The organism is Corynebacterium sp. TUM25015 (assembly GCF_056393505.1).
This window is the reverse complement of sequence record NZ_CM150783.1, coordinates 922,744-980,414: the sequence shown is the minus strand read 5'-3', so window position 1 is coordinate 980,414 and position 57,671 is coordinate 922,744. Positions and strand designations below refer to the sequence as shown.

The window sequence follows — 57,671 nt, the reverse complement described above, 5'->3', positions numbered from 1 at the left end:
GGCAGGCTGGCTTCGGCAGCATCCGTGAGGTTTTCCTTCGGGGTGACGGACTTGACGAAGCCCACCAGTTCCTCATCCGGCTTCGGCTTGGTGACCATGGAAACCAGGATGGAAGCGATGATGTCCGTGACGAATGCCAAGGATGCGGCGACAAAGGCCGTGCCCTGTCCCGGGAGGTTGAAGAAGCTAGCGTCGGTGCTGCCGAAGGTGGCTATAGCCCAGTAGACAATCGCGATACCCGTACCGGAAACCAGGCCGACCCAACCTGCGGTGGGCGTCATGCGCTTCCAGAACATACCCAGGATGAAGGTGGCGAACAGCGGGGCGTTGAAGAAGCCGAACAGCGTCTGCAGGTAGTCCATGACGTTGCCGAAGTTGGATGCCAGCAGGGCGGTGAACACGGCGATGACGGTAGCGCCGACGGTGGCCATACGGCCGACCTTCAGGTAGTAGTCGTCGTCGCGGTCCTTCACGATGTAGGACTGCCAGATGTCATAGGAAAAAACGGTGTTGAAGGCGGAAATATTAGCCGCCATACCAGCCATGAATGCGGCCAACAGACCTGCGATGGCCACGCCCAGCAGGCCGTTCGGCAGCAGGTCGCGCATCAGGTACAGGATGGCATCGTTCGGTTCGGCGGAACCATCCATAATCGGGGTGACAGTAGCGCCTGCAACCATGCCCGGGATAACCACCAGGAACGGAATGAACATCTTCGGGAACGCACCGATGATCGGGGTCTTCCGTGCAGAGGACAGCGAATCGGCTGCCATGGAGCGCTGGACCTCCACGAAGTTGGTGGTCCAGTAACCGAAGGACAGCACGAAGCCCAGGCCAAAGACCAAACCGATAGCGGAGACGACCGGGTTCTCAAAGCCTGAGATTTCGGTGCCCGGCCAGGTGTGGAAGTGCGAGGAGTCTGCAACCTTGGCCTGCAGGCCATCCCAACCACCAACCTGGTGCAGGCCGATCATTGTCAGCGGCAGCAGGGCGGCGATAATCACGAAGAACTGCAGCACCTCGTTGTAGATCGCTGCGGACAGACCACCCAGGGTGATGTACGACAAAACGATGACCGCGGCAACAACCAGGGTGACCCACAGTGGCCAGCCGAGCAGTGAGTTAACCACCTTGGCCAGCAGCAGTAGGTTCACGCCGGCAATCAGCAGCTGAGCTACGGCAAAGGAGATGCCGTTGACCAGGTGCGCGCCGTTGCCAAAACGGCGCTGCATGAACTCCGGAACGGAGCGCACCTTAGAGCCGTAGTAGAAGGGCATCATCACGATGCCGAGGAAGACCATGGCCGGGATCGCACCGATCCAGAAATAGTGCATGGTCTCGAATCCGTACTGCACGCCGTTGGCCGAGTGACCCACGATTTCAACGGCGCCCAGGTTGGCAGAGATAAAGGCCAGACCCGTCACCCAGGCGGGTAGGGATCGGCCGGAGAGGAAGAAGTCGATTGAGCTGGACACCTTGGACTTAGCTGCCCATCCGATGCCGAGGACGAAAGCGAAGTATAGCGCGACCAGCGCGTAGTCTACCCAGCTCGCGTCCAAACGTAGTCCTTCAGCTGTCATAGCTGCGAACCTCCAGGAACGTCGGGTTCCCGTCCCAGGCACCAATCGTTTTAGTTCACAACTACCAGCGACGAGAACTATTGGATGTTTGATTCAATAGAAATCTTAACGCCGCGTAGTGCTATAAAGGAAATTCTTTTCTATTTATGGAAGTACCTTTGTTTTAGGTCTCGACGCCCCCACGCGAAACACAGGAAATCCCACATTCAAAGCTGCGCTTTTCGCCTGGTTGCAGGCGAATAAGGTCACGACCGGAACGCAATGCGTCCGGTGGGCACGTCATCGGTTCGACAGCTAATGCCCGTCCTACACCGGGGTATCCTTCGCGACGAGCCGGATCCGCGGTAAACACCTGGAACCAGTTAAAGCCCTCTCCTACCCACAGACGCACACCCTCGCCCTCGGGGTTCAGTAACTGTGCCTCGGCGGTCACCCCCTGTGCCCTATCGACATCACCGAAACAGTGATCCAGCCAAACCCCTGCCATACGCTGGCCCGCTTCCACGTCCGGCAACACCCGGCGAGCAGGAATCTCCGGCCCGGCGGGCAGGTTTCGCACAGAATCCAGTGGCAGGTTCGTACCGACCGGCAGGTGCACAACGCAATCGTCCAGCGGAGTACCTAGCGCGCTTAGGTAGGGGTGCCACCCCAGACCAAAGGGGCAGGAAGCGTCGCCTTCATTGCGCACCTCAAAGGTGGCGAATAGCCCCTCGCCTTCTCCACTACCTGCAGCGCGTACGGCCCATGCCATCCGCAAAAGCAAGGGCCACGGCCAGCCAGCCCGCAGGCCGGTAGAAAGCTCCAGCGTTACAAAATCCTCACCCTGGTCGGCAATGTGCCAGGCCATCTGTCCCACGAATCCATGGATGGCGGTGGCTCGTCCTGGCTCAGTAATGTCCAGCCGGTGCAGCACACCGTCGTGGGCGAACACACCATCGGCGGTGCGGTTCGGCCAGGGCGCCAGCACAATGCCTGAAGAAAGCGGTGGATAAGTCCCCTCGGGGTAGGAAACCACCAAGGGCTTTCCCGCATATTCCAGACTACGTAGGCCACCGCCGAACGTGGAAATGCTGGCTCGGTACTCCCCTGCAGAAATCTCTACGAAAGGGTGCGAGTGGCGTTGATCCTGATCCATGGCTCTACTCTGCTGCACCCTCAGTGCCAGCCTCGTCAAGCCCCTTGAAACCCGTACCCAGCGGAACTCCGACGTTGTCGATCAAGCGCGTCGTACCGACGCGCGCCGCTACCAGCAGACGAGCTTCGCCGTCTGCCGGGCAGTCGGAAAGGTCCGTACCGCGCAGCTCAAGATAGTCCACCTCCACGTCTGGGGTGGCGTCCAAAATAGAGCCGGCAGTCTGCAGAACCGCCTCGGCGCCCTGCTCGGCCACAAAAGCTCCGGCGGTCAGAGCCGCTGAAAGAGTCAGTGCCAGCTCACGTTCTTCCGCGGAGAGGTAGACATTGCGGGAGGACTTCGCCAGTCCGTCAGCCTCGCGAACGATCGGCACTCCATGAACCTGTACCTCCATGTTTAGGTCCGTGACCATTTGCTGGATCAGCAGCAGCTGCTGATAATCCTTCTCCCCGAAGAATGCGTGATCGCAATGGGTGATTGTAAAGAGCTTGTTCACTACCGTCAGCACGCCCGCGAAGTGGGTTGGGCGGTGTGCACCCTCCAGGATGCGACCGGCCTCACCTGGGTGGATGGTAGTGCGCGGGCCATTGGGGTACATCTCACGCGGGCTGGGGGCGAAGACTGCATCCACGCCCGCGGCCTTAAGCTTCTCCACATCAGCATCCAAAGTGCGCGGGTAGGCATCCAGGTCCTCCCCCTCGGCGAATTGCAATGGGTTGACGAAAATACTGACGACGACCAGCGCACCGGGAATCTGCTGTGCGGCCTGCACCAGCGAAAGGTGCCCCTCGTGCAGCGCACCCATAGTGGGTACCAATACGACTGGGCGACCTGCCTTGCGCATTGCGCGGGTCAGCTGCCCGATTCCCTCAATCTTCGTGAAAACCTCTGCCTGGCCAGGTGTGAACGTCATGGTTCTTACTCTAGATCCAGCAGTCTTTCGACCTCAATAGCCCCCGCCTTTAGCGCGGTGCGGCGGGCCATGGTTGTGTATGCGTTTTCGGCGCTAGTGTTCTGGGTTTCCAGGCTCCGCAGCGCCGCCAAGTGGCGCATCACCGCAGCCGCATCGTCGCGGGCAACTGGCCCAGTCAGCCCATCCATGCGCTTCTCCAGGGCATTGTCCACCGCCGCGTGGGCAATGCGACGCAGCAGCAGCGCACTATCGGGGCTTTCGCCTGGTGCGTCGACCGCCCGATCCAGGATTTCTTGCGCATCCGTCAACAGTGTCACCAGGTGGTTGGCTGCATGTGCCATTGCCGCGTGATAAGCCGCGCGATGGTTCTCGGGAATCGCGACTGGCACCCCGCCGAGGCTGGCTACGAGTGTCTGGGCAACCACGTCACCCACCTCGGAGTCGCTGGTTACGCCCCATGCGCATCCGTCCAAGCGCTCACTATCAGCTGGGGTTCCGGTGAATGTCATTGCCGGATGCAGTGCTAGCGGCAGTGCGCCGGTATCGGTAATCGGTTGCAGAATCTCGCAGCCAAAGGCGCCGGATACGTGCGCGACGATCTGCCCGTCGCGCGTGTGTTGCGCCACCTCTTCAATCACCTCGGGAAGCTTCGGATCCGGCACCGCCAGAATTACGAGCGCGGCGTGTGCAGTGCTGCCGAGGCTGATGCGGGGAATGTTCGGGATTCTTTGTGACGCCAATTCTTCCGAGCGTGCCGAATGCGCGTACACACCATGCACATGATGGCCGGCGCGTGTAAAAGCTTCAGCTAGAGCCACGCCGACTTTGCCGGCTGAGATTATGCCGACCGACAGACGCGGCTGTTGAATATCTGTTTCCGCCACTTAGTTCTTGAAACGCTTCATCAAGTCGGCGACAGTCACAGCATTCTTGGCTTCGTCGGCGCGTCGACGACCGTGAGCGCCTTCGGCCTGCTCATCCGGCCGGGACTCTTCAGCTGCCTGTGGCTGCTGCTTAGCCTGGTTAGGGTTTGCAGTGTGATCGCGACCGGAACGCACAGCGTCAGCACTAGGCATCTGAGCGCGACGCTTCTGCGCAGGCTTCGTCTCGTCCATGGCGGTCGTATCCACAACCAACGGCAGCTGGGAGGTCTCCTCGGAGTCCTGGCCAGTCCAGTTCACAGCAGCAAAAGTGCCAGTGTTGAATTTCGGCTTGCTGCGGTGCTGCGCCTTATGCGGTTGACTTGTCTGCTGTGCTTGCTGGGGCTTTGCGTCGTGACCCGCATTGTTACCGCTGCCCTGGCTCAGTTCGCGTACGCGCTCAGCCTTGGCGCGGACGGCGCGCTGTTCTCCTTCACCGAAGTCCTCACCGGTCAGCTCCGCGAGCTGCTGACGCATACGAGCCAGCTCCGCACGTAGCTCCTCCAGGTGCTTATCGCGCTCATCCTGAGACTTTTTGGCTTCCGCCGCATACTTGGCTTGGGTTTCCGCCTCGCGCTTCTTCAGCTGCGCGCGTTCGCTCTGCAGCTGTGACTGGTAGTAGCTCTCTTGGTTTTCCGCCTGCTCACGAGCGAGCTTCAGGGCGCCCGCATAGCGCAGCACAAGCACCATGCCAAAGAACGCGGCCCACAGAGCGGCGATCAGAGCTACCTTCAGCCAGCCATCAGAATCCATGAACAGCATCAGCACGCTTGCCAGCAGAGCCAGTACCACTAGGCCGAACATAAGGAATCGAGAGAAGCTCGAAGGTTCGTTCGACGCAACCTGCGACCCCTGGAGCTGGTTTCCCCGATAAGTGTAGTCATCTTCGTACCCCGGAGCATCCGGGGACTGGCGCCCGTTAAAGGGCTGCTGCGGCTGGTGAGACTGCTGTGGCTTAGGAGACTGCGGGAAGCTCATGGTCAACACACTACCCAACGTCGAGCCCGTTGGGCGTTAATGGCGCATCCGGCGGTGGCGCTTCACAGCTGCGTTCCAGCCACATACCGGCCACAACAGCAGCCAAAGCCCCCACCGCCCCAGCTATCACCCCAGGCAGATCGGCCTCCGCGGCCATTAGACGTCCCGCTTGTGGAATAACGTACATTCCCGCCCCCGCAAACAGGCCCAAAAACACAGCACCAGCCCACGCCGTTGCTTTCCCTAACGCTAACCACTGAGTCACAGTCGTCGGCTGCATCTGAGTGCGATCCATGCCGATACCACTGTTGCCGATGCGCTTGCGGATCACCCACCCGCCTATCGCGCATACGATTGCGAAAATCCACAACAGTACGGAGCTCGTCGCCTTAATCGGCGGGAAACTGCCATAGAAGCTCAACGTACTGACCCAAGCAATAAGAGCACAGACTATAGCCACTAAGGCGACCGTAGAGATCTTCGTGCGCTTTAGCGGGCTCATCGTATCTGCCTCTTTATCCCTCTTTGACTCTCTCCAGACTGATACTCTTCAGACTAGCCAAGCGAGCCCGCGGTTACAGTTAGCTCCGCGGCGCAGCCGGGACAATGGCCTTCCGCTCCGCTGGATCGACCTCTTCCAACCACTCCAGGATGCTTCGCCCGGCCAAGCTACACCAGGGTTCCTGAGCCAGCTGCAGATCATTAAGGGGCACCAACACGAATGCCCGCTCATGGGCATAGGGGTGTGGGATGACAAGCTCAAACCCCCACTTCCCCTGGGATTGGATGGGTTGGAACTGGGCGTCAAAACCAAAAAGTATATCCACATCGACAGTTCGCGGCCCCCACCGAACCTCGCGCTCCCGCCCCGCGACGGCCTCCGCGAATTGGCAGTGATGCAACAGCGCCAAAGGATCCAGCGATGTCCTGACGGCCACCACGGAGTTGCGGAATTCCTGCTGCTCGACCCCGCCCCACGGCGGAGTGGCGAAGATTCGCGACTTTTCCACGATGTCGATGGCCGGGTGCATTTCCAGTAGGTCATAAGCGCGTTCGATCTGCGCAGTGGGACTGCCGACGTCTCCCGGCAGGTTGGAGCCGATTCCCAGGAAAACAGTGATCATCGCTTGGACCTCCTAGCGACTACACGCACGTCAGCGAATGGATGGGCGATGGGAGCCTCGGGCTTGTGCACCGTGACCTCCACGGCATAAACCCCGCTGAGCTCGGCAATTTCATCGGCGATCTCCGAGGCCAGGGTTTCGATCAGGTCGTGGCTCTGCCCACGCGGCGTGCCTCGTCCTTCGACCGCATTGACCGCAATATCGGCCAGCTGCACATAGTCGATTGTGTTTTCCAGCGCGTCCGTGTCCGCGGCGGCGCGGAAGTCCGTCCACACCACCATGTCAACGATGAATTTTTGACCGGTGTCTTTCTCGTGTGAAAACACTCCGTGGTGGCCGAATGCTTCCACGCCCATGAGCTCGATGCGGTCAGCCACGTCGTGCCCTCCATTGCTCGTCGATGTCAGGGCCGCATCCGGTGGCCATTGCGTGTGCAACATCCACGGCGGCCCGTGTCGGAGCTACTTTATGCACCCGGACGGCCCAGACGCCAACTGCCGCCGCGAGTGCAGAGGTCGCCGCAGTGGCATCGTCCGCGGATTCCGGGGTGCCAGGCTTGCCATCGCTGGCCGGGCGCAGTGCTGTGAGGAAGCGCTTTCGCGAAGCTCCTACCAGCACCGGATAGCCCAACTGCACCAGTCGGTCCATCGCACCGAGCAGTTGCCAGTTCTCCCGTGGAGTTTTCGCAAAGCCGATGCCGGGATCCAGGTAAATCTGTTCCTTTGTGACGCCCGCCGCCTCCGCAGCTTCAATTCGCTTTTCCAGCCAGTGGATGACGTGGCCGACGATATCCTCACCGTGATCGTGGTAGCCCTCGGCACCGGCGAACTCAGCGGCTTTTCCCTTGTTCCAATGCATGAGGATGATCGGCAGTCCGGATTCCGCAGCCAGCGGGAGCATGTCGGGGTCTGCCAGACCGCCGGAGACGTCGTTGAGATAAGTGACGCCCGCTTTCCACGCGGCCCGCGCCGTCGAAGCCCGCATCGTGTCGATGCTGGTGGCGATTCCCCGACGGGATAGCTCCTCGATGACTGGGGTGACGCGGGCAGCCTCCACGGCTGGGTTGACGCGAGTTGCGCCTGGGCGGGTGGATTCCCCGCCGACGTCGATGATGTCCGCTCCATCGGCGACCATGGCTTCCGCGTGAGCCAAGGCGGCCTCGGTGTTGGGGTAGGCTCCGCCATCGGAAAAGGAATCCTCGGTGACGTTGAGAATACCCATCACGAGGGTGCGCTGGGGGCTGGCAGGAGTTGGATCCGTCACGGTCGGATCAGCGCCATCGCCTCTGCGCGGGAGGCAGCGTTCTTCTGGAACCCACCGCGAACAGCGGAGGTTACCGTATTAGCGCCGGGCTTGCGGATACCACGCATGGCCATGCACAGATGCTCGGCTTCCAAGACGACGATTACGGCGGAAGGATCCAGCTTTTCCACCAGCGCATCAGCCACCTGGGAGGTCAGGCGCTCCTGCACCTGCGGGCGCTTCGCCAGGCCATCAATGAGCCGTGCCAGCTTGGACAGGCCGGTGACCTTGCCGGATTCGCCGGGAATGTATCCGATGTGCGCCTTGCCGAAGAAGGGAACCAGGTGGTGCTCACACATCGAATAGAAGGTGATGTCGCGGACGAGCACCAGCTCCCGGTGGTCTTCGCTGAAGGTCTTGTTGAGCACCTCGGTGGGGTCCTCGTACAGCCCCGAGCAGGTTTCGCGGTAGGCGCGCGCTACGCGGGCTGGGGTCTCTTGGAGCCCTTCGCGGTCGGGGTTCTCGCCAATGGCGAGCAGCAACTCACGGATGGCAGCCTCTGCCCGCTCTTGGTCAAAGTTGCCGGGAGCGAGTGGCTGTTGAGGGTTATTCACTAGTTGTCTTCCTGTTCCCGGTCATCATTCCGGTTCTTTTCCCATGGGAACGTTTGCTTCGGCATTTCCTGCCGACGGTGCTGTCCCTGGGGCTCAGCCTCTGGCTGCGGCTCCTGCGGCTCCGGCTGTACATGCGGTTCCGGCTGCGGCTGAGGTGCCTGTGCCTCCTCTGCTACCTGTGGCTCCGGTGCCTCGTGTGCCTTCTGCTGTTGATGATCCGGCTGCTCATGAGCAGGCAGCTGGAAGCCACGTTCTTCCGGTACCGGAGGGACGAATTGACCATTCTGGCCGTACTGGGGCTGCTGAGCTTGCGGGCTGTTCTGCGACCGCTGGATCTGTGGGAACTGCTGCTGCCCCTGCTGCAGACGCTCTGCCTGTCGCTTCTCGTTCTGTGCCTTACGCTTCTCCATGCGTGCACGGCGAGCTGCGGAGAAGAAGTTCGTCCGCTCCGGTGGCTCCTCGCCACGCTCGCGCGCAAGCTCCACAGGGGTCTTCACCGGCTCCCGGTGATCGCACGGGCGGTCCAGATCCTGCATCGGGAAAATGTCAGAAACTTCACGGGTCTCAATCCCCTCGAAGATGGCCTCCAGATCCGGGCGACGCAGGGTCTCCTTCTCCAGCAGTTTGGAAGCCAAAGTATCCAGATAATCGCGGTTGTCCCGCAATACCTCGTAGGCAATCTGCTGCGCCTTGTTCATCAGCATGCGCACCTGATCGTCAATCTGGTTCGCAACATTCTGGGAAGGCTGGTTACCGCCCTGGCCACCCCGGCCGACGAAGGGGTCCCCCTCGTCCTGGCCATACTTCACGGCACCTACGACAGGGCTCATGCCGTATTCCACAACCATTGCACGGGCAATGTTCGTAGCCATCTCGATATCTGCAGAGGCGCCCGTCGTCGGATTACCAAACACCAACTCCTCAGCAGCTCGGCCACCCATGGCAAAGACCAGACGGGCAAACAACTCGGAACGGTTGTACATGCCCTTGTCGTCTTCCGGCGCCGTCATCGCGTGACCGCCAGTGCGGCCGCGAGCTAGGATCGTCACCTTGTACACACGGTCAATGTCCTTCATTGCCCAGGCCGCCAGCGTATGACCGCCCTCATGGTAGGCAGTGACCTTCTTTTCATGCTCCGAAATGATCTTGGAGCTGCGACGCGGTCCACCCACCACACGGTCAGTGGCTTCCTCCAGCGCATCGGCGGTAATCACATTGCCTTCTACGCGGGCGGTCAGCAGGGCTGCCTCATTCAGCACGTTCTCCAGATCCGCACCCGACATGCCCGCAGTACGCTTCGCCAAAGACTTCAGATCCACGTCCTTGGCTAGCGGCTTGTCCTTCGCATGTACGTTGAGAATCTGCTCACGGCCAGCCAGGTCGGGGTTGGTCACCGGAATCTGGCGGTCAAAGCGACCTGGGCGCAGCAGAGCGGGATCCAGAATGTCAGGACGGTTGGTAGCAGCCATCAGGATCACACCATCGCGGTCGCCGAAGCCGTCCATTTCCACCAGCAACTGGTTCAGAGTCTGCTCACGTTCGTCGTGACCGCCGCCCATGCCGGCACCACGCTGGCGACCGACCGCATCGATCTCATCGACGAAGATGATGCATGGAGAGTTTTCCTTTGCCTGCTTGAACAGGTCGCGAACGCGAGAAGCACCCACGCCGACGAACATCTCCACGAAGTCGGAACCGGAGATGGTGAAGAATGGCACACCGGCTTCGCCGGCCACGGCACGAGCCAGGAGCGTCTTACCCGTACCGGGCGGGCCATACAGCAGAACACCCCGCGGAATTTTGGCGCCCAAAGCCTCGTAGCGGGTCGGGTCAGTCAGGAAGTCGCGGATCTCATCCAGCTCCTCAACCGCTTCGTCTGCACCGGCAACATCGTCGAAGGTTGTATCCGGGTTATCTTTGTTGAGCTGCTTGGCGGTGGACTTACCGAAGCCAAAAGCACCCATGCCGCCGCCACCCTGCATGCGCGACAGCATGAACATCAGCAGGCCGAAAATCAGCAGCATCGGCAGCAGCATCACCAAAAGGCTGCCCAGGAAACTATCTTCAGTGACCTTGGTGTTGTACTTCTCCGCCTCGGACTTCTGCACCGCATCGAAGATCTCCGGAGCCGTGCGCCCGGGGTACTTCGCGATGATTTGCTCGATGTCCTTCTTGCCGTCGACTTCGATCGACTTCTTCAGCTTCAGCTGTACCTGCTGCTCACGATCGTTGATCTGAGCTTCCTTGACGTTCTTCTCGTCCAGCTGCTTCATGGCTACGGAGGTTTCAACCTCGTCATAACCACGGGCGTCATCAGTTAGAACACCGAATGCATAGATCGCGATAAGAACCACGGCGACGATTCCCGCGATCCTCAGTACCTTCTTCTTGTCCATATTTCCTAGTGAGTTGTTGAGTTAAAAAGCCGTGCGAACAGTGCTTTATTCGTAAACGCGAGGGTGCAGAGTACCCACGTAGGGCAGATCGCGGTAGCGTTCGGCGAAGTCCAGGCCATAGCCCACGACGAACTCGTTGGGAATCTCGAATCCAACATCGGCCAGCTCAATCTGTACCTTCTGAGCCTCGGGCTTACGCAGCAAAGTAACGACGGACAGCGACTTCGGATGGCGGTTACGCAGGTTTTTCATCAGCCAGGACAGGGTCAGTCCGGAGTCGATAATGTCCTCGACAATCACCACGTTGCGACCCTCGATGTCACGATCCAGATCCTTGAGGATACGCACCACGCCTGAAGAGCTCGTGGAATTGCCATAAGAGCTCACTGCCATGAACTCCAGCTGAGTTGGGATATCCAGCGCCCGTGCGAAGTCGGTAATAAAGAACACCGCGCCCTTCAGCACACAAATGAGGATGAGGTCATCTTCTTCATCACGGAAACGGTCAGCGGTGGCCTTAGCCAGTTCTGCAACGCGAGCTTGCAGCGTTTCCTCGTCAATGAGGACACTTTCTAGGTCGTCGCCGTACGGATTTTCCGGGACATTGAAGTTCTTTTCGCTATGCATCGCAGACCTCGTCTCGTCGTGATTGGCTGTGTTAGTTCTCGGGTAGCTACTGGGGTGTTTTCTCGGCGGTATTCCGTCGTCGACTTCTCCGCCTTTAATGCCTGCCTGGCATTCTAGCGCGCAGCTACGACCGGGGGACAGTCGCCAACTGCAGATACCCTTCGCAGCGCCGTACCACCAGTCGGTGGGTACGCCGTTTCTCATTCATTGTAGGTGAGCCCGGCACCCCACCTGGACTTTCTTCCAAAGGCCCCTCCACAGGCCATGGCACCGCGGTACCTCCCTGCCCTTTCCACGCCATAACCAGCGCATCTATTGCCTTGAGATGGCTACTTGTCAGAGGTCCCGTTCTATCGGTCAGCCACCGCCTCACGATCCTGCGCCGCAGCGCCGCTGGGTGCCGTTGTAATTCGGCGCAGTTTAATGACGCCCCCTTTTCAGCGACCGCTAACTCCCTTTCCGCCAAAGCGTTGAGCAATTCGACGTCTTCCCGCAGCATCCGTGCGGTTCGCGCCACATTGGCTCCGAAGTGTTCCCCGAGAGCATCGTGCAAAAAGGGCAGCACCTGGGTGCGAATACGGCTGCGCAGATACGCATTGCTGTAGTTGTGTGGGTCCTCCCACCACTGCACGCCCGCGCTGCGGCATTCGGCCTCCGTTTGTTTCCGTGTACAGCGCAGCAGGGGGCGACCCAGCCATGCTGCGCCCGCAGCTACTGCCACATGGTCAGTGTGTACGGCACGCATCCCCGCAATGGCCTCTGCTCCGGATCCGCGCACCAACCCGATGAGTACTCCCTCGGCATCGTCGTCGGCAGTGTGAGCAACCAGTAGTGGCCTCCCGGCCGCAGCGGCACCTAGCGCACGGTAGCGTGCTTCGCGCGCCGGCCCCTCCCCCGCTCCATCGACATCAACGGTGCGGATCTCCGCGGTAGCTCCCAGAGTGCGGGCGGTCTCCACGGCCTGACATGCAATCTCCGCGGAGCCTTCCTGCAGTTGATGATCCACCACCACCGCATGCACCGGGATGTCACAGCGCAGTAAGCCGTGTACGAGTGCCAGGGAATCTGCTCCGCCCGACAGCCCTACGGCTACCCCGGCGCGCACCTGCTGCGCTCGGATCGTGGGTGCACCTGGGTGATCCAACTCCTGCAGCCAGGCTCGGATCTCCGATTGAACGCTCATGAGAGAATGCTACCGGGCGGTACGCACCGCGTTCGCCAACCGGTCCAGAGCCGGACGGGCGGTGTTTGGATCCGACTCATTCGACAGGAACGCAAAGGTCAGTGGCCTGCCAGAGGCTGTCATCACTGTTCCTGCCAGAGCATTCACTCCAGAAAGAGTGCCGGTCTTAGCTCGCACCCAGCCGGCGGCATTCTCCGCCCCGGAGCCTTCGCCATAGCGTGCCTCCAGGGTGCCTTCCACACTGGAGACCGGCAGCAGGTCCAGAATCGGACGCACACCCTTGTTGGCCAGCACGCCGTCTAACTCATGGGCGGTCAGGCGGTTCTTTTCGCTCATTCCGGAATTATCAAAGAGCACTGCATCGGTCGTATCAATACCGTGTTCACGCAGCACATCCAGCGTCGCACCGGTAGCGCCCTCAAAGGTCGTTGGCGCCCCCTTGGCCTTCGCAACCTCGCGGCCAATGGCCTCTGCCAGCAAGTTATCGCTGTGCACCAGCATGTCGCGCAAGCGCACCTTTAGCGGTGCAGAGGTGACAGTTGCAATGGATTTGGCGCCACTGGAGTTCGGCGTCATTTCGTCTTCGACAGCAACCTTCGCATCCACGCCAAGCGCATCGGCTACAGCGCGCCCCACATCCTCGCCGGGGGCGTGGGAACGAGCGGAATCGGACTTATTGGGATCGAGTCGGCCCGCATCAAGCATCACTGCATCGAGGTTGGCGACATTGCCTCCATCGATGTCGTCGTGATCCCAGGTTTCATTGAAGAGGTCGCCAGAACGCGGTGAGTTATCGACCACGATGGAAGTCACAGACTGGCTACCGAGTTGTTTCTTTGCTTCCTTGGCCAACTCGGCGATAGAGGCCGCATCGGTGAAGAACCCCTCGCCATTGCGCGACAAGGTCACGTCTCCGTCGCTGCGCAGAATGAGTGTGCTCGGATCTTGGGGATCCTGCAGCAGTTCAGTGCGCCACATACTGTCATGGTTCAGCGCCAGCAGCGCAGCTGCAGCCGTAAAGATCTTGGTGGACGACGCCGGGGTGAGCTTTTGGTTTTCATCCTTGGCCCACAGCACCTCGCCAGTCTCCACATCTGTGACGGAGGCAGAAAGAACGCCCAAGGCGGGATCCGCGGCAGCGCTCCGCACGGCAGTCTGCACGTCGGGCACCGATCCGGTGGGAGTGTTCATGACTGCAGTGGGTTCGGCAATCTGCTGGGGCTCGTGCACCTCATAGCGGTTGCTCATTGACCACACCACAGCAGCCCCCACCACTAGAGCGACGACGACTACGAAGGCGACGATGCTCCACAGCCAGACTTTCAGGGACTTCTGCTTACTCACTCGCTTCACCCTAGCCGAAAAACACCGCTCGGTTAGAATGGTGCGCATGAGCAAAAACATCGAAGTAACCATTGAAATCCCGAAGGGTTCCCGCAACAAATACGAGGTCGACCACGAGTCCGGCAAGGTCTACCTGGATCGCTACCTGTTCACCCCCATGGCCTACCCGGCTGACTACGGGTTCATTGACCACACGCTGGGCGAGGACGGCGATCCGCTGGACGCACTGGTGATCCTGCCGGAGCCGGTATTCCCTGGCGTGATCGTGAAGGCTCGCCCGGTCGGCGTATTCAAGATGACCGACGAGGCCGGCGGTGACGACAAGCTGCTGTGCGTACTGGACGACGTCCGCTTCGAGCAGTTCCAAGACATCGAAGACATCGATCAGTTCACCAAGAACGAGATCGAGCACTTCTTCGTTCACTACAAGGACCTGGAGCCGGGCAAGGAAGTCAATGGTTCCGGTTGGGGCAACAAGGCTGAGGCCGAGCGCATCCTGCAGGAAGCCATCGATCGCCACCAGGATTAATCGCGCTGAATGTATGCGCTGACTAGTTGCGCTGCCTAATAGCGTCTATCCTTCGACGCCGTTAAGTCTGGCCGGGCGAGAGAATCAGCCTAGCCAGCCTGACGTACTAGGCCTTCGGAGGGGGATTAACGATCCCCCTCCGTTTTCTTTGCCAGCGGGTGGCTGCCTGGTGGGCAATCTCAATAAGCACAGCACCGCCCGCCCCTACGGCCAGACCCAAACTCATAAGTTGCAGATTCTCCGGGTGCAGCATCAATAGCTCGCGGAATGGTGGAACGAGGAAAATCACCAGGTATCCGCCCACACAGCAGACCAGCAGGAGTACCTTCCACCAGACCAGTGGTCTTGCCACGATGCCCAGCACCCAAAGCCCCATAATGATCAGCGCCACAAGTACGGCAGTCCCGGCCTGCTGCCGTTGAATCTCCGGCACATCGGCGCCGGGGTAGATGATGATCCACATCGCCACACAGATGCTGCCGATAAGCACTCCGGAGGGGATGGCCAAGGACAGCACGCGTTGAACGAACCCTTCGCGTGGGCGCTCCGTGTTGGGAGCCAGAGACAGCACAAACGCTGGAATTCCGATAGTGAACCATCCAGTGATTGTCACGTGAATCGGCTGAAATGGGAACGCGATCCCCAGCACCGCTACCACTAGTGCGAGCACCACCGAATACACAGTTTTCGTCAGGAAAAGGTGGGCTACGCGCTCGATATTGCCGATCACCCGGCGCCCTTCGGCCACCACGCGCGGCAGCGCGGAAAACTTATTCGTCAGCAGCACCAGCTGCGCCACGCTGCGTGTCGCCGGTGCACCCGACCCCATGGCTACGCCAATGTCGGCTTTCTTCAGCGCCAACACGTCATTGACTCCATCGCCGGTCATCGCGACCGTGCGATTCTGTCGGTGCAGAGATTCCACCATTTGCTGTTTTTGCTCGGGGCTCACACGCCCGAAGACGTTTGCACGGGCAATCTCTTCGTCAAAGGCTGCCTCATCCAGGTCGCTGAGAGTACGGGCGTCGACAGCCACAAGCTCCCGGTCCGTAGCCTTGCGCGCCACGGCTGCCACCGAGTCCGGGTTGTCGCCGGAGATGACTTTGATGTCCACGTTTTGTTTATCGAAGAACTCGAGCGTCTCGCGGGCATCGGAGCGCAGTTGTTGGCGCAGCACAATCAGCACAGGTTCGTCGAGTTGCGGAGCAGCATCCATGGTGAGGCTGTCGGTATTCATCCAATCGTGACCGCCGCCTTTGACCTGGCCGAAAACGAGAAGGCGAAGCCCCTGATCCCCTAGTTTCTTGGCTGTTTTGGCGGCGAGGCTTCCTTCGTACAGAAGGACATCGGGCGCGCCCATGATCCACGCAGTGGCATTGGATACAGCGAACCCCGAGAACTTGTACCGCGAGTTAAAGGGAATCTCTTGGCCCTGCCACTGTTCGGGTTCTACACCCCACTCGCGCAACCCGGCCACGATGGAGCGGGCGGTGTCGTTGAGCTCGTCCTGGGCGCTCAGCATGGCGGCGAGGTTGCGGCCCCAGGATTCCTCCGCGTCGTTTCCTTCGGCGGTGACGATGGAGTCCAGCTCCATCTCATTCGTGGTGAGCGTTCCGGTCTTATCCGTGCATACAGTATTGACGCGGGCGAGTCCCTCAATAGCTACGAGTTCGTTGACCAGGGCTTTGAACTTGCCGAGGCGGATTACGCCCGCGGCAAAAGCTATGGAAGTCATGAGAACCAGCCCCTCCGGCACCATCGGAACGATAGCGGCAGCCATTGAGAGGATGGATTCGCGCAGGCTCGTGCCAGAACGCACAAGCTGGGTCCAGATTGTAAGAATACCGGTGGGGATCAACAGCCAGGTAATGACCTTGAGGATGCTATTGATCCCGTTCATAAGCACGGAATCGGTAAGCGAAAACTCGCTTGCTTGCGACGCCAAGCGTGCGGCATAGGCCTCGTCTCCGACCTTGTCGGTGCGAAACAATGCGGAGCCCTCATTGACGATGGAGCCCGAAAGGATTTCCGCTCCTTCCGCCTTGGACACAGCATCGGATTCCCCTGTGAGTTGGGATTCGTCGACGCGCATAGAACCAGAAACCACGGTGCCGTCCACGACGACCTCGTCACCGGGGCGAAGTTTGATGATGTCCCCCAGCACCACCTCGTGCTGTGGAATGGACTTTTCTACACCATCGCGGATGACAGTTGGCTCTGATTCGCCGACAATGCGCAGCTTGTCGAGAGTCTTCTTGGCCCGCAGTTCCTGGATCACGCCCACCGCGGAGTTGGCGATGATAAGTAGGCCAAAGGCAGCATTGATCACTGAGCCAGTGGACAGCACGATTGCACACAGCACACCGAGGATGGCGTTGACGCGCGTGAAGATATTGGCGCGCAGGATCTGTGCCACACTCCTGCCGGTTCCGCTGCCCGGCGCATTAATCTCGCCGCGCTGCGTGCGTGCTGCTACCTCTTCAGTAGTGAGCCCCCGCGTGGGGTCGGTATCAACCCGCCCGCTCGTGCTCTCCACTTCAACCTCCTTCGTTGATGGCCACTAGAAAACTGCTCTCAGTGCTCCTTCCATTTAACTCCACTTAACTCCCCACCCAACCCTTGCCTACAATGGGGCGGCATGAGTGAATTCGAGACTGTACAGCCCACCGACGTTCCCTCCGGCGCGCAGCTGGTCGACATCCGCGAGGTGGATGAATACAACCAGTGGCATGCGGAGGGCGCGATTAACCTTCCTCTTTCCGAGCTGCAGGCCCGATACGGCGAGCTGGATCTGAACGAGGATATTTACCTCATTTGCCTGTCTGGTGGCCGCTCCGCCCGTGCCTGCCAGTGGCTTGAGCAAAACGGCATCGAAGCTATCAACGTGGCCAATGGCACGGCTGGTTGGCGCGACGCCGGCCTCCCCATCGTGGGGCAACCCCACAATTAGACAACCCCCATTGTCAGCGTTATATTTGTGGCATGTCCGAATCTATGCCACTACCCGCTGACTTGTTGTCTTCGCCCTCATTCCAGCTTGAGCGCCTCCGCCGTCGCACTCGCGATTTTGTGGAGACGGCGCTCGCTGCAGAGGGCTTCAACCTGCGTGAATTCTGGGTTCTTGCCTGCCTCGTCGATGGCGATGCAGCTAGCCAGGCAACGCTGGGTGAAATCCTTGGAGTGGATCGTTCCGATATGGTTCGCCTCGTCGATTCCCTGGAAAAGCGCAGCCTCGCGAAGAGGGTCAAAGATCCGAAGGATCGTCGCCGCCAGATCATCTCAGTAACCAAGAAGGGCAACAAGGCCTACAGTGGCCTGGCCCCACTGGTTCACGCCGCAGAGGATAGGGCACTTGATGACTCGACCTCCAAGCAGCTGAAGCACTTGAGCAAGCTAGCCAAGGCCATCATCGCGAGCGAGGAGGCCTAGACCCACAGTGCACATCCCTTCCCGGTACCTCCGTTCTAACGAGGCACCGGAGCCTCGCACGCTCATCGACATTGTTCGTGCGACGGCTTCGGCATGCCCTGAAGCCCCCGCCATCGACGACGGCAAGGGGGTCATTACCTATTCCGAGCTCCTCGACGAGATCGAAACGACCGCTAAATGGCTGCACGAGCGCGGCCTTGGTCGCGGCGACCGCATCGGTATTCGCATGCCCAGCGGTGATCGCGCGCTCTACATAGCTATTCTGTCGACCCTCGCAGTCGGTGCTGCTTATGTACCTGTGGACGCCGACGACCCCGAGGAACGAGCCTCCCTTGTCTTTGGCGAGGCCAATGTGGCCGCAATCTACGGCGCCGACGGGCTGCGGGTAGTTAACGAGACCTTGCACACCGGTTCGAGCACCGGTTCCGATGATTCCGATAAGGCCTTCGGCCCTGACCTGGAGGCCGATGCATGGATCATCTTCACCTCCGGCTCCACGGGTAAGCCAAAGGGTGTCGCGGTAACGCACCGCAACGCCGCAGCTTTCGTGGATGCTGAGGCCGAAATGTTCCTACAGGATGAGCCATTGGCTCCTGGCGACCGTGTCCTGGCTGGCCTATCCGTCGCCTTCGACGCTTCGTGTGAGGAAATGTGGCTGGCCTGGCGCCACGGCGCGTGCCTGGTGCCCGCCCCGCGTGCCCTCGTGCGTTCCGGCGTAGACCTGGGGCCCTGGCTGGTTTCCCGCAACGTGACCGCTGTGTCCACCGTGCCTACCCTGGCTGGACTCTGGCCTGACGAAGCTCTGGACGCAGTACGCCTGTTGATCTTCGGCGGTGAAGCCTGCCCGCCAGAACTGGCCGCCCGCCTGGCCACCGACTCCCGCGAACTGTGGAACACATATGGCCCGACCGAGGCCACCGTCGTTGCCTGCGGAACCACCATGGATGGGGTGCGCCCGGTATCAATCGGCATTCCCCTCCGCGGCTGGGATCTCGCCGTCGTGGATGCCAACAACCAGCCGGTCGGCTGGGGCGAAACCGGCGAACTCATCATTGGTGGCGTTGGCTTGGCTCGTTACTTGGATCCAGAAAAGGATGCAGAGAAGTTCGCGCCCATGCCGGAGCTCGGCTGGGAGCGTGCTTATCGTTCCGGTGACCACGTACGCCTCGAGGAAGATGGCCTGTACTTCGTCGGTCGCATCGACGACCAGGTGAAGATCGGTGGGCGTCGAATCGAACTCGGCGAGGTAGACGCGGCGCTATCCGCCCTGCCCGGCGTGCGCAGTTCCACAGTCGTCGTACAGACCACCGGTGGCGGAGACAAGGTACTGGTGGGATACGTCTCTACAGAGGAAAGCGTAGAGAGTTTCGACCAGCAGCAGGCTCTGCAGCAACTGCGCGATGCACTGCCGGCAGCCATGGTTCCGCGCCTCTGCGCGCTGGACGAGCTGCCGGTAACGACCTCCGGCAAGGTGGACAAGAAGGCTCTGCCGTGGCCACTGCCCTCCACTGGCACCGCTGAGTTCGACAACCCGACCCAGCAATGGCTAGCCGAACTGTTCGCCGATGCCCTGGGCACTGCAGTGAACAGCCCGGATGCGGATTTCTTTAATCTCGGTGGCACCTCTTTGGGTGCCGCAACGTTGATTAGTCGCGTCCGTAAGGAAGTCCCGACTGTCAGCGTGCGCGATCTTTATGATCACTCTCGTCTGGCCGCCCTGGCCGAGCACATCGACTCTAAGCGCGAGAAGGCCGGTACCAAGGGAACCAGCTCCGGCGCACAGGCCAAGGACGTGAAACCCGCCAAACCGGTGGGCATCGGCACCCGCCTGGCGCAGGCGCTAATCCAGATTCCGGCGCTAACCCTAGCGGGCGCGCAATGGGTCACTTGGATCCTGGTGTTTAATGCAATCCTCTTCCACGGCTCCTCCTGGGCGGGCGACCTCCCGTGGGTCGTCGACGTTCCCTTGGCCGTGGTCATTGCTGCAGTTATCGTCTTCGCTACTCCATTGGGCCGCCTACCGCTGTCCGCGCTGCTCATTCGCCTGATAACCGCCGGCATCGGCGAGGGCGATTACAAGCGTGGCGGCTCGGTTCACCTGCGTATCTGGGCTGCCGAACGCGTGGCGGATTCCTCCGGCGCACGCGATGTCTCGGGTGCGGCCTGGATTACCACGTACGCTCGTTGGCTGGGCGCAAAGGTCGGCAAGGGTGCGCAGATGCACACCCTTCCACCAGTCACCGGCCTGCTCACTCTGGGTAAGCACTGCTCTATCGAGCAGGAAGTGGATCTTTCTGGCTACTGGCTGGAGGGCGACGTACTGCGCGTCGGCAGGATTGAGATCGGCAAGGATGCCTCTATCGGCGCCCGCTCTACCCTGTTCCCGGGCGCGCGCATCGGCGCACGTGCTCACATCGAGCCCGGCTCGGCTGTGACGGGAGCCAAGAAGGTCAAGGCAGGGTCGCAGTGGGCTGGTTCGCCCGCGGTGAAGGTCGGCAAGGCCCGCAACCGCTTCCCAGAGCAGGCTGCCCCGCGCCGCACCATGTGGTTCTGGCTCTATGCGCTGAGCGCAATCGTCATGTCCCTGCTGCCCCTCGTGGCCCTGTTCGCCGCCGCTGCGTTCGTACTGTGGCTTGTTCCTTCCGACGCCCCCTTGCTGGCGCTTCCCCTTGCAGCAGCCGGTGGCCTGGTGGCATTTGCCACCTACACCGCACTGACTTGGCTATTCGTTCGCGTGCTATCTATAGGCCTCAAGCCGGGCGTGGTGGCCGTCCGCAGCCTCAGTGGCTGGCGGGTATGGGCCATTGAGCGTCTGATGGATAGTGCCCGTACTCAGCTGTTCCCGATGTACGCCGCCCAGCTGACCCCGCTGTGGTTCCGTAGCCTGGGCGCCAAGGTGGGCAAGGACGCGGAGATCTCCACCGCCGTGATGGTGCCGCGCTTCGCCGAGGTGCGTGAAGGCGCATTCCTGGCGGATGACACGATGGTCGGTGGTTATGAGCTCGGCGGTGGCGGCTGGATGCTTACCGGCAACACCAAGGTCGGTAAGCGCTCCTTCCTGGGCAACTCCGGTATTGCCGGCCCGGAACGCACACTGAAGAAGAACTCTTTGGTGGCTGTGCTCTCCTCTACCCCGGAGAAGACGAAGTCCGGCAGCAACTGGCTGGGTTCCCCACCGGAGCGTCTGCGTCGCGTAACCGTGGAAGCTGGCGGCGAGTCCCGTACTTATAACCCGGGCTTCGGCCTGAAGGTGGCTCGTGGCATTGTGGAGACACTGCGCCTACTGGCGCCGATGACCTCCGCCATGATTGCCGCGGGTGTGGTGCTGGCACTTCAGTGGGTGCTGGTGCACCAGGGCATCTGGCAGACGTTCGCTGTCTCTGGCGTAGTTCTCGTCGGCGCGGGCTTTGTAGCCGCGGCGGTGACGGTGCTGATGAAGTGGCTGTGTGTGCAGCGCATCAAGGCTGGCGACCACCAACTTTGGTCGGCTTTCGTCTGGCTCAACGAGCTGCAGGATCAGTTTGTGGAGACCGTGGCCGGCCCATGGTTCCTGGCCCACACAATGGGCACCGGCAGCCTGAATATGTTCCTACGCGCCCTCGGCGCAAAGATCGGCCGGGGTGCTTGGCTGGATACCTATTGGCTGCCAGAGGCGGATCTGGTGAAGATCGGCCGGGGTGCCAGCGTAGGCCCGGGTTGTGTGGTGCAGACGCACCTTTTCCAGGACCGAGTGATGAGTTTGGATACCGTCACGCTCGGTGACGGTGCAACGATGGGGCCACACAGCGTGGCTCTGCCTGCCGCAGCGATCGAGCAGGCAGCGACGGTCGGCCCGGCGTCACTAGTTATGCGCGGCGACCACGTGCCTGCAGCCACTAGGTGGCAGGGCAACCCGATCGAAATCGTCGACTAGTCGCCGATCTGGTCGCGGCCGCGCTTGACGATCTTCGGATCCGGTTCGCCGACGACCTCGTGGTCCTTGTCGGCGTATTCGAACTTCGACAGGACGTAGCGCATAGCGTTGATGCGAGCGCGCTTCTTGTCGTTGGACTTAATGGTGATCCACGGGGACTCGTTGGTGTCCGTGTAGCGGAACTGCTCTTCTTTGGCACGGGTGTAGTCATCCCACTTGTCCAGGGAGGCCAGGTCCATGGGGGAAAGCTTCCACTGACGAACCGGGTCCACCTGGCGAATGGCGAAGCGAGTGCGCTGCTCCTTCTGGGTGACGGAGAACCACAGCTTCGTCAGGGAGATGCCCGAGCCCATGATCATGTTCTCCAGCATCGGAACCTCACGCAGGAACTCTGCGTGCTGATCGTTGGTGCAGAAGCCCATCACGCGCTCCACGCCAGAGCGGTTGTACCAGGAGCGGTCGAAGAAGACGATCTCGCCGCCGCACGGGAAGTGCTGGACGTAGCGCTGGAAGTACCAGGAGGTAGACTCGCGCTCAGAAGGCTTCTCCAAAGCCACAGTGCGGGCACCACGGGGGTTGAGGTGCTCGTTGAAGCGCTTGATGGTGCCGCCCTTGCCGGCAGCGTCGCGTCCCTCGAAAATGATGATGTGCTTTTGGCCCGTATCCTTGGTCCAGTTCTGGAACTTCAGCAGCTCGATCTGCAGGGCGCGCTTGGTGGTTTCGTACTCCTCGCGGCTCATCCGCTCGTCGTAGGGATACTGGTCGCGCCAAGTATCGACGCGGTGGCCGTCGGGGGTGATCAGTACCGGATCGTCTTCATCCGAATCGTCCACCAAGTAGCCCTCGGTAGCAGCCAGATCAACCATGTGGAATTCTTCTTCGGCCATGTGCCTAGGTTCTCCTTCGCCTGAAGCTTTTAGACTCTGATTAACACTGTCTAGTCTAGTGTGTTCAGCGTTCCCATACAGCGCTGATTGATGTTGCGATACAGCACGGCTCAATTAGGCATGAAAAAACCCCGGCCGAAGCCGGGGTTTTAACAATCGCTAGAAGCGGAACTTACTTGGAAGCACCGGTCCAAGCAACGATGGTCTTGATAACGTCCTTCAGGCCCTTGAAGATGTTGCCGAAGCCGCCCAGGAAGTCGCCCAGCTGGCCGAAGATGGTGGTAATCTGATCGATCATGATGTTCTCCTCTTAAGAGATTGAGGGGCGCCAGTTTTTCTGTGCCCAGAACTTTCTAGTGGTAGTGACGCCCCCTGTAGGCCGTCTGGGGAATACAGTAGCGTATCTGCGAAACAACACAACCCCTGAGAGGACTCTTCCCCACACCATTCCCCCAGCAGGGGGTAACAGTTTGGTAAAGTCCCAGCTCAGGGGTTATTTTACGGTTAGTATACCTAGGTAAATTTTAGGGAAACTAGCTATTTTTAACAGTTTTCCGGGACTCTTCCAAGCCCCGAGAAACTCGGGCTAAAGCCTTTAGAAGCCGCCCATGCCACCCATCTCATCGGCACCCGGCATAGCCGGTGCTTCAGGCTCCGGCTTATCCGCGACAACAGCCTCAGTCGTCAGGAACAGCGCGGCGATGGAAGCGGCGTTCTGCAGCGCAGAACGGGTCACCTTCACCGGGTCGGAAATGCCGGCCTCCAGGAGGTCCACATACTCGCCGGTGGCAGCGTTCAGACCCTGACCGACAGGCAGGTTGGCAACCTTATCGACAACCACACCGGGCTCCAGGCCAGCGTTGTGGGCGATCTGCTTCAGCGGGGAAGCCAGGGCGGCGCGCACAATCTGTACACCGGTTGCCTCGTCGCCTTCCAGACCCAGGTTGTCGTCCAGCACGCTGGCGGTCTGCAGCAGAGCTGCGCCGCCGCCGGCGACAATGCCCTCCTCTGCGGCTGCCTTAGCGTTACGCACGGCATCCTCGATACGGTGCTTACGCTCCTTCAGTTCCACCTCGGTAGCAGCGCCGACCTGCAGCACTGCAACACCGCCGGACAGCTTAGCCAGTCGCTCCTGCAGCTTCTCTGCGTCGTAGTCGGAGTCTGCGTTCTCGATCTCCTGGCGGATCTGCTTGATACGGCCAGCCAGCTGCTCAGGGGAACCTGCACCATCGACGATGGTCGTGTCGTCCTTGGTCACCACAACCTTGCGGGCGGTGCCCAGCATTGGCAGGTCGGCGGTCTCCAGGGACAGGCCAACCTCCTCCGCGATAACCTGGCCACCGGTCAGGATCGCAATGTCCTGCAGCTGTGCCTTGCGGCGGTCGCCGAAGCCCGGTGCCTTCACGGCGACGGACTTGAAGGTGCCACGAATCTTGTTCACAACCAGGGTGGACAGAGCCTCACCCTCGATATCCTCAGCAACGATCAGCAGCGGCTTGCCGGACTGCATAACCTTCTCCAGCAGCGGCAGCAGATCCTTTACGTTGGAGATCTTGGAGCTAACCAGCAGGATGTACGGATCCTCCAGAACAGCCTCGCCACGCTCTACGTCGGTGGCGAAGTAACCGGAGATGTAGCCCTTGTCGAAGCGCATGCCCTCGGTAACCTCAAGGTTCACACCGAAAGCGTTGGACTCCTCAACGGTGATCACACCGTCCTTGTTCAGCTGGCCATCGCCGACCTTGTACATAGCCTCGGCGATCAGCTGGCCGATCTTCTCATCAGCAGCAGAGATGCCGGCGGTAGCGGCGATCTGCTCCTGAGTCTCGATCTCCTTGGCGTGCCCCAGCAGCTCAGCCGTTACCTTCTCCACGCCAGCCTGGATACCGCGCTTAATGCCCATCGGGTTGGAGCCGGCTGCCACGTTGCGTAGACCTTCACGGACCAGAGCCTGGGCCAGAACGGTAGCGGTGGTGGTGCCGTCACCAGCGACGTCATCGGTCTTCTTGGCAACTTCCTTGACCAGCTCTGCGCCGATCTTTTCGTAGGGGTCTTCCAGCTCGATTTCGCGAGCGATCGTCACACCGTCGTTGGTGATCGTCGGGGCGCCCCACTTGCGCTCCAGGACGACGTTGCGTCCCTTCGGGCCGAGGGTTACCTTAACCGCGTCTGCCAGGGTGTTCAGACCCTTTTCCAGCCCGCGGCGTGCTTCTTCGTCGAATGCAATCATTTTAGCCATGAGGCTTTTCGATCCTCCGTTAGAGTTAGCGACACATACGGTTCAGATCAAGCGCCCGCGACGGCACGGGGGACGAATGTCGCGACGTCCACCCTCACTTCATCTGACGGTTATTTTCTGGCACTCCCTTAGTTCAAGTGCTAACCCCGTTTTTAGCACTCTCCCTTGCCGTCTGCAAGATACTGTCCAGGAGAGTCAGCTGTCCGAGACGGTCGCTACAGTAGTTATTTATGAGCGATACCAACATTGATTCCAATGCCTCTCAGTTAGACCTCGCACGCACCGCCATCGCAGAGCAGATGCCGCAGCTCAAGGAAGACCTCACCAAACTCGTATCTTTCAAGTCTGTCCACTCCACCCCAGGACTGGAGGAAGATAACGCCGCGGCCGCCCAGTGGGTCGTTGATGCTTTCACCAGCGTAGGCATTCCCGTCAGCGGCCATGTCACCACCGATGGCTCCACCTCCGTCATTGGCCTGCGTGAACCTGCCGAGGGCTACCCCACCATCCTTCTCTATTCGCACTTCGACGTTCAGCCTGCGGGTGATGTAACCGAGTGGACCGATGACCCGTGGACCCTTACCGAGCGCGATGATCGCTGGTATGGCCGCGGAACCGCTGACTGCAAAGGCCACGTTGCCATGCACGTTGCGGTACTGCGCGCCCTTTCCATTCTTTCGGACGCCCACTTCCCCGCCGCTAAGAAACTCGGCATCCGGATCGTTGTCGAAGGCTCGGAAGAGCGCGGAGGCTATGGCTTGGAGGACCTTTTGGCCGAGAAGCCGGAGCTTTTCGCTGCCGACACTTTCCTGATTGCCGATTCCGGAAATGACGTTTTGGGCGAGCCAAGCCTCTGCACCGCGTTGCGCGGTTCCGCACCGGTGACAGTGCGACTCCGCACCCTGGAGCAACCCATGCACTCCGGCCAATTCGGCGGCGCGGCTCCCGATGCCCTCGTAGAGCTAGTGCAACTACTATCCACCCTGCACGACAGCGACGGCCTGGTGGCCGTTCCGGGATTGGAACCAAAGGAGCGTTGGGGTGGCGTCGGACCAACCGAACAGGCATTCCGCGACAATGCCACGGTGACCGAGGGCGTAGAGCTCTACGGCACCGGCGAGTGGCAGCCGAACGATCTGACGGTAATGAACCCCTCCATCACGATCACAGGTTTGGATGCGCTATCCGTGGCGAACTCGGTGAATTCCGTTCCTGCAACGGCCGCGGCTGTAGTTAGCCTGCGCGTTCCCCCGGGACGCAACCCGCAGGAGTGCCAGGATCTGCTGGTCAAGCACCTGGAAAGCCAGAAGGTCAATGCGGAGATGGAGATCGAGCGTGGCTCTTTGGCGGAAGCCTTCCAGGCGGATACTTCCGGCCCGGCACTGCAGCTGCTCGGGGAGGCACTGAGCGAGGTGTACAGCAAGAAGACTATGGAGGTCGCGTCCGGCGGATCCATCCCGCTAACAAATAAATTGCTGGCTGCCCACCCAGAGGCAGAGCTTGCATTGTTCGGCATCGAAGAACCGACGTGCCGCATCCACTCGGCGGACGAATCGGTGGATCCGGCGGAGATCGAAGCCATCGCGACGGCAGAACTGCTATTCCTGCTACGCACCGCCGAAAATCTCACCTAATGAGAACTAAACAACAATTTGATTCTTATAGTGAGACGGATTACATTATTTAAGTAGCAATATTTTATAGAGGCGCCCCCCACGGCGCCCCCTTTAAGCCACTAGATCTTGTTCCAGAAATTCGAGTCATCATGAACGTTTCCTCTACGAACACCACGACCTTGATCCGTTTTGCGAGCCCGGACCAGGACCTGGATCTAGATGCGCCTGTATATACCCCGCTCCCCAGCGGCCGTCGCTCCACCGCGAAGACGTACAGCGAGCCGGTTCACACCCGTATCGAAAAGCGTCGCAAGCGCACCCGTACTTTCGCGGAGGATCCTTTCCGCGCTCGTTTCGGCCAGCGTCTGCCGGTAGGCATGCGTCAGGAAGCACGCGGCATGGAGTGGAAGAAGTTTATCCGCACCTACGCTCCCGCTACGATCCGCGTGGATTACCTGAAGTCCGCACGTCGCTCGCTGGGGCGGCACGACTTTGACATGCAAGTCAGCGGCCTGCGCGCTGATGGTCAGTCAACTCGCGTACAGATCACCGCCATGGGAGCTTCCTCTGCCATGAGCGAGACTCTGGCCGACCACGGATTCCGGGTAGAGATCGCCGAGTTCCACCAGTACGACATCTTCGAGGCCACGGTGACCTTCATCTACGCGGTGCACAAGTCCAAGCGTGTATGGGCCGTCGGCTTCGGCGCGGATCGCGATACTTCTATCGCGAACGCTCTGTGCAACGCGGCTTCCCGCCTGCACTTTTAATAGCTCACGAGCTATACAGACTTACGCAGCGAGTCCACCGTCAGATCTACTGCCGCGATCCAGGCCTCTGGCTGCGTAAAGCCGCCTTCTACCCCGTCGTCGCCACGGGTGCGGGTGCCGGGTTCGGGCGCTGCACCGTGTGCGCGAGCTGCTGCCCGCTGCAGGGCATAGTCGCCACCGCGGGCGATAAGCCTACGTACACCCTGCAGCTCTGCCGCACAGCCCAGCTCCTCGGACAATGGCGTGAGTCTGTCCACCCATGCGTCCAACTCATCGGTGACCAGTGCCTCATTGGTATCTCGGTCGGTAATAATCAGCGCATCCAGACCATAGCGCGCGGCCCGCCACTTGTTTTCCGCAACGTGCCAAGGCTGCAGCTTTGGCAGCTCATGCCCCTCATCCAGCCTGCGCTCGAAGTACACCACTAAGCAATGGGTGTAGGCCGCGATGGCAGCAAGCTCCCACAGCTCCATCGTCGCGTCGGCAAAGCGCGTCTCGACCGTGCCGTACTTGGTGGGGCGCACATCGAAATGCATCGAACCGGTGTGATTAATCACTCCGGAACGGTCTTGATCCCGGTTAAATTCCTCCCACTGCTCCCACGACTCGAATTGATAGGGCATCCCTGCAGTCGGTAGCTGCCGGTACAGCAGTGTGCGGTTGGAGGAGTAGCCAGTATCCAGCCCTTCCCACGCGGGTGAACTAGCCGACATCGCCAAAATGTGCGGATAGTGCGTCATCAGCGCGTTGATGATAGGCCAGACCTTTTCTTTGGACCCCACGCCTACGTGTATGTGGACTCCCCAGATCAGCATTTGCCGACCCCAGTACTGAGTGCGCTCGATGATTTCCTGGTAGCTCCCCTTTTCGCTGAGCTTTTGATCTCCCCAATGCGCAAATGGGTGGGTACCTGCCGAGAACAGGTTTACGCCTATGTCATCCGCACACTCTAATAGCTGTTTCACCTGGCAGTGCAGATCCTCAACAGCCTCAGGAATCGTGGAATGCACGCTCGACACCATCTCTACGGTGTTCGCCAGAAATTCCCGGATAACCTTATGGCCTGGATGGATTTCATCCATCCGCTCCAGCAGTTCTGCGGCACGCGGTACCAGGTCGCGAGTTTCGGGGTCGACCAGGGCGACTTCCCACTCAATGCCGACAGTAGGTGCGGAACCCGGGAAGTCCATCTTGGCCCCTTAAACGGATCTAGGCAGAAGTTAAAAGAATATACTTACTTTAGCGGGGCATGTCATTTGTTGTCACAACAACCACACCTGCGGGACGCTCCCCCTCCAGCATCTTTACCCCCTCAAGGCTGCGATCCGTCGCCTCATCGCGCTCACGTGCCTCGATGCCAAGATCCGAAGCAAGCTGTTCAGCCAGCTGACGTTCGGCGTCATTGCCCTTCGGGTAGAGCACCACAGACTTCGGGAACGTACCCGACTCGTCCGGTAGGTTACCCACGCCGGTTTTGTTCCACTGCTGGTCGCGCATCTTGTTAGCTACGTCGCCGGCGAGCCCTGCGATGGGGCTGTTATTAAGGACGGCAACGTAGGTGTTTTCTTTATTGACGCCACCTTCCGCCCCCGCGGCTTCACCCTCACCTCGGTCTGCAGCGGAAGCATTTTCGCGACTTCCCTGTTCGTCTTCTGGCTTCGGCTTGTCAGATTCCGAAGGCGATGTCGCAGAAGCGTCCTGTTTTGCCGGAACCTGCTGGCCCTGCTGCCCCTTCTGATCCGGCTGACCCTGCTGGCTCGGCTGGCTCTGCTGACTCTGGCTAGCTTGAGGGGATTCTTCGGAGTCCTTGCTAGTCATGGAGAATACGCCCCAGCCGATCAGCAGAACGGCTACGGCGAGCAGGATCATGGCCAGGCCGCGCAGCGGCAGGCCGAGGTTCTCATCATCCGCGGAGTCGTCGAGTGCATGGCGTGGTCGATTCGATTCAGTCACGCCTCAGATTTTAACTTCTGTAACATTAGTAACAAGCCTGACACGCGCATTTTCTCCGCGCTTCACTCGAGCGCTCTAGCCAGCGCGCTACCCTTCGTCGCGGCGGCGCAACAGCATCCGCACTAACACCGGATCAAAATCCAATGCCTCCGGCCGCTCTATCAAGCGATTGAGCTGCTGGAAATAGCGCACCGGATCCACCCCGAACTCACCGCGGATATGCTCATTTTTCGCACTGTTATCCAGCCACCAGCGGCGCTCAAACTCCAAAATGGCGATCTCTCGGTCTGACAACATGGAACTAGATTCTAGACTGTCTGTTATGACCATCATGCCTATCGTCATCTGTGGCGACCCCGTCCTACATAACCCCACCACCGAGGTAGATCCTGCCGAGATCGGCGACCTCGCCACCTTGATCGAAGATATGTTCGAGACCCTCTCCGCCGCCAATGGCGTAGGGCTCGCTGCCAACCAGGTTGGCGTCAACAAAAGATTCTTTGTCTACGACTGCCCCGACACAGAACTGGGCACAATGCGCCGCGGCTGCGTAATCAACCCAGTGCTAGAAACCAGCGAGATCCCAGAGACCATGCCAGACGACGAGGAGGATGAGGAAGGCTGCCTGTCCGTCCCTGGTTATTCCTTCCCCACCGGGCGCGCCGACTGGGCACGAGTAACTGGCCTCGATGAAAACGGTGAAGAAGTTATCGTGGAAGGCACCGGTTTCTTCGCCCGCTGCCTTCAGCATGAAGTCGGGCACCTCGACGGTTTCCTATACACCGATACTCTGATTGGCCGTTGGAAGCGCAAGTCGAAGAAGGCCATCAAGGCCGAGGGCTGGGATCACGCGGGCAACACCTGGACTCCCGGCGTGGACGAGGATCCTTTCGGGCATGAATAAAGACACGACCTTCTCCGCCGCCCACGCCGGCGCGCGGCGCGTGGAGGGCTTCGAGTTCCCGATCTCCCGTCGCACCGACCCGGTAAGTATCCGGCCTGGCACACGCGTAGTGGTGCGCCACCTGGTACACAACACCGGCCAGAACACCAACACCGTTACCGATGCGATCGGTGTGCTGCGCAGCGTAAGCCCCTTGCAGGTCGACGATCTAATCATCGCCGATGAGGACGTAGTGGTGCTCAAGACTCTCAGCGCCAAGCCTGTGCGCAACAGCGATATCCGCACTCTGGAAACAGCAAAAGCGGCTGCGTTCCCCGGCATCGATAACCAACTGATTGGCGGGTGGCTGGCGCGCGCAGGCGATGGCATCACCGAACGCAGCAACTCTGCGGTGCCGATCGGCCCCAATGCCGGCCTGCAAGAAGTTCCTTTGACCCAGCTGGAGGAGTTCTATAGCTCCCACGGACTTCCCTGCCAACTAATGATCCCCGATCGAATCGGACGCGCCGCCGAGCATCTCCCAGGTCAGCGGGGACCAGAGATCCTCGTTATGAGCAAAGAACTGGGGCAACCTCACACCTCAGAACCAAACGGTCACCTCCAGACCCCCTCTCTAACCGACGCGCGCGTGGAACTGACTGTGGATGCAGAACCCGATACTGAGTGGTTCTCCATGTACAAGTTCCGCGGGCAACCCCTCCCGCGGAAAGCACTGGACCTGCTGAGCCGCCGTATCGACGGACAGCTGGGCTTCGCACGCCTCACCGTCGACGACAATCTCGCAGCCATCGCCCGCGCCACCATCACCAATGGGTGGCTAGGCTATTCCGCCGTCGCAGTTGCACCCACCTACCGCCGTCGCGGTCTGGGAACTCTACTGTGCCAGCATCTTCTGGATTGGGGCGCCGCCAACAGTGCCACCCGAGCCTATTTGGATGTCATAGACTCCAACACCGCCGGAAAGGCCCTGTACCACAAGCTCGGATTCAGCGAACACCACCGCAGTCGTAGTTTGCGTACGCGCTAGAATGCTTAACCATGCGTATCGCCACGTGGAACATCAATTCTGTCCGCACCCGCGAGGAAAGGGTGCGTGCATTTCTGCAGCGCAGCGACGTTGACGTGCTATGTCTGCAGGAAACCAAGTGCACCGACAAGCAGTTCCCGGACTTTTCAGACACGGGCTACGAGCAAGCTCACTTCGGACTCCACAGCTTCAACGGTGTGGCCATCTTGTCGCGGGTGGGGCTGGAAGATGTCCAGACCGACTTCGGCCAACCCGGCTTCGACAAGGATCTGGACGCCACGCAGTCCCTGGAAGCGCGCGCCATTGGCGCTATCTGCGGTGGCGTGGAGATCTGGAGCCTTTACGTTCCGAATGGCCGAGAGATCGCGGATCCGCACTACTCCTACAAGTTGCGGTGGCTCGATGCCCTCGCTAAATACGCCAGTGGCGCGGGCGTGGGGGCGTCAAAAAGAAAGAGCAGCCACAAGTTATGCCTGGTCGGCGACTACAACATCGCCCCGCGCGACGTGGACGTATGGGATCGCATCTACTTCAACGGAAAGACGCACGTAACCCCCAATGAGCGCGCCCGCCTGCGCGCTTTAGAGGATGCGGGAATGCAGGCTGCGACGGACCTCGTAGCCGACGAATACACGTACTGGGATTACCAGGCCATGCGTTTCCAAAAGGGCGAGGGGATGCGCATCGACCTGCAGTACTCCCGCGGTATCACCCCTACAGGCGCACGGGTCGATCGCGATGAGCGCAAGGGCAAAGGTGCCTCCGACCACGCACCCGTGATCGTGGACTACGACTCAGACGGTGAGGAATAAACTATGCCCATCCCTGATCTCCTCGGCCTGTTTAGCCAGTTCACCGACGACTTGGAATGGTGGCAGGTCACGTTGGTTGTTCTGGACTACGCGCTCAAGGTCTTTGCCCTCGGCTGGGTTCCTAAAGAACGACGCCCAACGTCTGCCATGGCCTGGCTTCTCGCCATATTCCTGATCCCCTTCCTTGGCATTTTCCTATTCCTGCTGATGGGATCGCCAGCGATCAACCGACGTCGTCACCGCATCCAGAACCAGGCGAACGAACTGATCCGCACGATGAGCTCCAACGAACCCGACGTACCCAAAGAAAGCGAACTCAGTGACGAACTGCGCTCGCTGGTGCGCCTCAATCGCGAGTTGACAGCTCTGCCTGCCGTCGACGGGACGATGACTGCACTGCACTCGGAGTATCAGGAATCGATTGCTGCAATGACCCGCGCTGTCGACTCGGCCAAAGATTACGTCAACGTCGAGATTTACATCATGGCCTGGGATGATACAACTGCACCTTTCTTCGAGGCACTGGGCCGAGCCGCGCAACGTGGGGTGACGGTGCGCGTGCTGTGGGATCACATCGGCGCCCACAAGTACAAGGGCAACAAGAAGCTGGGCAAGAAGCTGCGCGCTATGGGTGTGGACTGGCAAGTAATGCTGCCGCTGCAACCACTGAAGTGGCGCTTCCGCCGTCCCGATCTGCGCAACCACCGCAAGCTGGTGGTCGTGGATGGCCGGGTCGCATTCATGGGTTCACAGAACATGATCGAGGCACCCTATCAAAGCTCAAAGAACCACAAGATCGGCCGTGAATGGGTAGACGTCATGGCAGAGCTCACCGGCCCGATCGTCAGCACCATCAACTCTGTGTTCGCCGTGGACTGGTACACCGAGACCAATGAAGAACTGAACCTCATCAACCCCACGGATGCCAAACAGCGATTGGACACGAACAATGAGGACACCGGCGCTGACATCATGCAGGTCGTGCCCTCCGGTCCAGGGTTTACCACCGAGCCAAACCTGCGCCTTTTCACCTCCATCGCCCATCATGCAAAGCACACGCTGCGGCTGATCAGCCCGTATTTCATCCCTGATGAGTCCCTCATGGAAGCCGTGACCACGGCTTGCTACCGCGGGGTGCGGGTGGAGCTATATGTTTCCGAGAAGTCGGACCAACCGCTGGTGGGGCATGCCCAGGCTTCGTACTACTCCGAGCTTTTAAAGGCCGGTGTGCACATGTACCTATACCCCTACCCGAAAGTGCTGCACTCCAAGTTCGCCATTGCCGATGGCGAGGTGGCTGTGATGGGCAGCTCCAACATGGACATGCGCAGCTTTGGCCTGAACTACGAGATCTCTTTGATGGTCGGCAAGGGCGAGTTACTCAATGCACTGCGAGAGCTCACTAACGAATACAAAGAACGCTCGGCGCTGTTGACCGAGGAGCAATGGAGTACGCGCCCGCTCCACAAGCAGTACGTGGATAACGTTGCCCGTCTCACCAGTGCTTTGCAATAAGTAACTTTCATTATTGCCAATTAACGCAATAGCACTTTTGCCGTCATATAGGGTGATTCACAAGCTACTTAGAACGTCCGAACGCTAAAAGAGAGTATCGCCTGATGACCCCGTCACCCCAGAAGCCGCCACAGACGCCTTCCCACCCTCCGGTACGCGGACGTAAGGCACCCGAAATTCTGCCGGAGATCGACGTCGCAGAGATCGCCACCGCAGTGTACGACTTTCTTTCCGCTACGCGACGTCTGATGGAGCGTCCCAACCAGTCGCTGGAGATCTCCCAGTCGGAGATCGAGGTGCTGCAGTTTATCTCTCAACACCCTGGATGCGGAGTATCGGACGTGGCACGTCTGCGTTTCCTCCGCGCTTCCAATGTCTCGGCAACGGTGCGCCGCCTCATCAATGCGGGGCTTATCCGCCGGCAGGCTAACCCAGAGGACAAACGCGCCCAGGATCTCTATCTCACGGACGATGGCGTGGATATGATGAACTCCATTACTGACGAGTGGGCGCTTATTATCACCAAGGCCACCGACCGGATGGATGCCCGCGATATCGCCAAGCTACGCCGTGGTGTGCCCGCCCTACGAAACCTTTCTTTGGCAGCCGAGTCGCTGGTGGATGACCTTCAGCGCAATCCGGACTAAGCGTCGCGCTTCTTCAGCATTACAAGCCCGACCAAGAACAGCACCACGCACCACGCAGCGAAGTACAGAATCGAACCCGTCTGCCCCCAAGGCGCATCTTCAAGATCACGCATGCCGGTAAACGCATCGGCGTTGGTAAAGGGCATGTACGGCGGCAGCCAATCGCGCACCTTGGGTACGAGCTGCACCAGAGTGCCCTCAATTACCAGGTTCCACAGCAGCATAATGGCAATGCCGCCAGCGGTATTGCGAACAAGGTAGCCCACACCGATGGCCGCTGCAATGGTCAGCAGCACGAAGATTTCAATACGACCGACGCGCTCCCACAGGCCGTCTGCACCTAGGCCGGCTTTGCTCAGTAATTCCTGATCTTCGAGCTTCCAGCCCAGCGACCAGCGGGCGATGATGGTACCCAGGACATTGGAAATGAAGGCCACCACGGATGCCACCACGCCATAAACCACAAACTTCGCGAACGGCACCTGCCAACGAGTCGGCGTAGCCAGCAGGGTGGTCTTGCTTGTGTTCGCACCGTATTCGGTGGTCACCAGCATGACCGCCTGGATCATGACGATCATCATGCCGAAGGAGAGGAAGCCGCTCAGCCCCATGCTGGAATCAATCGACCCAGCGACGCTAAGGTACAGCTCCGGATCCTTCTTGGCATCTTCACTGGTCAACAACGATCCGGTCATCATACCGTTGAGCAGCGCGAAGCCCAGGGAGAAGAACAGGATCAGCCCGGTGGTCCACCACAGCGCCTTTGTACTGCGGAGCTTGATCCACTCCGAATTAATGACCCTCATCATTTCTTGTCCCCTTCCTTCCTCAGGCGTACAGCGTTACCGGTCTCTTTTTGACGCCCTTCTGACGGCTCAGATTTCTTGGCATCCCTGACATCTTTGACTTTTTTGCCGTCGGCACCGTCTTGCGCCTTCGGGGCTCCGCCCTTCGCTGACTCGACATTTGCGTGGTACTCCACATGCTCCTGAGTCATGCGCAAGTATGCATCCTCCAGGCTCGGACGCTTCTCGGACAGTTCCCGCAGACGCAGTCCATAGCTATACGCCAAAGCACCCACCCAGTCGCTCTCCTGCTGCGGGATGGTGATGGTCGGACGGCCGTCAAGATCCGTGCCCAACTCGTAACGCATCTTTTCTTCCGTCAGCGCTGCCTTCATCTCCTCGACGTGGTCGGTGCGCACAACAGTGGAGACCTCAGAGGTGGACTTAATGAACTCGTGAGTGCGTTGGTTAGCAACCAGACGTCCCTTGCCGATCACGATAAGGTGGTCGGCAGTCTGTGCCATCTCACTAAGCAAGTGCGAACTGATGAGGACTGTGCGACCCTCACGTGCCAGCGCGCGGACGAAGTCACGTACCCAGCGGATACCCTCCGGATCCAAGCCGTTAACGGGCTCGTCCAGGATCAAAACCTCCGGGTCGCCCAGCAACGCACAGGCCAGACCTAGGCGCTGGCCCATACCCAGCGAAAACTTGCCGGCCTTACGCCCTGCCACATCGCTGAGCCCCACGACGCCCAGCACCTCATCCACACGCTTCTTGGAAAAGCCATTGGCTGCAGCGACCCATTGCAGGTGCGCAGCGGCGCTGCGGTTGGGGTGAACCCACTTGGCATCCAGCAGCGTGCCTACCTTCTCTAAAGGGCGGGCGAACTCGGAGTACGCCTTGCCATCAATACGGGCAGTCCCCTTCGTCGGCTTATCCAAGCCAACGATCATGCGCATCGTGGTGGACTTGCCAGCACCATTAGGCCCCAAGAAACCAGTAACGATTCCGGGAGAGACCTCAAAGTTCAAATCATCGACTACCGTGGTGCCCTTATAGGCTTTGGTAAGAGAACTGACCGTAATCATGGGTTCTAGTGTGCCATACTAAGTCACCTTTAAGCAGACTTTATGGACGCGGAATTACTTAGTCCGTATATACTTTATGGCTATGCCCCCAGTGACTGCGTTCGAGGCAGACCGGTGGATGGACAGCGATGAGCACCCCACCGGTCGTGGCAGGTCGTTTAAGGGGTTCGTGAACCCGGCGTTGGAAGCGCCGCGACGGTTCTTAAGATTCGCCTCCACATCCCCCGGGCTCCTCACTATCGTCTCCACCATTTTGGTGATGGCTATTCTCGCGGCGGGCGGAGCCATGGTCTACAGCTCGCAAAGCCGTCAATCGCAGCTAAACACTCTGGTCAGCCGAACCGAGCCATTGTCGGACGCAGCACAGGAGCTCTTTAATTCGCTGTCCGTAGCCGATTCGGTGGCCACCACCAGCTTCCTTCGAAAGTCCACTAGCGACACAGCTACGCAGGCCTATGATTCCGCAATGTCGAACGCCTCGTCCTCCATCATCCGCGCTACCAGTGGCATCGACGATATTGAGTCGCGGGAAATGGAATTGGTGCTGCAGATCCAGAACTCGCTGCCGGACTACACCAGGCTGATGTCCAATGCGCAGACACACGATCGTCTGCGAAACCCCGTTGGCGCCTCGTATCTCTCCCAGGCTTCCACCCTGATGCAGGAAACGATGCTGCCCGCCGCCCAGGAGCTTTATTCCCGCACTTCCGAGGAAGTCTCCACCCAGCAGGGGAAGCTCTCCGCTCCCCTCTGGTTCCCCCTCTCCGGCATCGTGGCGGCACTCATCATGCTGATGATTGCCCAGTTCTGGCTCGCAGCATTGACCAATAGGCGCCTCAACATCGGATACGTTGCGGCTACGGGGCTTATGCTGTTCGCCCTCGTATGGGCGTCAATAAGCGCCGCCCTGACGTGGCACGCCGGTAACCAAAACGTGGAGGGCACCGTGCGACCACTCGAGCAGCTCACTGCTGTGCGCATTTCCGTGCAGCAGTCGCGTACCCAGGAAGCGCTGGGATTGATTCAGCGCGACTACGGCGAGGATCGCCAACAGGAGTTCTCGGAAGCAATGTCGGATATCGACGGAAAGTTGGAGTCGCTCCGCAGCCAAGTTAGCCACCCCGAACACATCGATACCGCCCGCGAAGCTCTTCGCTCCTGGGATGCCTCGCACGCAAAGATGGTCTCCGAACTGCAAAATGGACGGTACACCGAGGCTCTTGCTGCAGCGCTGGACACGAATGTGCCGGACGGCGAAAAGAAAGTTCACAACTCGGGCGAGGACACCTCTGACTACACCATCGTCGACAAGGAAATGCAGGAGCTCATCAGCAGCACCCGCACGGAGCTGCGCGATACGCTAGTCGAAGGTCGCACTGCCGCTGGTCGCGTGACTAACCTGGTGCTGGCTCTAACGGTCGTGTCCGCACTGTGCGTCATCGGCGGAACCAGGCCCCGACTGCAGGAGTTCCTCTAATGAGACAGCACACCTCGCGAAAAACAACGTTTCGGCCAGTGGCTGCAGCGCTCGCCGTCACCGCACTCGCCGTCACCTCCGCGTGCACAGAAGAGAGCCCGCGTTTGCCTGAATGGCCTACCGTTCGGCACGACGCCAGCGAGAATCTTCCCTACGGGGCAACGTACGCGAAGTCGAGCGAGGTGCCGAGCGATGGTGACGCCGCAGCGGATGCGAATGCGAGCATCGACAACACGGGCACGGAGGAACCGTTTGGCTCGATCAAGCCGGATAACCGTGAGCCGAAGGAGCGTATTCCGGAGATCATGCGCCGGGGTCGCCTTATCGTCGGCGTGGCCCAATCGCTCAACCGCCTGGGCTTCCGCGATCCCGTTTCCGGGGACGTGGCTGGATTCGAGGTCGACTTGGCACGGGAGATCGCCCGCGATATCTTCGGCGATCCCAACAAAATCGAGTTCCGCTACGTGGAAAGCCGCGAGCGCGCTGAGGCACTAAAGAGCGGCGACGTGGACATTGTTGTACGTACGATGTCGCCGACCCGCTCACGCCAGTCGAAACTCGAGTTTTCTATCCCCTACCTGCAGGTTCATTCGCGCCTTTTGGTCTTAAGCGATTCCAAGATCGAGAGTTTTGCCGATCTGCATGACAAGACGGTGTGTGTCACGCGCGATTCGACCTCCGCGGTGCGCATCAAGCAATACGATGTAGGCCGACTCCTACTCACCCGCGCATGGACTGATTGTTTGATGGCCATGCAACGCTTCCAAACTGACGCTATCTATACCGATGACGCCATCCTCACCGGCCTGCAGGCTCAGGATCCCTACACCACTCTCGTGGCTGACAACCCCGTGTCCAACTACTATGCGGTAGCCGTCTCGCCCCCGGGCTTCCCGAAGAATACGACGGGACTGATGATGCAGGTGAACTCCACCATGGAAAGAATCCGCCGGGATGGGACGTGGAGGAACCTTTATGACAAATGGCTGGCGGACTACTTAGGGCCGGCGTCATCCCTACCGATCAAATACCGCAGCGAAGAAGAGTCGAAGGAACTTAACAAGATCCGGCGAAAGGCGAATGGCGATGCAGCAGGATAACGAGCATCCAAGCGAACCTGAGGACCGCACCGAAGCGGTGCTGTATGACCCCTTCGCTGACGACGAGGATAGCGAGCCTACTGAGGTTACCGAGGCGACTGACGCAACCGACGCTACCGAAGCTGAGGAGCGCACCGAAGCCGTCACCTTTGACCCCTTCGCTGACGACGAGGAGGACAGCGAAGACAAAGACGGAGACGCAGACGAAGACACAGAAGAGCACACAGAAGCCGTCGCCTTCGATCCTTTCGCCGATGACGAAGACACGGACGCAACAATCCAACACACGGTACCGGCCGGCACGCCGGCCAGTGCGATGGATTCGGGTGAACGTTCCCGTATCGAGGCGCTGTCGACGTTCCGCAAACGGCGCGGAACGTACCGCCACGGAGCGTCGGTGGCCGACGGCATGGTGCAGCTGCCGTTCATCCTGCCTACCGACCCTGAAGACGCAGTCATCGACCCCAGTTCTGCGATCGAGAAGGGCGTGGAGGCCCCTACCCTGAAGCCGGGTGACATCATCGCTGGCCAGTACGAAATCCTAGGCCCCATCGCACACGGTGGCTTGGGATGGGTGTACATCGCCATCGACCACAACGTCGCCGACCGCTATGTGGTTCTCAAAGGCATGATGGCCACAAAGAACGAGCAGGAACGAGCTGTCGCCGAATCCGAACGGGCATTCCTAGCGGACATTACACACCCCGGAATCGTGAAGATTTTCAACTTCATCGACGACCCCCGCTCCCCCGGCGGTTTCATCGTGATGGAGTACGTCGGCGGGCCGTCGCTGCGCGGGCAGCGGCGCAAGTTGGCGGCAGGCGTGCTGGATCTAGACGTGGCCATCGGCTACATTCTGGAAATCCTGCCAGCGCTTGACTATCTGCACTCCCGCGGAGTGGTGTACAACGACCTGAAGCCGGACAACATTCTGATCACCGAAGATCAGGTGAAGCTCATTGATCTGGGAGCAGTGACAGGCATCGGTGCTTTCGGCCATATTTTCGGAACGAGGGGCTTTCAGGCTCCCGAGATTGCAAAGACCGGCCCTACCATCGCCAGTGATATTTACTCGGTTGGTCGCACCCTCGCCGCGCTGATTGTAAAGCTGCCGGTAGTCGATGGAGTGTACGCACCGAAGCTGCCAACCCCGGACGAGGAACCACTGTTCCGCGAGTACCTTTCGCTATATCGCCTGCTACTGCGCGCTACGGACGAAGATCCGGACGTGCGTTTTAGCTCCGCGACGGCTATGGCGAACCAGCTGATCGGCGTGCTGCGCGAGATTCTGGCCATCCGCGACGGGCGCCACTACCCACACCTCAATACTCGCTTTACCGCGCAGCGCAGCACGTTCGGCACCAAGCACATCCTGTTCCGCACCGACCAGCTGGTTGATGGTGTGGTGCGGTCTGCGGAGATCTCCGTGCCGGAGGTCATTAGCGCGTTACCAACCCCGCTGGCCGATTCCAGCGATCCCGGTTATAGGCTGCTATCTGCCACTAGCTTTACCGAGGCCGGCGACCTTTTGGATACCCTTCACGCTGCGTACACCCAACCAGAGTTGAAGCATTCCGTGGAGATTCCCCTGGCCATGGTGCGCGCGCAGTTGGACGTCGGCAAGACGCGCGAGGCCCAAGACCTCCTGGCGGAACTGAAACCACGGTTGGAAAATGATTGGCGCTTCCAATGGCACTCGGGAATCGCTGCTCTTTTGACCGGACAGTTCGCCGCGGCACAGAGGTTCTTCAACAGGGTGCTGTACATCCTGCCTGGTGAGCCTGCACCGAAGCTGGCGCTGGCCGCCACGGATGAACTCCTGCTGCAGCAGCAGGGCGTAAACTCGACGAAGCTGCTGAGCGAGCATGTTGCGCGCGCAGCCTCTGCCCTGGCTTATGCCCAACGGCTACCAGTGAAGGACTACACAGGCGTGCCCGGTTGGGAACATGTCACGCTCGATCCGGTCTCGCTCCGTTTCCATGCAATGCGCCTATACGGCCTGGTATGGGCAACGAACCCCTCCACAGTGTCAAGTGCGTTTGGCCTGGCTCGGCAGCTACATGCGGAGGGAATGGTCGATTCAGCCGTGGGTGCGCTCGACCGCCTGCCCCAGGCTTCGCGGCACAATCGTTTGGCGCGGTTGACGTCTATTTTGTTGCTTATTTCTGACGCCAATAGTCTCACCGAGTCCCGTATCCGCCGTGCGGCACGACGTTTGGAAACGCTGCCGACTAACGAGCCGCGCCTGGCTCAGGTTCGGATCGCGGTGCTCAGCGCGGGGCTGACATGGTTGCGAGGCGGCAGCGACCCCACGGGGGCGCACAACACTAAGGAAAAGAGGCATGCTGCAGCCGCGCCTCTGTTTGACGTGCGCTTTACCGAGCGGGGCCTGCGCACCGGTTTGGAATCAAGCCTGCGCCTGCTAGCTCGCCAGGCTCCGTTCCCCCGCCACCGGTATCACCTGGTGGACATGGCCAACCGGATCCGCCCACGAACCTGGCTCTAAATAGTTACTGCTGCTCGGCCAGTGCCGTTGCCTGGCGGGCAATCGCCAGTTCCTCGTTCGTCGGTACTACGAACACCTTCACCGCAGAATCATCCGTCGAGATCTCACGGACACCCACGATCCCCTCGGAGTTTTCATTACGTGCCTCGTCAATCTCGATACCGAAGTTCTGCAGGTCTGCCATAGCGTCGCGGCGCACCTGCGTCGCGTTCTCGCCCACTCCAGCGGTGAACACAATCGCATCCACACCGCCCAGGATCAACATGTAGGAACCAATGAATCGGCGCAGCGCGTGGATGTACACGTCGTAGGCCAGCTGCGCATTCTCATCGCCGTCCTCGATCAGATCCTTCAGCTCGCGGAAGTCGTTCACCCCGGCCATGCCCTTCAGACCGGACTCGCGGTTCAGCAACTTATCGATCTGATCCACCGTCATCCCACCGGAGCGCGCCAGGTGGAAAATAATGCCGGGGTCAATGTCACCGGAACGGGTGCCCATAACCACGCCGGCTAGGGGCGTCAATCCCATCGTCGTATCAATAGCCTTACCGCCGCGAATCGCGGCGGCGGAAGCACCGTTACCCAAGTGCAAAGTAATCTGCTTGATTTCCTCGGCGGGCTTATCCAACAGTGCCGGCACCTTGGCGGAGACGTACTCGTGGCTTGTGCCATGGAAGCCATAGCGGCGAATGTCGTATTCCTCGGCGATGTCCTTCTTGATCGCGTAGTTCGCAGCGTGTTCGGGCAGCGTGGAGAAGAACGCGGTATCGAACACGGCAACGTGTGGGACGTGTTCGAGCAGCGCTCGGGCGTTTTCGATGCCGTCGATATTGGCCGGGTTGTGTAGCGGTGCGAGTGGGATCAGTTCCCGCAGCTGCTCGATCACGTCGTCGTCGATCAGCACGGGCTCGGTGAATGTCGCCCCACCGTGAACTACACGGTGTCCGGCTGCGACCAGGTCGAGGTCTTGGGGGCCGACGCCCAGAAGCGTCATCATGCCGAAAGCGCGTTCTAGGCCAACAGAGTGGCTCAGGATGGGGCGGTTATCTTCCATCTTCGACGTCTCCGTCTGAATCTGGATGTGTCCCTTCTTCTCTCCGATCTTCTCGACGATGCCGGAGACAAAAGGATCCGCCGTCGCATCGGCTTCTGGGTCGAGCACTTGGAATTTGATGGAACTAGATCCCGAGTTGAGAACGAGTACGTACTTGGTCATTGGTTCTTAATCTTCTCTCTTCTTCTGATGCGTTCGCTGCCTGCGGCGCGTTCGCGTGGCCTGACGCTCTAGTTGGCCTGGATGGCGGTAATGGCCACGGTGTTTACGATGTCCGGCACGGTCGCGCCACGCGACAGGTCGTTCACCGGCTTGTTCAGGCCCTGCAGGATCGGCCCCACGGCCAGTGCGTCGGCGGTGCGCTGTACGGCCTTGTAGGTGATGTTTCCGCAGTTCAGATCCGGGAAAATAAACACGGTAGCCTGGCCGGCGACAGCGGAGCCGGGTAGCTTTTTCTGGCCGACGGATTCCACTACCGCAGCGTCGAACTGCAGCGGGCCATCCAATTGCAGTTCCGGGTTGTTCTCCTGAGCCTTCTTTACAGCAGCGGCGACGGCTTCAACATCCGCGCCTGCGCCGGAGGTGCCTGTGGAGTAGCTCAGCATCGCCACCTTCGGCTCGATGCCGAACTGGGTGGCGGTCTGCGCGGATACTGTTGCGATCTCCGCCAACTGGTCGGGGGTGGGGTTCGGGTTCACGGCGCAGTCGCCGAAAGCCCACAGCACGCCGTCCATGACCATAAGGAAGATGGAGCTAACCACCGAGGAACCCGGCGCGGTCTTGATGATCTGGAAGGAGGGCTTGATGGTGTGTGCAGTGGTGTGTGCGGCACCGGAGACCATGCCATCGGCGATTCCCTTGTGCACCATCATCGTTGCGTAGTAGCTAATGTCGCGCATTGTCTCGCGCGCCTGATCCAACGTCACTCCCTTGTGCTTGCGCAGCTCGGCGAATTCGGCGGCGAATTCCTCCAGCTGGTCACCAGCGGTGGGGTCGGTCAGCGTGGCACCGGACAGATCCAACCCCAACTCCTTCGCACGGCTGGCGATATCATCCGGGTTACCGAGGATCGTCAGCTTGCACACCTTGGCGCGCAGCAGCTGGTCTGCTGCGGTGAGGATGCGGTCGTCTTCGCCCTCTGGCAGCACGATGTGTGCATTCTTCTCGCGCGCCTTGATCAGCAGGTTCCGCTCGAAGAGCTCTGGGCCGATCACCGGCTCCTTCTGCCCTTCAACGGTGGCAATGTCCTCCAGCGCAACGTGGCGAATCGCTTTGCCCTCGGCTTCAACGGCATTGGAGCCTGCCGACCCAGCTGCGGCGGTGGCGTCCACAAAAGAAATACCGGCAGGTGTGCGACCTGAGCGCACAAGCTGTCCCGAGGCAAGCTGTAGGGCCGTGGCATCCGCGGTGCTTCCCGCTAGCAGGTAGTGGGAGGCGCCGGCAGCCGCAGCCAGCCGCGAATCGAAGTTGATCTCGCCGGTACCCAACAACACCGCACCGCTAGTGTCCGCACCATAGGCCGCGTCGAGGGCGGCGGCGAAGTCCGGGGCGGAGGGGCGAATGTTATCAAAGATGTCGATGGCGCCTGCCTCCCCCAGGGCGTCCACAATGTCGGAGCGTCGCGCAGCGGCGCTAGCTATCGGCGAGATGACGGCATTGGTGCCAGCAGTTCCGTTAGACACAGCTCACAAACCTTCCTTAATGGAGTTCTATTTAACTTCCATTGTGCCTTGGACAGCACCACACTGGCGATACTTGCGTGGAAGGTTTGCCCTTCCCTACCCCCTGGCGCGCGTCTTTTCGCGCTGTCGCTGTGTAGCTTCGTCTCGCTCTACTGTGTCTCGACGCCCACTCGTCTGTCGCTCCGGGGTGTCAGTTTCGCTATATGCGTTGCGCTGCTGAGAGTTATCCGGTTCTGGGTCGTCCCCGGTCAACGAGCGTTCCAGCAGGGAGCGCTTGCGCACAACAACGAGGGCAATGATTACGGCCAAGCCGATGAGGATCACGCCAACCACCCCAAGGAAACCGAAGTAATTCACCAGGCGCGTGGAGTTCAGCAGCATCAGCAGAGCGCCAACGACACCACCGAGTACTTCTGGCTTCATAATGGTCACGATCCAGGCGGCGATGGGAGCCGCAATGGCGCCGCCGACGAGGAGGCCGACGACCGGCTGCCAGTTTTCCGCCAATTCAGACCCCATGCCCGCGAAGAATCCAGCAGTGGCGGAGAGGGCGACCAGGAATTCGGCGGTATTGACGGTGCCGATGATGCGTCGCGGTTCTGCCTTGCCCACGCTCATCAGGGTAGAAGTAGTGACGGGTCCCCAGCCTCCACCGCCGGAGGCGTCGAGGAACCCCCCGGCCAAGCCCAGCCCCGCTAAACCAAAGCGGGAGCGGCGGGTGGTGGATACCGGTTGAGTGTCCTCCCCCTTCTTCCACGGCACGGCAACACTGCGCACGAGAACATACGCACCCAGCAGCACCAATAGGGTGGAGACGACGGGTTCTGCGGCTTTAGTGGAAAGGTTACTGAGCACATAAGCACCCATGAAGGCGCCGATGGCTCCAGGCACCCCAAGAGCTAGCACGGTTGGCCAGTGGACGTTCTTTAGCCTCCAGTGGGAAAGGCCGGAGAAGAGCGTGGTGCCGACCTCGGCCAGGTGCACGGCGGCGGAGGCGTGGGCAGGTCCCAGGCCGGAGAAAATCAGAAGTGTCGTTGCCGTGACGCCGAATGCCATACCCAGCGCACCGTCGACTAATTGCGCTATCACGCCGACCAGAGCGAAAATCAAAATCTTCATGGGTTAGTCCTAGAAAGTTGTGGGGGAAGAATGTCTTTGCAGTGCGCTAAAGGCGCGGTCAACCACGACCGGGGCGATCGCGTCACCTAGATGGCGCGTACACTTCCGGCCGTGCGGCATTCGGTTTTTGGCTCTATCCCAGAGCAGGCCGGGACTAACGAACAAGGGGACGGTGACGGTGTGATCGTCTGCGAAGTTCAACAGAGCGTCCGTATCACTACCGGGGTGGTTTCCAGTGGCGACGAAGGCGCGGGTGTGACGCATCTTCAGCCGGGAGCCGACGCGGCTGGCAAACTCGGCGATTCCCTCGTTGGCGCCGGGTTTACTGGATCCCACGGAGTACAGAGCGAGTTTGTCGATGTTCGAAGCGCTTCCGGCAGTGTCAGCAAGATACTGAGCCGTAAAGTCAGCCACCAGCGCTTCCATGTCAGCACCGGTTCCCAAGCCATCGGCTAGGTGGAGCGTAAGCCCTGTGGAAGAGGTGGCGTCGATAGATTCTGCAGCTTCGGCAATAGCGGCGGGGACATCGTGGCGAGCGTGGAAAGCCCTAGTGAAGAGCAGTGGAACCACCACAGCTTCGGTGTACCCCGCTGCCACAATGCGATGGGCAACGGTAGCGAGGGTGGCTGGGTGGAAGTCCAAGAAAGCGGCGAAGGCCGGCACCCCAGTGCTAGCGGAAATGCGCGCGGCAATGTCGAATACCGCCTGATCCGCCTGTGGGTGGCGGGATCCATGCGCTAAGCAAATGATGGGTACCGGGCCGGTCATGTTAGTTCACCAAACCTGCGGTGAGAGTATCGCCGCTGCCGGGGTTCACCAGCAGCAATGAACCGACTCGGCCACCGCGACGATAAGGTTCGACCGGTAGCGGCTCGGCCACCGTCACCCGCACCTCCGCGATGTCGTTCAGTGCCAGCTCGTCGGCACTGCCGTGGGCGATTTCCTCATCGCTGCGGTTACGGCCGGAGATGTCCACGCGGCGAATAACCTCATCCACTCGTCCGCGTACCAGTGCAGTGCCGTAGCGCACCAGCACGTTGCTGCGCAGACGTACCGGGGTTTCGGCAAGGTGGAACACCGTGGCGGTGAAGGACTGTTGCGGCTCCGGCAGATCCTGCGCCGCGATGATGTCCCCACGGGACAGGTCGATGTCGCGGTCCAGACGGAGGGATACGGATTCGCCGCGGGTGGCGGACTGCTGCTCCCCTGCGGGGCCGTCGATTCCCTCGATAACGGCTTTGCGACCATCAGCCAGAACTGTATCGCCGACGGACACCGTGCCAGCGGTGACGCGTCCCGCATAGCCGCGGTAGTCGGTAGCGTGATCGCGGATGACGATCTGGATTGGGAATCGCAAGCCACGCTCCACGTCCACGGTGTTCTTCGCTGGCTCGGTGGTCTCCAGGATTTCTAGCACCGATGGACCGGTGTACCACGGGGTGTTCTGGCTGCGCTCGACGACGTTGTCGCCCAGCAGGGCGGATGTCGGGATTACATCGACGTGTGCCAGGCCCAGCTCGGAGACCAAAGCGTCGACATCGGACTTGACCTCGTTGAAGACATTCTCGTCATAGTCCACCGCATCGATCTTGTTCACAGCGACGATCACGTGGGAGATCTTCATCATCGCCGCCACGGTCAGGTGGCGACGGGTCTGCTCGATCACGCCATTGCGGGCGTCAACCAGAACGATGACCAGCTCCGAGGTGGATAGGCCCGTGACGGTGTTGCGCGTGTACTGCACGTGGCCGGGAGTATCGGCCAGGATGAAGCTGCGCTTATCGGTGGCGAAGTAACGGTAGGCCACATCGATGGTGATGCCCTGTTCGCGTTCGGCACGCAGGCCATCGACCAGCAACGAAAGGTCGGGGTTTTCCAGCCCCTTGGCGTTGGAAACGCGCTCGACGGACTCGTACTGGTCGGCCAGGATGGACTTCGTATCGTGCAGCAGGCGGCCCACGAAGGTCGATTTTCCGTCGTCGACGGAGCCGGCGGTGCACAGGCGGAGGGTCGGCAGGTTGGTGGACATCAGAAGTAACCTTCCTTCTTGCGATCCTCCATGGAGGACTCACTGAGCTTGTCGTCGGCACGGGTGGCGCCGCGCTCGGTGGTGGTGGACTGGCGGATCTCTTCGATCACGTCCTCGATGGTCGTGGCGGTGGAAAGAACTGCGCCGGTGCAGCTCATGTCGCCGACGGTGCGGTAGCGCACGGTCTTTTCCACTAGCTCCTCGCCGTCCTTCGGCCCGCCCCATTCGCCCGGGGTCAGCCACATGCCATTACGGTTGAAGACTTCGCGCTGGTGGGAGTAGTAGATGGCCGGAACTTCAACATTGCGGTCGCGGATGTAGTCCCACACGTCAGCTTCAGTCCAGTTGGAGATTGGGAACACGCGGATGTTTTCGCCCACTTGGTGGCGGCCGTTGTATAGGCCCCACAGCTCCGGACGCTGGCGGCGCGGGTTCCAGCCGCCGAAGCTATCGCGCACAGAGAACACACGCTCCTTGGCGCGGGCTTTCTCTTCATCGCGGCGGGCACCACCCAGCACAGCGTCATAGCCACGGTTCTGGATCGTCTCCACCAGTGGCACGGTCTGCAGTGGGTTGCGGGTGCCATCGGGGCGCTCCTGGATCGCACCGCTGTCAATCCAGTCCTGTACGGCGGCAACGTGCAGTGTCACCTTTGGATCTGCAGCGATCTTGTCGCGGAACTCGATGACCTCCGGGAAGTTGTGGCCGGTATCCACGTGCACCAGTTCAAAGGGCACGGAGGCGGGGTGAAATGCGCGCTTGGCTAGTTCCAAAACCACGACGGAATCCTTGCCGCCGGAAAACAGCAGCGCAGTACGGTCGAACTGGCCTGCTACCTCGCGCAGGATCTCGATTGCTTCCGCCTCCAAGCTCGCCAGGTGGGGCGAAAGGGCGGTGTTGTTATCAGTACTCATGTGTGAAGTCCGCATTCTGTCTTGTTGGAGCCGGCCCAGCGACCGGATCGGGGGTCCTGTCCTTCGGCGACCGGCAAGGTGCAGGTCTCGCAGCCGATCGACGGGTAACCCTGCTTGGTCAGAGGGTTGATGATCAGATCGTGGTCGGTGATATAGGCCTCCACGTCCTCGTCACTCCAGGCGACGATGGGATTGATCTTCAGTCGGCCGGTGCGGTCCACGTCCAGCACCGGGGTGTTGGCGCGCAGGGCGTTGTCCACGCGGCGCACGCCGGTGATCCAGGCGTTGAAGGGGTTGAGCATTCGCGCCAGGGGCTCGACCTTGCGCATGCGGCAGCAAGCGGTGTTGTCGCGGGAGTACAGGCGCGGACCGTAAACCTTGTCCTGCTCCTCACGGCTGAGTACCGGGGTGATGTTTTCCAGTGGCAGGTTGTAGCGCTGCTGTACCTTGTCGCGGGTTTCGAGTGTCTCGGCAAAGTGGTAGCCGGTGTCCAGGAAGACCAGTTCCGCGCGGTCTTCCGCCAGGCGGCCTTCTGCCAGCTCAGCCAGGACGGTGTCCTGCATGGACATGGTCACGGCGATCTTACCGGGCACGTGTTCCGCCACCCATTCCATGATTTCTTCGGCGCTGGCGCCCTCTAGCTTGTCGTTCCACTCGGCAACGAGCTGCTCGTTGGCGGCTCGCTCCTCGTCACTCAGTGGCGTGGTCTTGGTCGGCGCGCCCTTCGGACTCTCGGCGGGGTCTCGGAAGTCATCCGAATTCCCGCTGAGCAGGCCGGTCGCATCTACCAGGCTCATGAGCTCCTCTTCTCGGGTTGATGTTTGTCGTTTTGAAGTTGATGTTTTTCAGAACTCGGGGGAACTCTTGGTTATTCCCTAGACAGACCGATCAGTCTGCTTAAGCTCTCCCAACAATAGACCAATCTGTCCATTCCTACAACCGGGTTTGCAATTCTTCTTGACGCCCCGTAACCGCTACCTGCGTAAATGCCAGACAGGACTGGAGGGAATGAACCGTAGGGGCGTCACCAAGAAGTCAGTTACACCAGCTGTCCATGGAACTTGACTGAGAAAACGCGCATACACTCGCGGCACTGCCAAGCGTTGTCGGTCTCTGCGTCCGGAAACAGATTCTGGGACATGCAGTAGGGGCAATTGTTCACCGTCGCACGGCGGGCATTGGGGTGCCCCACACGGCCGCCGACCTGCTCGTTCACGCTCGGAAGGGAGTCAGAATCAGGAACACTCATGGGCTACACCAACAACTCGTCGTCGGCGCGGATAACCCAATCGCGGAATTCCTCACCCTCGTCACGGTGAGACTTGAAGTTCTCCACGATGCGGACCACATAGTCGCCCAGATCCTTGGAGTAGACCTGGTTGCCGCGGACCTTCTTGCCAAAGTGTGGCTCCATACCGATAGTGCCGCCGAGGTGCACCTGGAATCCCTCCACTCGTTCCCCTTCGTCGGTCGTGAGAATCTTGCCCGACAGGCCGATATCCGCCACCTGAGTACGGGCGCAGGAGTTCGGGCAGCCATTAAGGCTGATCTTCAGCGGCACATCGAGGTCGCCGAGGCGATCTTCCAACTCATCAACCAGTGCGATGGCGCGCTGCTTGGTGACAACGTGAGCCAGCTTGCAGAACTCCAGGCCAGTACAGGAGATGATGTCGCGACGGAAAGCCGAGGGCTTGGCAGACAGGCCGAGTTCTTCCAGGTCTGCAGCCAAAGCCTCGGCAGCTTCGCGCTCCAGATCCAGGAACAATAGCTCCTTATCGGGAGTGGTGCGGATGTTGGTGGTGCCGTACTTTTCCGCCAGGTCGGCAAGCTGCTGCAGTTGCTTACCATCGGTGTGGCCAACCGTGGGTTTTACGCCCAGATAGAACTTGCCGTCCTTTTGCTCGTGCAGGCCGACATGATCGCGGTAACCGGGGTACTCCCCCGGCGCCGGGCCGTCCAGCAGCGGGCGCTTGAGATACTCGTTTTCCAGCACCTCACGGAACTTTTCCACACCCCAGTCGGCGACCAGGAACTTCAGGCGGGCGCGGTTACGCATGCGGCGGTAGCCATAGTCGCGGAAGATTCGCACCACACCAGCCCATACCTCAGGCACTTCGTCGAGCGGCACCCACACACCTAGACGCTGCGCGAGCATCGGGTTAGTGGACAGGCCACCGCCGACCCAGACATCAAAGCCGGGGCCATGTTCCGGATGCTCGGAGCCAATAAAGGCCAGGTCTTGGATTTCGTGGGTGACGTCCTGGCGGGAGTGCCCGGAGATTGCGGATTTAAACTTGCGGGGCAGGTTGCCAAATTCAGGGTCGGGCAGCAGCTCTTTTTTGATCTTATCGATGGCCGGACGGCCATCGATAATCTCATCCTTGGCAATACCGGCGACTGGAGAGCCAAGGATGACGCGCGGTACGTCGCCGCAGCCAAAGAAGGAATCCAGGCCAACCTTTGCCAACTCATCCCAGATCGTCGGAACGTCCTCGATACGAATCCAGTGCAGCTGCACGTTCTGCCGGTCAGTGAAGTCGGCAGTGTTACGCGCATACTTTTCGGAAATCTCACCGATAGTGCGCAGGCCGGCCGAGCTCACCACACCGCCATCGAGGCGGATACGCATCATGAAGTAGTTATCCTGCAGCTCAGCATTAGTGAGGGTCGAGGTCTTTTCACCATCGAGCCCCTGCTTACGCTGCGTATACATACCAACCCACTTGAAGCGTGGGGCGAGATCTTCCGCCGGGATGGAGTCAAACCCTTCCTTGGAATAGATGTCACGGATGCGCTGCATCACGCTAAATCCAGGATCCTCCTGCTTGATTCGCTCGTCGTCATTGAGCGGCTCTCGGCCATCGACAGCCCACTGCCCTGGGGGCTTGCGCTGCTTCTTGCGGCGCGGACGTGCCGGCTTCTGTGCGGCGTCCGCTCCGGTGGTCGATTCGGTCGTCATCGTCTCTCAACCCCTGTCTAGACTGATCAGTCTGTCTGCATTGTCCGGTTCAGGTTAGATGGCATCTCGCACAAATTCAAGCGATTTCTTGATTTTTGTAGACAGAGTTGTCTATAGTTCGTGGAGTTACCCGCGGTGACCCCGATGTAGTGACCCCGTATGGAATTTCGCTACATTGGACTGTGTTATTTCATAAGCAGTTCGAACGCTTCATGCGGTTCAGCCGGCGCGATACAACAATCGCTCCGCGCGAGCTCAATATGCGAGTTCAGCACCGCGGTTTACCCACGACCGAAGTACGACCCGAATAAGAAGGATTTGCACCAGACATGCCCGAGAATCGCCCCCTTCGCATTGCAGTCATCGGCTCCGGCCCGGCAGGTATCTACGCCTCCGACGCACTAACGAAGTCTGAGGCTGACGTTAGCGTCGACATTTACGAGCGCATGCCGGCACCCTTCGGCCTCATCCGCTACGGAGTTGCTCCCGACCACCCGCGCATCAAGGGCATCATCAAATCCCTGCACAAGGTGATGGATAAGCCCGAGATCCGCCTGTTCGGCAACATCAATGTCGGCCAGGACGTCACAATCGACGAACTAAAGCAGTTCTACGATGCCGTCATCTACGCCACGGGTGCCACCGATGACCGCCCGCTAAACATCCCCGGCGGCGAGCACACCATCGGTGCGGGAGAATTCGTCGGTTTCTACGACGCTAACCCGTACTTCGACGAAAAGTGGGACCTGTCCGCTGACTCTGTCGCCGTGGTCGGCGTCGGTAACGTCGCCCTCGACGTCGCCCGCGTGCTGGCTAAGACCGGCGACGAGCTAAAGGTCACCGAGATTCCGGACAACGTCTACGACTCCCTAAAGGACAACCAGGCCAAGGAGGTGCATGTCTTTGGCCGTCGCGGTCCGGCACAAGCGAAGTTCACCCCGCTGGAGCTGAAGGAACTGAACGATTCCGACACCATCGAGATCGTTATTGATCCAGAGGACATCCAGTACGACGAGGGCTCCGAAGAGGCACGCCGCGCATCCAAGATCCAGGACATGGTCTGTACCCGTCTGGAGCAATACGCCATCGCCGACCCGAAGGGCGCTCCTCACAAGCTCTTCATCCACTTCTTCGAGTCTCCTGTCGAGGTTAAGTCCGACGCCGAAGGCCGCGTGACTGCCTTTGTCACCGAGCGCACCGAGCTCAATGGCGATGGCTCTGTTTCTGGTACCGGCAAGCTCACCGAGTGGCCGGTGGGCGCGGTCTACCGCGCCGTGGGTTACAAGTCCGATGAGCAGCCTGGCCTGCCCTGGGATGAGCGTCAGAACGTGCTGCCCAACGTCGGTGGCCGTGTACTGACCGAAGGACCGACCGCCGACGGCATCGCGGGCGTGCCCGGTTCCGCTGACCCGGAGGCAGAAAAGCGCGAGCGCCTGCCCGGCGTCTACACCACCGGCTGGGTCCGCCGCGGCCCGGTTGGCCTGATCGGCAACACCAAGGGCGATGCGAACGAGGCTGTGGCCAACCTGCTGGAGGATGCCGCCAACGGCATCGGCTTTAACCCCGAGAAGCCAGAGCTTGAGGCTGTAGAGGCCTTCCTGGAAGAAAAGGGCATTGACCACACCACCTGGGATGGCTGGTACAGCCTGGATAAGCACGAGCGCGAACTCGGCGAGGCCGAAGGCCGCGAGCGCAAGAAGGTGCGCGAGTGGGCTGAGATGCTGCACCACGCCAAGGGTAAGAACGTCTAAGCAGGGATACTGAAAGTAGGAATACGCAATACCTAGGAAAACGCAACACCGTGGCTAACACTCCCTCCCCTACTGCCGGCGCCGCCGAGTTCCCGGATGTTCATTTCACCGGGCGCGCCCTACTGGCAATGCCCGCCCAGCAGCTGCATCCGCTGTACAAGTTGCGCGTGGACGTGTTCGTCCATGAACAGCAGACACCTTTCGCGGAGATCGACGATATCGATCCCCACCCGAATACCCACCATGTGCTGGCCTATATCCACCCCGGCAGTGGCCCGGAGTACCCCTTCGGCCAGCCGGATCCAGGATCTCCCCTGCGCCTGGTGGGCACCGCCCGCGTGTATGGCAAGCCAGATAACCAGCACATTGGTCGCATGTGCGTGGCCAAGGATGTCCGCGGACGCGGCATCGCCACGCAAATCATGGAGCAGGCGCTGGAGGTCTGCAAGAGCCGTGCCGCTGCATTAGACCCGACTACCCAGGTTGCTCGCGTCTCCCTCAATGCCCAGGAGCAGGTACAGGACTTCTACGCAAAATTCGGCTTCAAGCCTATTGGGGAGCGTTTCGAGGAGGAAGGCATCCCGCATGTCACGATGGAGTTGGAGCTCTAGCCCGCCATCTCCGCCGCTACCTCGGCACATTCCTTACGCCCGCAGGTGGCACTCTCCGGGTTCGCAGCACAGCTATCACACAGCAGAATCTGCTCGCGGCACTGCTCATTCACACAGTTATGGAAATCGTTGGTCGCGTGACCACACGCTCGGCAGCGGCCCAGCGTAGCGGCGTCATCACTAAATTCCATGTGCATACGCCCGTCGAAGACATACAGGGAACCCTCCCATAGACCCTGGTCACCGTACTTTTCCCCATAGCGGACGATGCCACCGTCGATCTGATAAACCTCCTCGAACCCGCGGTTCTTCATCAGCGAGCTGAGGATTTCGCAGCGGATGCCGCCGGTGCAGTACGTGACGACAGGCTTGTCCTTCAGATGGTCGTATTTGCCAGATTCAATCTCGCCGATGAAGTCGTGGGTAGTACGTACATCGGGCACCACCGCATTCTTAAACTTGCCGATCTCCGCCTCCATGGCATTGCGCCCGTCGAAGAAAACCACCTCGTCACCGCGCTTTTCCACCAGGTCGTTGACTTCCTCCGGCTTCAGGTGCACGCCACCACCGATCACGCCGTTTTCATCCACCTTCAACTCATCCGGGGCGCCGAAGGCCACAATCTCATCGCGCACCTTCACGGACAGGCGCGGGAAGTCGTCGGCTGAACCAGAGGACCACTTGAACTCCATCTTCTTGAAGCCTGGGAATTCGCGGGTGCGCCGCACATACTGCTTGCAGCTAGCCAGCGATCCGCCGACGGTGCCATTGATGCCGTGCTTGCTGATGAGGATGCGCCCCTTCAGTTCCAACTGCTCGCACAGCGCACGTTGCCACAGCATCACCGCGGTCGGGTCGTCGATCGGGGTGAAGCAGTAGTACAGCAGAATGCGGGTTTCATTGAGGTCGGTTGCGCTATGTCCCATACCCCGAAGTTTAGGACTACTGCCCCTGTTCTGCGAAAACCGTCGGCCGCACCGTGACGTACCCCGCAGCTTCCTCAGCCCGCTGGCGCGCCTCGTCAATGCTTTCTGCAGTGGTCACTGCCACTCCCATTCGCCGCCGCGTCAGCGCCCGGGGTTTGCCGAAGAGGTAAACGTTAGTTTCCTCCACTGCCATTGCCTTCTCGACGCCCATATATTCGATATCGCCGTCGTACCGTTCGGCACAGCGGATTACCGCGGAAGCCCCCGGGGAAATCAGCGTGGTATCAATCGGCAACCCAAGAATGGCGCGTGCGTGCAGGTCGAACTCTGAGAACCGCTGGGTGCCAAGCGTAACCATGCCCGTATCGTGCGGGCGGGGGCTTACTTCGGAGAAGTAGACGTCATTGCCCTTGACGAATAGCTCTACGCCGAACACGCCACGCCCGCCCAAGGCGGTGGCGATACGGGCGGCGATACTGCGTGCGGTGTCCAAGGCATCTTCGGACATGTACGCGGGCTGCCAGGATTCCACGTAGTCGCCGCGATCCTGGCGGTGGCCGATGGGTTCGCAGAACCAGGTGGCCTCCCGGCCTGTGGCGGGATCGATGGAGCGCACGGCGAGGATGGTGACCTCGTAGTCGAAAGGAATGTACTGCTCCACCATGACGCGCTGCACGTTTGTGCGGGAATTTTTGATGGCCTCGTTCCAGGCGGCTTCGAGCTCATCGACTCCGCCGACATAGCTCTGACCTGCGCCGGAATGCCCCATGACGGGCTTGACCACACATGGGTAGCCGATCTCCTCGGCGGCGCGAGCTAGTTCATCGGCGGTGGAGGCAAAACGGAAGGCGCTATTCGGCAGACCCAGTTTGTCGTGGGCGAAGGTGCGGATGCCCTCACGGTTCATGGTCAGCCTGTTGGCGAGGGCGGTCGGTACGACGGAGGCCACACCCTCGGCTTCGATTTCCTGCAGTACGTCTGCGGGGATGAACTCCACGTCCGGGACGATGAACTGCGGGGCAACTTCGCGTACTAGCTGCCTGATCGATTCCCCGTCGTAGATGTCCATAACGTGTGCCTTGTTGGCCACGTGGTGCGCGGGAGCACCGGCGTATCGGTCCGCAGCGTGTACCTCTACGCCCAAGCGCTGCAGGGCGACGGCGAGTTCCCTCCCCAGCTCGCTGGCGCCAAGCAGCAGGACTTTCAGAGAGGAGGGAGTCAGTGGGGTACCAATTGCCTCGGGTGTGTACATATTCACTCACCTTACTTATGCCCGTATATTTACGCTGCCACCCGCCCCGTCCGGCCTGCCCTACCCCGCCTCGTCGCGCAGGCTTGTCGGACGCTCAACCTGATGGAAGGATCAAAGCTATGAGCGAAACGCAGCGTGACTCTCAAGCTCACAACCCCCTGCCCTGTTCCCGCCGTTCTTTCCTGCGCGGCGTGGCCGTTGCCACCGCCGCTACAGCCTCCGGCGCACTGCTGGCGGCTTGCGCCAGTGAAGAGGTCGTAGCGAAGGCCGATGCCGCGGATCTGGAGGTCGGAGGCTCCACGATTCTGGATGGTTGGGTACTCTCCCGCCCCGGCGAGAACGAGTACAAGGCGTTCTCCACTACCTGCCCGCATGCTGGCGGCACCATCGACTCCATTGAGAAGTCCGGGGACATCACTGTGGCAGTGTGCCCCAAGCACATGTCCAAGTTTGATGTCGCCACCGGAGATGTCGTGGAGGGGCCTTCGCGCGATCCGATGAGCCCGGCTAAGAAGGTCGAGCGCAACGGCGATTCCATCGAAATCACCAACTAGCTGGACGTGTTTTTAACTAGCCGACCATATCTGTGCGCATATCTATGCGCACATCGCTCACGTGCTCTGCGAAGCGTGCGTCATGGCATGTCCACAGCACCGTCGGTGCCCCCGGCGTGGCTGCCCCAATGAGTTGGGCATATTCCCCTGCTGTATAGCGGTGTATCAGCTCCGCTAGTTCGCGATAGCCCGGCGCGTCCAGCCCCACGGTGGGTTCGTCCAGCATCACCAGATCAGCTCCGCGCACCATCGCCGCTGCGACAAGCACGATCCGCCTTTTCGCTGCCGGCACATCGAGCGGGTGCGTGCCTGCCCACGGCCCCAGCCCTGCGAAGTCAATGACTGCGGCAGCAAGCTCTTCCCCCGCACCCACGGCCAATTCGTCAGCCACGGTGCGGCATGTCACGGCCTGATCCATCTGCGTGGGCGCCCAGCCCTTAAGCCCCTCGGCACGTAGGGTTCCGCGGTACTTCAATAGTCCCAGGGCACCGAGGAACAGGGTCGTTTTTCCACATCCGTTCGGCCCAGCTAGGTGCACCACACGTCCTGCGGGAACATCCATGTTTATGGGGCCAACGCCACCTCGGCGGAAAACCACATCCCGCGCCAACAAGGCCGTCCCTGCGTCTCCCTGCGCAGCAGTCTGCATAGTCACCACGCCGGTTGCAGGCTGCGGAGCGGTGGCGCGCGTCAGGGTGCCATCGGCGTTCAGGCGTTGGTGCGTAGGGGCGTCATCGCTTAAGGGTGAACCTGCGCGATCATAAACGGTCACGGGCCCTGTGAAGTCCGCAAGGGTGCTACGCAGGGTCTCGACGGCGGAGGCATCCAGCCCATCCAAAGGACAATCGAGCACCAACGCATCGGGGCGTGCGAGCAGTGCCGCGGCAATCGCCACGCGCCGGGTTTGACCTGTCGACAGGGTGGCAGGGTTCTGCTCTGCCTGCGCTTCCAAGCCCCACAGCCGCAGGGCTGCATCTACCCGAGCTTGCATCTCCGCCTGCTCTACACCGCGCTGCTCCATGGGAAAAGCGAGCTCTTCAGCGACCGTATTGCGCAGCAGGGAAATGTGCGCGCTGGCCTCGTTGCCGACCCATGCCGCGCCCGTCTTTTCTGCGTACGACCAGGCATGTTCGGATAGTCCGACGCCACTATCCCCCCAGATGTACGTAGTCAAAGGCATGGTTCGCGCAAAGGTCTTTCTGGTCGTTTGCTAGTGCTCGTGCTTCTTTAGTGCACTACCCACCAGCATCCCACCACTAGGGCTGCGATGGCCAGCAGGCGGACGGTCCAATCCAAAGCCGTATCTGCAACGGGGCGAAGCACGGTACGCGGCCCCGGTTCACCAATTCCGGTGCGCTGTAGCGGGCGGGCGTGGGTGGCGGCATCGTCGACCATGCCGACGATCAGTGGGAGGATCATGCGGCACTTCGCACCCAGGGTGGACACATCCACTCCGCGGGAGGCGCGAACCTGCTGGATGGTCTGCCAACGGGCTCTGGCAAGCGGCAGTAGTCGGGCGGTGGCGCCGATGACATAGACCAATTTGGCAGGCAGGCGCGGCTGCACA

The 57,671-nt window shown here is 60.3% G+C and carries 53 protein-coding genes (2 of these 53 only partly in view); 17 read left to right on the top strand and 36 right to left on the bottom strand.

Annotated elements, in window-relative coordinates:
• The 14 genes from AC06DS_RS04405 to dacB form a co-directional block, all read right to left on the bottom strand.
• Positions 1-1,580, bottom strand: the 5' portion of a protein-coding gene (locus AC06DS_RS04405) for a sodium:solute symporter family protein (protein ID WP_293791060.1). The gene continues 76 nt to the left of window position 1, outside the view; the window shows 1,580 of its 1,656 coding nt (coding positions 1-1,580); it begins with the start codon at positions 1,578-1,580; its stop codon lies off the left edge, out of view.
• A 163-nt stretch (positions 1,581-1,743) separates the two neighbouring features.
• Positions 1,744-2,715 (bottom strand): aldose 1-epimerase family protein, encoded by a 972-nt coding sequence (locus tag AC06DS_RS04400; RefSeq protein ID WP_477101115.1) that lies wholly within the window; start codon positions 2,713-2,715, stop codon positions 1,744-1,746.
• A gap of 4 nt (positions 2,716-2,719) precedes the next feature.
• On the bottom strand, positions 2,720-3,625 hold the full coding sequence (panC, locus tag AC06DS_RS04395; protein ID WP_477101114.1) for a pantoate--beta-alanine ligase: 906 nt from the start codon (positions 3,623-3,625) through the stop codon (positions 2,720-2,722).
• A gap of 5 nt (positions 3,626-3,630) precedes the next feature.
• Positions 3,631-4,509 carry a Rossmann-like and DUF2520 domain-containing protein gene (locus AC06DS_RS04390; protein ID WP_477101113.1) on the bottom strand — a complete coding sequence of 293 codons (879 nt, stop codon included), beginning with the start codon at positions 4,507-4,509 and terminating at the stop codon, positions 3,631-3,633.
• Positions 4,510-5,523: a DUF6779 domain-containing protein gene (locus AC06DS_RS04385; protein WP_477101112.1), complete on the bottom strand. Its 1,014-nt coding sequence runs from the start codon at positions 5,521-5,523 to the stop codon at positions 4,510-4,512. It lies immediately after the preceding gene.
• 10 nt (positions 5,524-5,533) lie between these two features.
• On the bottom strand, positions 5,534-6,025 hold the full coding sequence (locus AC06DS_RS04380; protein ID WP_473963523.1) for a DUF3180 domain-containing protein: 492 nt from the start codon (positions 6,023-6,025) through the stop codon (positions 5,534-5,536).
• 79 nt (positions 6,026-6,104) lie between these two features.
• Positions 6,105-6,647 carry a 2-amino-4-hydroxy-6-hydroxymethyldihydropteridine diphosphokinase gene (folK, locus tag AC06DS_RS04375; protein ID WP_293791054.1) on the bottom strand — a complete coding sequence of 181 codons (543 nt, stop codon included), beginning with the start codon at positions 6,645-6,647 and terminating at the stop codon, positions 6,105-6,107.
• Entirely contained in the window at positions 6,644-7,024 is a 381-nt protein-coding gene (folB, locus tag AC06DS_RS04370; protein ID WP_293791053.1) for a dihydroneopterin aldolase, read from the bottom strand. Before folB ends, folK begins: the two co-directional genes overlap by 4 nt.
• Positions 7,017-7,868, bottom strand: a complete 852-nt coding sequence (folP, locus tag AC06DS_RS04365) for a dihydropteroate synthase (protein WP_293791145.1) — start codon at positions 7,866-7,868, stop codon at positions 7,017-7,019. The genes folB and folP overlap by 8 nt, the downstream gene beginning before the upstream one ends.
• Positions 7,869-7,906: 38 nt before the next feature.
• Positions 7,907-8,503: a GTP cyclohydrolase I FolE gene (gene folE, locus AC06DS_RS04360; RefSeq protein ID WP_477101111.1), complete on the bottom strand. Its 597-nt coding sequence runs from the start codon at positions 8,501-8,503 to the stop codon at positions 7,907-7,909.
• A complete protein-coding gene (gene ftsH / locus AC06DS_RS04355) occupies positions 8,503-10,899 on the bottom strand; it encodes an ATP-dependent zinc metalloprotease FtsH (RefSeq protein WP_477101110.1) in 2,397 nt (798 codons plus the stop codon). The genes folE and ftsH overlap by 1 nt, the downstream gene beginning before the upstream one ends.
• Before the next feature lie 45 nt (positions 10,900-10,944).
• The gene (hpt, locus tag AC06DS_RS04350; protein WP_293791050.1) at positions 10,945-11,526 is read right to left on the bottom strand and encodes a hypoxanthine phosphoribosyltransferase; all 582 of its coding nucleotides are present in this window, start codon (positions 11,524-11,526) and stop codon (positions 10,945-10,947) included.
• Positions 11,527-11,650: 124 nt separating this feature from the next.
• Positions 11,651-12,709, bottom strand: coding sequence for a tRNA lysidine(34) synthetase TilS (tilS, locus tag AC06DS_RS04345; protein ID WP_477101109.1), 1,059 nt, complete (start codon positions 12,707-12,709; stop codon positions 11,651-11,653).
• 9 nt (positions 12,710-12,718) lie between these two features.
• Positions 12,719-14,053: a D-alanyl-D-alanine carboxypeptidase/D-alanyl-D-alanine endopeptidase gene (gene dacB / locus AC06DS_RS04340; protein WP_477101108.1), complete on the bottom strand. Its 1,335-nt coding sequence runs from the start codon at positions 14,051-14,053 to the stop codon at positions 12,719-12,721.
• Between the two features lie 46 nt (positions 14,054-14,099).
• Here dacB and AC06DS_RS04335 point away from each other — a divergent pair, with 46 nt between their 5' ends.
• Complete coding sequence (locus tag AC06DS_RS04335) at positions 14,100-14,582, top strand: inorganic diphosphatase (protein ID WP_293791047.1); 483 nt, start codon at positions 14,100-14,102, stop codon at positions 14,580-14,582.
• Between the two features lie 106 nt (positions 14,583-14,688).
• Here the strand turns inward: AC06DS_RS04335 and AC06DS_RS04330 are convergent, their stop codons facing one another.
• Positions 14,689-17,118: an HAD-IC family P-type ATPase gene (locus AC06DS_RS04330; RefSeq protein WP_477101107.1), complete on the bottom strand. Its 2,430-nt coding sequence runs from the start codon at positions 17,116-17,118 to the stop codon at positions 14,689-14,691.
• A 102-nt stretch (positions 17,119-17,220) separates the two neighbouring features.
• On the opposite strand from AC06DS_RS04330, the gene AC06DS_RS04325 reads away from it, so the two are divergent.
• The 3 genes from AC06DS_RS04325 to AC06DS_RS04315 are packed head-to-tail and all read left to right on the top strand — an operon-like array spanning position 17,221 to position 21,924.
• Positions 17,221-17,532, top strand: coding sequence for a rhodanese-like domain-containing protein (locus AC06DS_RS04325; protein ID WP_293791046.1), 312 nt, complete (start codon positions 17,221-17,223; stop codon positions 17,530-17,532).
• Between the two features lie 32 nt (positions 17,533-17,564).
• On the top strand, positions 17,565-18,011 hold the full coding sequence (locus AC06DS_RS04320; protein ID WP_448306994.1) for a MarR family winged helix-turn-helix transcriptional regulator: 447 nt from the start codon (positions 17,565-17,567) through the stop codon (positions 18,009-18,011).
• Positions 18,012-18,018: 7 nt separating this feature from the next.
• Positions 18,019-21,924, top strand: coding sequence for a Pls/PosA family non-ribosomal peptide synthetase (locus tag AC06DS_RS04315; protein WP_477101106.1), 3,906 nt, complete (start codon positions 18,019-18,021; stop codon positions 21,922-21,924).
• Here the strand turns inward: AC06DS_RS04315 and ppk2 are convergent.
• The 3 genes from ppk2 to groL all read right to left on the bottom strand — a co-directional run bounded on the left by ppk2 (position 21,921) and on the right by groL (position 25,050).
• Positions 21,921-22,811 (bottom strand): polyphosphate kinase 2, encoded by an 891-nt coding sequence (gene ppk2, locus AC06DS_RS04310; RefSeq protein ID WP_005296894.1) that lies wholly within the window; start codon positions 22,809-22,811, stop codon positions 21,921-21,923. The two genes, AC06DS_RS04315 and ppk2, sit on opposite strands and share 4 nt — an antisense overlap.
• A 172-nt stretch (positions 22,812-22,983) precedes the next feature.
• Positions 22,984-23,109, bottom strand: a complete 126-nt coding sequence (locus tag AC06DS_RS04305) for a PorACj family cell wall channel-forming small protein (protein ID WP_168163075.1) — start codon at positions 23,107-23,109, stop codon at positions 22,984-22,986.
• A 297-nt stretch (positions 23,110-23,406) separates the two neighbouring features.
• Complete coding sequence (groL, locus tag AC06DS_RS04300; RefSeq protein WP_293792275.1) at positions 23,407-25,050, bottom strand: chaperonin GroEL; 1,644 nt, start codon at positions 25,048-25,050, stop codon at positions 23,407-23,409.
• Between the two features lie 230 nt (positions 25,051-25,280).
• On the opposite strand from groL, the gene AC06DS_RS04295 reads away from it, so the two are divergent.
• Positions 25,281-26,684, top strand: a complete 1,404-nt coding sequence (locus tag AC06DS_RS04295; protein ID WP_477101105.1) for a M20/M25/M40 family metallo-hydrolase — start codon at positions 25,281-25,283, stop codon at positions 26,682-26,684.
• A gap of 131 nt (positions 26,685-26,815) precedes the next feature.
• Positions 26,816-27,436, top strand: coding sequence for a hypothetical protein (locus AC06DS_RS04290; protein WP_476727828.1), 621 nt, complete (start codon positions 26,816-26,818; stop codon positions 27,434-27,436).
• A gap of 11 nt (positions 27,437-27,447) precedes the next feature.
• Here the strand turns inward: AC06DS_RS04290 and AC06DS_RS04285 are convergent, their stop codons facing one another.
• The 3 genes from AC06DS_RS04285 to AC06DS_RS04275 all read right to left on the bottom strand — a co-directional run bounded on the left by AC06DS_RS04285 (position 27,448) and on the right by AC06DS_RS04275 (position 29,686).
• Positions 27,448-28,626, bottom strand: coding sequence for a glutamate--cysteine ligase (locus tag AC06DS_RS04285; protein ID WP_476727827.1), 1,179 nt, complete (start codon positions 28,624-28,626; stop codon positions 27,448-27,450).
• A gap of 49 nt (positions 28,627-28,675) precedes the next feature.
• Positions 28,676-29,389 (bottom strand): LytR C-terminal domain-containing protein, encoded by a 714-nt coding sequence (locus AC06DS_RS04280; protein WP_477101104.1) that lies wholly within the window; start codon positions 29,387-29,389, stop codon positions 28,676-28,678.
• 87 nt (positions 29,390-29,476) lie between these two features.
• Entirely contained in the window at positions 29,477-29,686 is a 210-nt protein-coding gene (locus AC06DS_RS04275) for a DUF3263 domain-containing protein (protein WP_448306987.1), read from the bottom strand.
• A 25-nt stretch (positions 29,687-29,711) separates the two neighbouring features.
• Between AC06DS_RS04275 and AC06DS_RS04270 the strand changes: the two genes are divergently transcribed.
• From AC06DS_RS04270 to AC06DS_RS04250, 5 genes are all read left to right on the top strand, one after another.
• Positions 29,712-30,293: a peptide deformylase gene (locus AC06DS_RS04270; RefSeq protein ID WP_476727825.1), complete on the top strand. Its 582-nt coding sequence runs from the start codon at positions 29,712-29,714 to the stop codon at positions 30,291-30,293.
• Positions 30,286-31,320 (top strand): N-acetylglutamate synthase, CG3035 family, encoded by a 1,035-nt coding sequence (locus AC06DS_RS04265; protein WP_477101103.1) that lies wholly within the window; start codon positions 30,286-30,288, stop codon positions 31,318-31,320. Before AC06DS_RS04270 ends, AC06DS_RS04265 begins: the two co-directional genes overlap by 8 nt.
• A gap of 11 nt (positions 31,321-31,331) precedes the next feature.
• Positions 31,332-32,132, top strand: coding sequence for an exodeoxyribonuclease III (locus tag AC06DS_RS04260; protein ID WP_477101102.1), 801 nt, complete (start codon positions 31,332-31,334; stop codon positions 32,130-32,132).
• Positions 32,133-32,135: 3 nt separating this feature from the next.
• The gene (gene cls, locus AC06DS_RS04255; protein WP_477101101.1) at positions 32,136-33,647 is read left to right on the top strand and encodes a cardiolipin synthase; all 1,512 of its coding nucleotides are present in this window, start codon (positions 32,136-32,138) and stop codon (positions 33,645-33,647) included.
• Positions 33,648-33,751: 104 nt separating this feature from the next.
• On the top strand, positions 33,752-34,294 hold the full coding sequence (locus AC06DS_RS04250; RefSeq protein WP_293792260.1) for a MarR family winged helix-turn-helix transcriptional regulator: 543 nt from the start codon (positions 33,752-33,754) through the stop codon (positions 34,292-34,294).
• On the opposite strand, the gene AC06DS_RS04245 is transcribed toward AC06DS_RS04250, so the two are convergent.
• Entirely contained in the window at positions 34,291-35,103 is an 813-nt protein-coding gene (locus AC06DS_RS04245) for an ABC transporter permease (RefSeq protein WP_448306977.1), read from the bottom strand. The genes AC06DS_RS04250 and AC06DS_RS04245 overlap by 4 nt on opposite strands.
• A complete protein-coding gene (locus AC06DS_RS04240; RefSeq protein ID WP_477101100.1) occupies positions 35,100-36,170 on the bottom strand; it encodes an ABC transporter ATP-binding protein in 1,071 nt (356 codons plus the stop codon). Before AC06DS_RS04240 ends, AC06DS_RS04245 begins: the two co-directional genes overlap by 4 nt.
• 76 nt (positions 36,171-36,246) lie before the next feature.
• Between AC06DS_RS04240 and AC06DS_RS04235 the strand changes: the two genes are divergently transcribed.
• The 3 genes from AC06DS_RS04235 to AC06DS_RS04225 are packed head-to-tail and all read left to right on the top strand — an operon-like array spanning position 36,247 to position 41,253.
• Entirely contained in the window at positions 36,247-37,647 is a 1,401-nt protein-coding gene (locus AC06DS_RS04235; protein ID WP_477101099.1) for a hypothetical protein, read from the top strand.
• A gap of 38 nt (positions 37,648-37,685) precedes the next feature.
• Positions 37,686-38,747, top strand: a complete 1,062-nt coding sequence (locus AC06DS_RS04230) for a transporter substrate-binding domain-containing protein (protein WP_477101098.1) — start codon at positions 37,686-37,688, stop codon at positions 38,745-38,747.
• Positions 38,728-41,253 carry a serine/threonine protein kinase gene (locus AC06DS_RS04225; RefSeq protein WP_477101097.1) on the top strand — a complete coding sequence of 842 codons (2,526 nt, stop codon included), beginning with the start codon at positions 38,728-38,730 and terminating at the stop codon, positions 41,251-41,253. The genes AC06DS_RS04230 and AC06DS_RS04225 overlap by 20 nt, the downstream gene beginning before the upstream one ends.
• A 4-nt stretch (positions 41,254-41,257) precedes the next feature.
• Here AC06DS_RS04225 and AC06DS_RS04220 read toward each other — a convergent pair whose 3' ends face one another.
• The 9 genes from AC06DS_RS04220 to AC06DS_RS04180 form a co-directional block, all read right to left on the bottom strand.
• A complete protein-coding gene (locus AC06DS_RS04220; RefSeq protein WP_477101096.1) occupies positions 41,258-42,469 on the bottom strand; it encodes an acetate kinase in 1,212 nt (403 codons plus the stop codon).
• A gap of 68 nt (positions 42,470-42,537) precedes the next feature.
• Positions 42,538-43,989 carry a phosphate acetyltransferase gene (gene pta / locus AC06DS_RS04215; RefSeq protein ID WP_477101095.1) on the bottom strand — a complete coding sequence of 484 codons (1,452 nt, stop codon included), beginning with the start codon at positions 43,987-43,989 and terminating at the stop codon, positions 42,538-42,540.
• 96 nt (positions 43,990-44,085) lie between these two features.
• Positions 44,086-45,108 (bottom strand): sulfite exporter TauE/SafE family protein, encoded by a 1,023-nt coding sequence (locus AC06DS_RS04210; RefSeq protein WP_473963540.1) that lies wholly within the window; start codon positions 45,106-45,108, stop codon positions 44,086-44,088.
• 9 nt (positions 45,109-45,117) lie between these two features.
• Positions 45,118-45,876: a sirohydrochlorin chelatase gene (locus tag AC06DS_RS04205; protein ID WP_477101094.1), complete on the bottom strand. Its 759-nt coding sequence runs from the start codon at positions 45,874-45,876 to the stop codon at positions 45,118-45,120.
• A gap of 1 nt (position 45,877) precedes the next feature.
• Positions 45,878-47,137, bottom strand: a complete 1,260-nt coding sequence (locus tag AC06DS_RS04200) for a sulfate adenylyltransferase subunit 1 (protein WP_477101093.1) — start codon at positions 47,135-47,137, stop codon at positions 45,878-45,880.
• Positions 47,137-48,051 carry a sulfate adenylyltransferase subunit CysD gene (cysD, locus tag AC06DS_RS04195; RefSeq protein ID WP_477101092.1) on the bottom strand — a complete coding sequence of 305 codons (915 nt, stop codon included), beginning with the start codon at positions 48,049-48,051 and terminating at the stop codon, positions 47,137-47,139. Before cysD ends, AC06DS_RS04200 begins: the two co-directional genes overlap by 1 nt.
• A complete protein-coding gene (locus AC06DS_RS04190) occupies positions 48,048-48,848 on the bottom strand; it encodes a phosphoadenylyl-sulfate reductase (RefSeq protein ID WP_477101091.1) in 801 nt (266 codons plus the stop codon). The genes cysD and AC06DS_RS04190 overlap by 4 nt, the downstream gene beginning before the upstream one ends.
• Positions 48,849-49,090: 242 nt before the next feature.
• Entirely contained in the window at positions 49,091-49,300 is a 210-nt protein-coding gene (locus tag AC06DS_RS04185) for a hypothetical protein (RefSeq protein WP_473963545.1), read from the bottom strand.
• 3 nt (positions 49,301-49,303) lie between these two features.
• Entirely contained in the window at positions 49,304-51,010 is a 1,707-nt protein-coding gene (locus AC06DS_RS04180; protein WP_477101090.1) for a nitrite/sulfite reductase, read from the bottom strand.
• 329 nt (positions 51,011-51,339) lie between these two features.
• Here AC06DS_RS04180 and AC06DS_RS04175 point away from each other — a divergent pair, with 329 nt between their 5' ends.
• Both AC06DS_RS04175 and AC06DS_RS04170 read left to right on the top strand, forming a co-directional pair.
• Entirely contained in the window at positions 51,340-52,761 is a 1,422-nt protein-coding gene (locus AC06DS_RS04175) for an FAD-dependent oxidoreductase (protein WP_293792236.1), read from the top strand.
• A gap of 50 nt (positions 52,762-52,811) precedes the next feature.
• The gene (locus tag AC06DS_RS04170; protein WP_477101089.1) at positions 52,812-53,372 is read left to right on the top strand and encodes a GNAT family N-acetyltransferase; all 561 of its coding nucleotides are present in this window, start codon (positions 52,812-52,814) and stop codon (positions 53,370-53,372) included.
• Here AC06DS_RS04170 and trhO read toward each other — a convergent pair.
• Positions 53,369-54,298: an oxygen-dependent tRNA uridine(34) hydroxylase TrhO gene (gene trhO, locus AC06DS_RS04165; RefSeq protein WP_477101088.1), complete on the bottom strand. Its 930-nt coding sequence runs from the start codon at positions 54,296-54,298 to the stop codon at positions 53,369-53,371. The genes AC06DS_RS04170 and trhO overlap by 4 nt on opposite strands.
• A 16-nt stretch (positions 54,299-54,314) precedes the next feature.
• Positions 54,315-55,550 (bottom strand): formate-dependent phosphoribosylglycinamide formyltransferase, encoded by a 1,236-nt coding sequence (gene purT, locus AC06DS_RS04160; protein WP_477101087.1) that lies wholly within the window; start codon positions 55,548-55,550, stop codon positions 54,315-54,317.
• A gap of 119 nt (positions 55,551-55,669) precedes the next feature.
• Between purT and AC06DS_RS04155 the strand changes: the two genes are divergently transcribed.
• Positions 55,670-56,104, top strand: coding sequence for a Rieske (2Fe-2S) protein (locus AC06DS_RS04155; protein ID WP_448306948.1), 435 nt, complete (start codon positions 55,670-55,672; stop codon positions 56,102-56,104).
• A gap of 16 nt (positions 56,105-56,120) precedes the next feature.
• Here the strand turns inward: AC06DS_RS04155 and AC06DS_RS04150 are convergent, their stop codons facing one another.
• On the bottom strand, positions 56,121-57,284 hold the full coding sequence (locus AC06DS_RS04150) for an ATP-binding cassette domain-containing protein (protein ID WP_477101086.1): 1,164 nt from the start codon (positions 57,282-57,284) through the stop codon (positions 56,121-56,123).
• A 47-nt stretch (positions 57,285-57,331) separates the two neighbouring features.
• A protein-coding gene (locus tag AC06DS_RS04145; protein ID WP_477101085.1) for an energy-coupling factor transporter transmembrane component T crosses the window boundary here: on the bottom strand, positions 57,332-57,671 show its final stretch. It continues 341 nt past the right edge of the window; only the last 340 of its 681 coding nucleotides appear in the window; its start codon lies off the right edge, out of view — the gene reads right to left on this strand; the stop codon is at positions 57,332-57,334.

Bases quoted from the DNA above. Each gene is read 5' to 3' on its own strand.
- AC06DS_RS04400 (WP_477101115.1), bottom strand. From the start codon at position 2,715: ATGGATCAGGATCAACGCCACTCGCACCCTTTCGTAGAGATTTCTGCA.
- AC06DS_RS04320 (WP_448306994.1), top strand. From the start codon at position 17,565: ATGTCCGAATCTATGCCACTACCCGCTGACTTGTTGTCTTCGCCCTCA.
- AC06DS_RS04210 (WP_473963540.1), bottom strand. From the start codon at position 45,108: ATGAAGATTTTGATTTTCGCTCTGGTCGGCGTGATAGCGCAATTAGTC.
- panC (WP_477101114.1), bottom strand. From the start codon at position 3,625: ATGACGTTCACACCTGGCCAGGCAGAGGTTTTCACGAAGATTGAGGGA.
- AC06DS_RS04270 (WP_476727825.1), top strand. From the start codon at position 29,712: ATGACCATCATGCCTATCGTCATCTGTGGCGACCCCGTCCTACATAAC.
- tilS (WP_477101109.1), bottom strand. From the start codon at position 12,709: ATGAGCGTTCAATCGGAGATCCGAGCCTGGCTGCAGGAGTTGGATCAC.
- AC06DS_RS04385 (WP_477101112.1), bottom strand. From the start codon at position 5,523: ATGAGCTTCCCGCAGTCTCCTAAGCCACAGCAGTCTCACCAGCCGCAG.
- AC06DS_RS04240 (WP_477101100.1), bottom strand. From the start codon at position 36,170: ATGATTACGGTCAGTTCTCTTACCAAAGCCTATAAGGGCACCACGGTA.
- AC06DS_RS04325 (WP_293791046.1), top strand. From the start codon at position 17,221: ATGAGTGAATTCGAGACTGTACAGCCCACCGACGTTCCCTCCGGCGCG.
- hpt (WP_293791050.1), bottom strand. From the start codon at position 11,526: ATGCATAGCGAAAAGAACTTCAATGTCCCGGAAAATCCGTACGGCGAC.
- folP (WP_293791145.1), bottom strand. From the start codon at position 7,868: ATGGGTATTCTCAACGTCACCGAGGATTCCTTTTCCGATGGCGGAGCC.
- purT (WP_477101087.1), bottom strand. From the start codon at position 55,550: ATGTACACACCCGAGGCAATTGGTACCCCACTGACTCCCTCCTCTCTG.
- AC06DS_RS04285 (WP_476727827.1), bottom strand. From the start codon at position 28,626: ATGGACTTCCCGGGTTCCGCACCTACTGTCGGCATTGAGTGGGAAGTC.
- cls (WP_477101101.1), top strand. From the start codon at position 32,136: ATGCCCATCCCTGATCTCCTCGGCCTGTTTAGCCAGTTCACCGACGAC.
- ftsH (WP_477101110.1), bottom strand. From the start codon at position 10,899: ATGGACAAGAAGAAGGTACTGAGGATCGCGGGAATCGTCGCCGTGGTT.
- AC06DS_RS04205 (WP_477101094.1), bottom strand. From the start codon at position 45,876: ATGACCGGCCCGGTACCCATCATTTGCTTAGCGCATGGATCCCGCCAC.
- cysD (WP_477101092.1), bottom strand. From the start codon at position 48,051: ATGAGTACTGATAACAACACCGCCCTTTCGCCCCACCTGGCGAGCTTG.
- AC06DS_RS04305 (WP_168163075.1), bottom strand. From the start codon at position 23,109: ATGATCGATCAGATTACCACCATCTTCGGCCAGCTGGGCGACTTCCTG.
- AC06DS_RS04225 (WP_477101097.1), top strand. From the start codon at position 38,728: ATGGCGATGCAGCAGGATAACGAGCATCCAAGCGAACCTGAGGACCGC.
- AC06DS_RS04220 (WP_477101096.1), bottom strand. From the start codon at position 42,469: ATGACCAAGTACGTACTCGTTCTCAACTCGGGATCTAGTTCCATCAAA.
- AC06DS_RS04275 (WP_448306987.1), bottom strand. From the start codon at position 29,686: ATGTTGTCAGACCGAGAGATCGCCATTTTGGAGTTTGAGCGCCGCTGG.
- AC06DS_RS04265 (WP_477101103.1), top strand. From the start codon at position 30,286: ATGAATAAAGACACGACCTTCTCCGCCGCCCACGCCGGCGCGCGGCGC.
- AC06DS_RS04295 (WP_477101105.1), top strand. From the start codon at position 25,281: ATGAGCGATACCAACATTGATTCCAATGCCTCTCAGTTAGACCTCGCA.
- AC06DS_RS04235 (WP_477101099.1), top strand. From the start codon at position 36,247: ATGGCTATGCCCCCAGTGACTGCGTTCGAGGCAGACCGGTGGATGGAC.
- AC06DS_RS04150 (WP_477101086.1), bottom strand. From the start codon at position 57,284: ATGCCTTTGACTACGTACATCTGGGGGGATAGTGGCGTCGGACTATCC.
- AC06DS_RS04290 (WP_476727828.1), top strand. From the start codon at position 26,816: ATGAACGTTTCCTCTACGAACACCACGACCTTGATCCGTTTTGCGAGC.
- trhO (WP_477101088.1), bottom strand. From the start codon at position 54,298: ATGGGACATAGCGCAACCGACCTCAATGAAACCCGCATTCTGCTGTAC.
- AC06DS_RS04260 (WP_477101102.1), top strand. From the start codon at position 31,332: ATGCGTATCGCCACGTGGAACATCAATTCTGTCCGCACCCGCGAGGAA.
- AC06DS_RS04155 (WP_448306948.1), top strand. From the start codon at position 55,670: ATGAGCGAAACGCAGCGTGACTCTCAAGCTCACAACCCCCTGCCCTGT.
- groL (WP_293792275.1), bottom strand. From the start codon at position 25,050: ATGGCTAAAATGATTGCATTCGACGAAGAAGCACGCCGCGGGCTGGAA.
- AC06DS_RS04175 (WP_293792236.1), top strand. From the start codon at position 51,340: ATGCCCGAGAATCGCCCCCTTCGCATTGCAGTCATCGGCTCCGGCCCG.
- folK (WP_293791054.1), bottom strand. From the start codon at position 6,647: ATGATCACTGTTTTCCTGGGAATCGGCTCCAACCTGCCGGGAGACGTC.
- AC06DS_RS04200 (WP_477101093.1), bottom strand. From the start codon at position 47,137: ATGTCCACCAACCTGCCGACCCTCCGCCTGTGCACCGCCGGCTCCGTC.
- AC06DS_RS04335 (WP_293791047.1), top strand. From the start codon at position 14,100: ATGAGCAAAAACATCGAAGTAACCATTGAAATCCCGAAGGGTTCCCGC.
- AC06DS_RS04190 (WP_477101091.1), bottom strand. From the start codon at position 48,848: ATGAGCCTGGTAGATGCGACCGGCCTGCTCAGCGGGAATTCGGATGAC.
- ppk2 (WP_005296894.1), bottom strand. From the start codon at position 22,811: ATGGCCGAAGAAGAATTCCACATGGTTGATCTGGCTGCTACCGAGGGC.
- AC06DS_RS04250 (WP_293792260.1), top strand. From the start codon at position 33,752: ATGACCCCGTCACCCCAGAAGCCGCCACAGACGCCTTCCCACCCTCCG.
- AC06DS_RS04180 (WP_477101090.1), bottom strand. From the start codon at position 51,010: ATGACGACCGAATCGACCACCGGAGCGGACGCCGCACAGAAGCCGGCA.
- AC06DS_RS04185 (WP_473963545.1), bottom strand. From the start codon at position 49,300: ATGAGTGTTCCTGATTCTGACTCCCTTCCGAGCGTGAACGAGCAGGTC.
- AC06DS_RS04245 (WP_448306977.1), bottom strand. From the start codon at position 35,103: ATGATGAGGGTCATTAATTCGGAGTGGATCAAGCTCCGCAGTACAAAG.
- AC06DS_RS04380 (WP_473963523.1), bottom strand. From the start codon at position 6,025: ATGAGCCCGCTAAAGCGCACGAAGATCTCTACGGTCGCCTTAGTGGCT.